Source organism: Paenarthrobacter sp. FR1, from assembly GCF_051106045.1.
Taxonomy (GTDB): Bacteria; Actinomycetota; Actinomycetes; order Actinomycetales; family Micrococcaceae; genus Arthrobacter; species Arthrobacter nitroguajacolicus_A.
The window spans coordinates 57,672-114,945 of sequence record NZ_JBPFSF010000011.1; the positions used below are offsets into that span (position 1 = coordinate 57,672).

General features: G+C 60.9%; 52 protein-coding genes and 1 pseudogene (2 of these 53 only partly in view). 40 read left to right on the forward strand and 13 right to left on the reverse strand.

The genetic code is table 11. The features are described from left to right. The 10 genes from ACR30Z_RS18985 to ACR30Z_RS19030 all read left to right on the forward strand — a co-directional run. Positions 1-57, forward strand: the 3' end of a protein-coding gene (locus tag ACR30Z_RS18985; protein ID WP_434374321.1) for a MarR family transcriptional regulator. The gene continues 1,809 nt to the left of window position 1, outside the view; 57 of the gene's 1,866 nt are visible here — the last part of the coding sequence; the start codon falls outside the window, past its left edge; it ends in the stop codon at positions 55-57. Between the two features lie 1,181 nt (positions 58-1,238). Next, complete coding sequence (locus tag ACR30Z_RS18990) at positions 1,239-2,009, forward strand: ParA family protein (protein WP_434374309.1); 771 nt, start codon at positions 1,239-1,241, stop codon at positions 2,007-2,009. Between the two features lie 1,255 nt (positions 2,010-3,264). Beyond that, positions 3,265-6,111 (forward strand): LamG-like jellyroll fold domain-containing protein, encoded by a 2,847-nt coding sequence (locus tag ACR30Z_RS18995; RefSeq protein WP_434374310.1) that lies wholly within the window; start codon positions 3,265-3,267, stop codon positions 6,109-6,111. A gap of 14 nt (positions 6,112-6,125) precedes the next feature. Beyond that, positions 6,126-12,392 carry an RHS repeat-associated core domain-containing protein gene (locus ACR30Z_RS19000; RefSeq protein ID WP_434374311.1) on the forward strand — a complete coding sequence of 2,089 codons (6,267 nt, stop codon included), beginning with the start codon at positions 6,126-6,128 and terminating at the stop codon, positions 12,390-12,392. Between the two features lies 1 nt (position 12,393). Then, complete coding sequence (locus ACR30Z_RS19005) at positions 12,394-12,954, forward strand: suppressor of fused domain protein (RefSeq protein ID WP_434374312.1); 561 nt, start codon at positions 12,394-12,396, stop codon at positions 12,952-12,954. Between the two features lie 370 nt (positions 12,955-13,324). Further along, the gene (locus tag ACR30Z_RS19010) at positions 13,325-14,602 is read left to right on the forward strand and encodes an AAA family ATPase (protein WP_434374313.1); all 1,278 of its coding nucleotides are present in this window, start codon (positions 13,325-13,327) and stop codon (positions 14,600-14,602) included. Between the two features lies 1 nt (position 14,603). After that, positions 14,604-16,004, forward strand: coding sequence for a tetratricopeptide repeat protein (locus tag ACR30Z_RS19015; RefSeq protein ID WP_434374314.1), 1,401 nt, complete (start codon positions 14,604-14,606; stop codon positions 16,002-16,004). Between the two features lie 457 nt (positions 16,005-16,461). Next, positions 16,462-16,920 (forward strand): hypothetical protein, encoded by a 459-nt coding sequence (locus ACR30Z_RS19020; protein ID WP_434374315.1) that lies wholly within the window; start codon positions 16,462-16,464, stop codon positions 16,918-16,920. Between the two features lie 498 nt (positions 16,921-17,418). Next, positions 17,419-17,736 carry an AsnC family protein gene (locus ACR30Z_RS19025; RefSeq protein ID WP_434374322.1) on the forward strand — a complete coding sequence of 106 codons (318 nt, stop codon included), beginning with the start codon at positions 17,419-17,421 and terminating at the stop codon, positions 17,734-17,736. Positions 17,737-17,903: 167 nt separating this feature from the next. Then, a complete protein-coding gene (locus ACR30Z_RS19030) occupies positions 17,904-18,554 on the forward strand; it encodes a nuclease-related domain-containing protein (RefSeq protein WP_434374165.1) in 651 nt (216 codons plus the stop codon). A 60-nt stretch (positions 18,555-18,614) separates the two neighbouring features. Here the strand turns inward: ACR30Z_RS19030 and ACR30Z_RS19035 are convergent, their stop codons facing one another. Then, positions 18,615-19,277 carry a hypothetical protein gene (locus tag ACR30Z_RS19035; protein WP_434374166.1) on the reverse strand — a complete coding sequence of 221 codons (663 nt, stop codon included), beginning with the start codon at positions 19,275-19,277 and terminating at the stop codon, positions 18,615-18,617. 150 nt (positions 19,278-19,427) lie between these two features. Beyond that, a complete protein-coding gene (locus ACR30Z_RS19040; RefSeq protein WP_434374168.1) occupies positions 19,428-20,006 on the reverse strand; it encodes a recombinase family protein in 579 nt (192 codons plus the stop codon). A gap of 223 nt (positions 20,007-20,229) precedes the next feature. Between ACR30Z_RS19040 and ACR30Z_RS19045 the strand changes: the two genes are divergently transcribed. The 5 genes from ACR30Z_RS19045 to ACR30Z_RS19065 all read left to right on the forward strand — a co-directional run bounded on the left by ACR30Z_RS19045 (position 20,230) and on the right by ACR30Z_RS19065 (position 24,947). Next, complete coding sequence (locus tag ACR30Z_RS19045; protein WP_434374169.1) at positions 20,230-20,550, forward strand: helix-turn-helix domain-containing protein; 321 nt, start codon at positions 20,230-20,232, stop codon at positions 20,548-20,550. 152 nt (positions 20,551-20,702) lie between these two features. Continuing rightward, entirely contained in the window at positions 20,703-21,044 is a 342-nt protein-coding gene (locus ACR30Z_RS19050) for an SOS response-associated peptidase (protein ID WP_434374170.1), read from the forward strand. 161 nt (positions 21,045-21,205) lie between these two features. Then, on the forward strand, positions 21,206-22,393 hold the full coding sequence (locus tag ACR30Z_RS19055) for a site-specific integrase (RefSeq protein ID WP_434374171.1): 1,188 nt from the start codon (positions 21,206-21,208) through the stop codon (positions 22,391-22,393). After that, a complete protein-coding gene (locus ACR30Z_RS19060; protein ID WP_434374172.1) occupies positions 22,380-24,515 on the forward strand; it encodes a tyrosine-type recombinase/integrase in 2,136 nt (711 codons plus the stop codon). Before ACR30Z_RS19055 ends, ACR30Z_RS19060 begins: the two co-directional genes overlap by 14 nt. Further along, entirely contained in the window at positions 24,516-24,947 is a 432-nt protein-coding gene (locus ACR30Z_RS19065; RefSeq protein WP_434374173.1) for a DUF6262 family protein, read from the forward strand. It begins immediately after the preceding gene. Between the two features lie 234 nt (positions 24,948-25,181). Here the strand turns inward: ACR30Z_RS19065 and ACR30Z_RS19070 are convergent, their stop codons facing one another. The 5 genes from ACR30Z_RS19070 to ACR30Z_RS19090 all read right to left on the reverse strand — a co-directional run bounded on the left by ACR30Z_RS19070 (position 25,182) and on the right by ACR30Z_RS19090 (position 29,980). Then, on the reverse strand, positions 25,182-26,060 hold the full coding sequence (locus ACR30Z_RS19070) for a F510_1955 family glycosylhydrolase (RefSeq protein ID WP_434374175.1): 879 nt from the start codon (positions 26,058-26,060) through the stop codon (positions 25,182-25,184). 83 nt (positions 26,061-26,143) lie between these two features. Next, complete coding sequence (locus ACR30Z_RS19075; protein ID WP_434374176.1) at positions 26,144-26,752, reverse strand: DUF305 domain-containing protein; 609 nt, start codon at positions 26,750-26,752, stop codon at positions 26,144-26,146. 145 nt (positions 26,753-26,897) lie between these two features. Beyond that, positions 26,898-27,362: a DUF6153 family protein gene (locus ACR30Z_RS19080; RefSeq protein WP_434374178.1), complete on the reverse strand. Its 465-nt coding sequence runs from the start codon at positions 27,360-27,362 to the stop codon at positions 26,898-26,900. Between the two features lie 93 nt (positions 27,363-27,455). Next, a complete protein-coding gene (locus ACR30Z_RS19085; RefSeq protein WP_434374180.1) occupies positions 27,456-29,609 on the reverse strand; it encodes a copper-translocating P-type ATPase in 2,154 nt (717 codons plus the stop codon). A gap of 65 nt (positions 29,610-29,674) precedes the next feature. Beyond that, positions 29,675-29,980: a heavy-metal-associated domain-containing protein gene (locus ACR30Z_RS19090; RefSeq protein WP_434374182.1), complete on the reverse strand. Its 306-nt coding sequence runs from the start codon at positions 29,978-29,980 to the stop codon at positions 29,675-29,677. A gap of 190 nt (positions 29,981-30,170) precedes the next feature. Between ACR30Z_RS19090 and ACR30Z_RS19095 the strand changes: the two genes are divergently transcribed. The 10 genes from ACR30Z_RS19095 (at position 30,171) to ACR30Z_RS19140 (ending at position 37,316) form a co-directional block, all read left to right on the forward strand. Next, the gene (locus ACR30Z_RS19095; RefSeq protein ID WP_434374184.1) at positions 30,171-30,548 is read left to right on the forward strand and encodes an ArsR/SmtB family transcription factor; all 378 of its coding nucleotides are present in this window, start codon (positions 30,171-30,173) and stop codon (positions 30,546-30,548) included. After that, positions 30,545-31,564 carry a cation diffusion facilitator family transporter gene (locus ACR30Z_RS19100; protein WP_434374186.1) on the forward strand — a complete coding sequence of 340 codons (1,020 nt, stop codon included), beginning with the start codon at positions 30,545-30,547 and terminating at the stop codon, positions 31,562-31,564. Before ACR30Z_RS19095 ends, ACR30Z_RS19100 begins: the two co-directional genes overlap by 4 nt. A 155-nt stretch (positions 31,565-31,719) precedes the next feature. Continuing rightward, positions 31,720-32,046 (forward strand): ArsR/SmtB family transcription factor, encoded by a 327-nt coding sequence (locus ACR30Z_RS19105; RefSeq protein ID WP_434374188.1) that lies wholly within the window; start codon positions 31,720-31,722, stop codon positions 32,044-32,046. Continuing rightward, a complete protein-coding gene (locus tag ACR30Z_RS19110) occupies positions 32,043-32,876 on the forward strand; it encodes a cation diffusion facilitator family transporter (protein ID WP_434374189.1) in 834 nt (277 codons plus the stop codon). Before ACR30Z_RS19105 ends, ACR30Z_RS19110 begins: the two co-directional genes overlap by 4 nt. Further along, entirely contained in the window at positions 32,873-33,541 is a 669-nt protein-coding gene (locus ACR30Z_RS19115) for a DsbA family protein (protein WP_434374190.1), read from the forward strand. Before ACR30Z_RS19110 ends, ACR30Z_RS19115 begins: the two co-directional genes overlap by 4 nt. Before the next feature lie 103 nt (positions 33,542-33,644). Continuing rightward, on the forward strand, positions 33,645-33,983 hold the full coding sequence (locus ACR30Z_RS19120; protein WP_434374191.1) for a YnfA family protein: 339 nt from the start codon (positions 33,645-33,647) through the stop codon (positions 33,981-33,983). Next, positions 33,980-34,300, forward strand: a complete 321-nt coding sequence (locus ACR30Z_RS19125; RefSeq protein WP_434374193.1) for a thioredoxin family protein — start codon at positions 33,980-33,982, stop codon at positions 34,298-34,300. The genes ACR30Z_RS19120 and ACR30Z_RS19125 overlap by 4 nt, the downstream gene beginning before the upstream one ends. A 212-nt stretch (positions 34,301-34,512) precedes the next feature. Next, positions 34,513-34,944: an SOS response-associated peptidase gene (locus ACR30Z_RS19130; RefSeq protein WP_434374195.1), complete on the forward strand. Its 432-nt coding sequence runs from the start codon at positions 34,513-34,515 to the stop codon at positions 34,942-34,944. An 823-nt stretch (positions 34,945-35,767) separates the two neighbouring features. Next, on the forward strand, positions 35,768-36,295 hold the full coding sequence (locus ACR30Z_RS19135; RefSeq protein ID WP_434374196.1) for a hypothetical protein: 528 nt from the start codon (positions 35,768-35,770) through the stop codon (positions 36,293-36,295). Positions 36,296-36,620: 325 nt separating this feature from the next. Then, entirely contained in the window at positions 36,621-37,316 is a 696-nt protein-coding gene (locus ACR30Z_RS19140; protein ID WP_434374198.1) for a hypothetical protein, read from the forward strand. A 791-nt stretch (positions 37,317-38,107) separates the two neighbouring features. On the opposite strand, the gene ACR30Z_RS19145 is transcribed toward ACR30Z_RS19140, so the two are convergent. Next, entirely contained in the window at positions 38,108-38,761 is a 654-nt protein-coding gene (locus tag ACR30Z_RS19145; protein WP_434374200.1) for a GntR family transcriptional regulator, read from the reverse strand. A gap of 162 nt (positions 38,762-38,923) precedes the next feature. Between ACR30Z_RS19145 and ACR30Z_RS19150 the strand changes: the two genes are divergently transcribed. The 7 genes from ACR30Z_RS19150 to ACR30Z_RS19180 are packed head-to-tail and all read left to right on the forward strand — an operon-like array spanning position 38,924 to position 44,721. Further along, positions 38,924-39,739: a carbon-nitrogen hydrolase family protein gene (locus ACR30Z_RS19150; protein WP_434374202.1), complete on the forward strand. Its 816-nt coding sequence runs from the start codon at positions 38,924-38,926 to the stop codon at positions 39,737-39,739. Continuing rightward, positions 39,739-40,407 (forward strand): RraA family protein, encoded by a 669-nt coding sequence (locus ACR30Z_RS19155; protein WP_434374204.1) that lies wholly within the window; start codon positions 39,739-39,741, stop codon positions 40,405-40,407. The genes ACR30Z_RS19150 and ACR30Z_RS19155 overlap by 1 nt, the downstream gene beginning before the upstream one ends. 43 nt (positions 40,408-40,450) lie before the next feature. Next, positions 40,451-41,506, forward strand: a complete 1,056-nt coding sequence (locus ACR30Z_RS19160) for an ABC transporter substrate-binding protein (RefSeq protein ID WP_434374206.1) — start codon at positions 40,451-40,453, stop codon at positions 41,504-41,506. A gap of 21 nt (positions 41,507-41,527) precedes the next feature. After that, the gene (locus tag ACR30Z_RS19165) at positions 41,528-42,316 is read left to right on the forward strand and encodes an ABC transporter permease (RefSeq protein WP_434374208.1); all 789 of its coding nucleotides are present in this window, start codon (positions 41,528-41,530) and stop codon (positions 42,314-42,316) included. Then, positions 42,313-43,086 (forward strand): ABC transporter permease, encoded by a 774-nt coding sequence (locus ACR30Z_RS19170; RefSeq protein WP_434374209.1) that lies wholly within the window; start codon positions 42,313-42,315, stop codon positions 43,084-43,086. Before ACR30Z_RS19165 ends, ACR30Z_RS19170 begins: the two co-directional genes overlap by 4 nt. A 20-nt stretch (positions 43,087-43,106) precedes the next feature. Then, positions 43,107-43,922 carry an ABC transporter ATP-binding protein gene (locus tag ACR30Z_RS19175; RefSeq protein WP_434374211.1) on the forward strand — a complete coding sequence of 272 codons (816 nt, stop codon included), beginning with the start codon at positions 43,107-43,109 and terminating at the stop codon, positions 43,920-43,922. Between the two features lie 40 nt (positions 43,923-43,962). After that, the gene (locus tag ACR30Z_RS19180; protein WP_434374213.1) at positions 43,963-44,721 is read left to right on the forward strand and encodes an HpcH/HpaI aldolase family protein; all 759 of its coding nucleotides are present in this window, start codon (positions 43,963-43,965) and stop codon (positions 44,719-44,721) included. Positions 44,722-45,130: 409 nt separating this feature from the next. Here ACR30Z_RS19180 and ACR30Z_RS19185 read toward each other — a convergent pair whose 3' ends face one another. Next, positions 45,131-45,466 carry a hypothetical protein gene (locus ACR30Z_RS19185; RefSeq protein WP_434374215.1) on the reverse strand — a complete coding sequence of 112 codons (336 nt, stop codon included), beginning with the start codon at positions 45,464-45,466 and terminating at the stop codon, positions 45,131-45,133. 1,539 nt (positions 45,467-47,005) lie between these two features. Between ACR30Z_RS19185 and ACR30Z_RS19190 the strand changes: the two genes are divergently transcribed. From ACR30Z_RS19190 to ACR30Z_RS19205, 4 genes are read left to right on the forward strand one after another with little or no spacing between them, the layout of a single operon-like run. Then, a complete protein-coding gene (locus ACR30Z_RS19190; RefSeq protein WP_434374217.1) occupies positions 47,006-47,749 on the forward strand; it encodes an IclR family transcriptional regulator in 744 nt (247 codons plus the stop codon). A gap of 8 nt (positions 47,750-47,757) precedes the next feature. Further along, entirely contained in the window at positions 47,758-48,714 is a 957-nt protein-coding gene (gene hutG, locus ACR30Z_RS19195; protein ID WP_434374219.1) for a formimidoylglutamase, read from the forward strand. Between the two features lie 30 nt (positions 48,715-48,744). Continuing rightward, on the forward strand, positions 48,745-50,262 hold the full coding sequence (locus tag ACR30Z_RS19200; RefSeq protein WP_434374221.1) for an ABC transporter substrate-binding protein/permease: 1,518 nt from the start codon (positions 48,745-48,747) through the stop codon (positions 50,260-50,262). Beyond that, positions 50,262-50,993 (forward strand): amino acid ABC transporter ATP-binding protein, encoded by a 732-nt coding sequence (locus tag ACR30Z_RS19205; protein ID WP_434374222.1) that lies wholly within the window; start codon positions 50,262-50,264, stop codon positions 50,991-50,993. The genes ACR30Z_RS19200 and ACR30Z_RS19205 overlap by 1 nt, the downstream gene beginning before the upstream one ends. A 294-nt stretch (positions 50,994-51,287) precedes the next feature. Here the strand turns inward: ACR30Z_RS19205 and ACR30Z_RS19210 are convergent. From ACR30Z_RS19210 to ACR30Z_RS19220, 3 genes and pseudogenes are all read right to left on the reverse strand, one after another. After that, positions 51,288-51,596: pseudogene (locus ACR30Z_RS19210) on the reverse strand (DNA polymerase V subunit UmuC); the annotation flags it as partial. A gap of 59 nt (positions 51,597-51,655) precedes the next feature. After that, complete coding sequence (locus ACR30Z_RS19215; protein ID WP_434374224.1) at positions 51,656-52,087, reverse strand: LexA family protein; 432 nt, start codon at positions 52,085-52,087, stop codon at positions 51,656-51,658. A gap of 194 nt (positions 52,088-52,281) precedes the next feature. Beyond that, positions 52,282-53,019 (reverse strand): GAF and ANTAR domain-containing protein, encoded by a 738-nt coding sequence (locus ACR30Z_RS19220; protein ID WP_434374226.1) that lies wholly within the window; start codon positions 53,017-53,019, stop codon positions 52,282-52,284. A 130-nt stretch (positions 53,020-53,149) separates the two neighbouring features. On the opposite strand from ACR30Z_RS19220, the gene ACR30Z_RS19225 reads away from it, so the two are divergent. Further along, positions 53,150-53,359, forward strand: coding sequence for a hypothetical protein (locus ACR30Z_RS19225; protein ID WP_434374228.1), 210 nt, complete (start codon positions 53,150-53,152; stop codon positions 53,357-53,359). 323 nt (positions 53,360-53,682) lie between these two features. On the opposite strand, the gene ACR30Z_RS19230 is transcribed toward ACR30Z_RS19225, so the two are convergent. Beyond that, positions 53,683-54,933 carry an IS30 family transposase gene (locus ACR30Z_RS19230; protein ID WP_434374230.1) on the reverse strand — a complete coding sequence of 417 codons (1,251 nt, stop codon included), beginning with the start codon at positions 54,931-54,933 and terminating at the stop codon, positions 53,683-53,685. Between the two features lie 883 nt (positions 54,934-55,816). On the opposite strand from ACR30Z_RS19230, the gene ACR30Z_RS19235 reads away from it, so the two are divergent. From ACR30Z_RS19235 to ACR30Z_RS19245, 3 genes are all read left to right on the forward strand, one after another. After that, a complete protein-coding gene (locus ACR30Z_RS19235) occupies positions 55,817-56,254 on the forward strand; it encodes a hypothetical protein (RefSeq protein ID WP_434374232.1) in 438 nt (145 codons plus the stop codon). A gap of 76 nt (positions 56,255-56,330) precedes the next feature. Then, positions 56,331-56,606, forward strand: coding sequence for a hypothetical protein (locus ACR30Z_RS19240; protein ID WP_434374233.1), 276 nt, complete (start codon positions 56,331-56,333; stop codon positions 56,604-56,606). 584 nt (positions 56,607-57,190) lie between these two features. Continuing rightward, on the forward strand, positions 57,191-57,274 hold the 5' portion of the coding sequence (locus tag ACR30Z_RS19245; protein WP_434374234.1) for a hypothetical protein. 348 nt of this gene lie beyond the right edge of the window; 84 of the gene's 432 nt are visible here — the first part of the coding sequence; its start codon is at positions 57,191-57,193; its stop codon lies beyond the right edge, outside the window.

The following is a 57,274-nucleotide window of genomic DNA, read 5'->3' on the forward strand; positions in this document are numbered from 1 at the left end:
GAGGGGCCACCAGATGAATGGTCGCTCGCTGACATGGCGTTTACCCGGACGAGGTGATCCATGCGCAGGTCTAGCATCTGCGTCCGTGATCGAATTCGTCGGCAGCAATGGGGTCCTCTGGTATAGGCATGTGAGTATGCGGTTTGTTTCAAGAAAGATCGCTCGCTCTCCAGCGTCGGGCTATTCTGGCTGGTTCCAACGCTGATGAGCCGCTTGGCGTGTCATTCCTGTCTCTGCACCTATGGCGGTCCAAGTCAGTCCAGCGCCGCGTGCTGTGCTAACTGCCTCGTTTAGACGCACAGCGGCCCGCTCGTAACTGTGTGCAGCCATCTGCAGGCCCCAAGCTTTCACGTGCCTTTGCCATTCGTTCAGGATCGTCTCTTCGACTGCTACAGGAGGTGTAGCTGGGGATCCTATTAGTGCTTTTGCTCGGTACCTGGCCATGTTGGTTTTTCCCGGGCCTTGGACGCGCTGCCACTGTTTACCAGTCCAACCGCAGTCGCAGCTACCTTGCCAGCCAGTCGCCTCACTTTCCGGCACGAGTTCATAGCCAGGCAGCCGCGGGTCTCGTTTCCTTCTGCCGGTGATTCCTTCGACGCGGATCACCTCGTTATCTTCGTGGTGCGAACCCAGCCGGCCATCGTTCAGAAGGATCCCAAGTCGTCCGCGGTGGAATCCGTCTCCAAGATCCCATTCCATGAAGTGTCCTATCTGTCAGGTCTTCTTGACGTTTGTCCACTTTACGTGATGCTGCTCGATGCTGCTCGACTGGCTCCCCCGGTCGAGCAGAGGAGCCTTGAGGCATTCCTTGACGATGACGGAAGAAGAAGTTAAATAATTATGTCATGACAGAAATATTGATTGATTACCGTTATTGGTTCCATATCTGTCTCGACCCCTTCCCCGCGGAAGTGTTGGTGGGTGGTGGCCACACCTTCTCAACGCTCAGGAGCCTTGCGCGCACTCCCGGAGCCCCGAATCTCTCGTAGCAGGCGAATCTCGCACCGACAAATAAATAATTATGTCATGACGGAAAGATTGATGGATGGTTTGAAAGATTGATGGATGGTTTGAAAGATTGATGGAAAGCTTGAAAGATAGACACCAATAATGATTGAAAGATGTCCAGATATATTGATGGATGGCCAGATTGACTGATAGATTGATGGCTAGATTGAAGGACTGATGTATTGATGGGCGTATCCCCGTCGGTACCTAGCTAAATCCGGAGGATATCGATGAGAGTCACGGCCATAGGCAATCGCAAAGGTGGTGTGGGCAAGACTTCAGTTACGCTCGGCCTGGCTTCAGGTTTGCGCCTAATCGGCAAGCGAGTGTTGATAATCGACCTCGACCCACAAGCCAATGTAACGGAAGCGCTTGAAGGGGCCGGAGAGTTCGACGTCTTCGATGTGTTGTATGGGGGAGAAGCGGGAACCCTTGGCCAAGCCATCACTCAGACGACATGGCCGGGGATCGACCTGATCCCGAGTTCTGAGTCTCTTGCGCGACTTGAGTCGGAAGCCCTACTGACACCCGAAATGCGACTCAAGACCGCAGCATGGGGAGCAGATGAGCTTGAGCAATACGACCACATCCTCATCGATCTTCCGCCGGCACTGGGACGACTGACACTGAACGGACTGATTTGGGCCGATCGGGTACTTGCGGTTACTGAACCAGCGGCCTTTTCCGTAAAGGGCGTAACAGAGTTCCTTGACACAGTGAAGAAGGTTAGATCGCTTCCGCACCTAAACCCTCAGCTGGAATTTTTGGGCATCATCATCAATAAGACGAGCTCACCTCTCACATCCGAACACTCCTTCCAAATCGGAGAGCTGGAGAGCACGTACGGGCCCGAAGTAAGAGAGCCTCATCTTCCGCTGAGGACAGCAATGCAGGACTCTGTCAGCACACGCTCGCCGCTTACCAAACTCTCCGGCAGGGGAGCCGCAATCATGACTGAAAAATTCGTTGCACATGCGCGATACCTGGATGAGGTGAACTAGCAATGGCTTTGGAACGCAAGTCGTCAATACGCAAAGCACCAGCTGCCGATGTAGTGGATGCTTTGACTTCGGCGGAGAAGCGAATGGAGGCCCCGAAACAAGAGGACGCTCCTCAGTTCGCCACCGTTCACACGGAGTCTGCGCGACCCGCCGACCTCGAACCCCAGCGTCCTGGGCCGGGAAGGCCGAGAGGAAAGCGCCGGATGGAACCCTTCTCATCCAAGATTGAGATAAGCCTTCGCGACGAGTTGGATGCGTACGCGATGAAGTACGGAATCACTATTACGGATCTTCTGGACGAGGCCTTACGGGAGAGACTCAGGCGCTAATAAATCTATCTGGACATAATTATTCTTTTTGAGAATCTGAAGTGAAGCTCGCGCCTTCAAACCTGGAGACTGATTTCTGCGGCAGATTGTGCCGTGAATCACCGCTTGCGTGAGCTTCGATGCAGAAGACGCGCCATGGGGAGAGATTCACGGTAGGCCGAAAGAGGCGGATTGATGGCCAGACGACTCCAGGGGCACAGGACTTGCTTCTGATCCACGATGCGGCGGACGAGGCCGTGCGACACAGATGACTCTAGATGCCCCATCCGGCGGTCAGACCTTCGACAACCGTCATGATGCTACGGAAGCCCTTCGCGCTAAGGCTGCACGGCAGGGGATACCCGTTGCCTTATGTGCTGGGCAGCGTGTCTCTGAATCCTAATGCTTATTGAGACAGTGATGGGAGCGACGGTCGGTAATCCAAATATCGAGGGATTCCGCGCGGATTGGGGTCTCGTTAAGACGTCTCGCCGTTAACCGTCTCAGTAACGGCGGGGAGGGGTTTCGAGCGGCAAGGGGGAACTTTCACCGGGCAGTGTCGCAGATTGCATCGGGCGACCTTCTTCGGAGCCGCTCCGAAGTATTGCCGGTCAAGAATCGGTGGTGGCTTGGGAGTCGGCTGGTCCATTCCGGTGGTGCTAGCTGTATAGTCCTTGTCCTGTTTTGCGGGCTGCCCAGTGGGTGTGCGTGCGTGGGGCCTTGTCAGGGGCGGTCTGGACTAGGGGCTGTGTTCTTCGAAACACGCGGAGTGTGTCACGGTTTCGCAAATGATATTGGTTGTTTCTGTGTGTTGACTGGCAATTTTTTGGCAAAACCCCTAGTGAGGGATATTCTTCACTTCGCTAGTCGTTATTGGGGGTCTCGAGACTGCGTCTACTTCCCTCTGTCGAGTGTCTGTTACTCCAGAAGGAGTCCCCTTAGTGCGTATGTCTTCTGCCCTGCTTCGCCGTGCCTGCGTGCCGGTGATTAGCATTGGCCTATTGACCTTGGGATTGTCTGTGCCGGTCGCCTACGCGGACAACGAACCCCCTGCAGTCCCTGTTGAGGGCGCCAAATCTGAGTCTTCTGCTGTGGCCGAGGCGGCCGAGACATCCCAGGACGTTGTCGTGGATGCCGCCACGACCCCAACTGCGTTGACGGTCGCGCATCCGGACGGCACGTTGACTACCACGATGAGCACGGATCCGGTGCGTATGCAGACCGAGTCTGGTTGGACGGACATTTCCACGGATCTGATCCGGACCACGGTGAACGGTGTGAGCGTTTTGAAGCCGGAGAACGTGCCGGTCGATATCACCGTAGGCACGGGAGGCACAGACAAGATCGCGAGCCTGGATGACAAGAATGGCCATTCTCTGACGCAGTCGTGGCCTTTCGGGACGTTGCCGGAGCCGGTCGTGGAAGGTAATTCTGCGACGTTCCGGCAGGTCTTGCCGGGTGTGGATTTGATCCAGCTCGTGCACAAGACCGGTATTTCGCAGGTGTTGAAAATCGAAACAGCGGAGGCCGCGAAGGACCCGCGGGTGGTTGAGATGCGGATCTTCCTGGACTCGCAGAACACCGTGGTGGAGCAGAACGCGGATGGGGATCTCACCGCCAAGGGCACCGACTCCGGCGAAGTGGAGCTTCGCAACACCGGCGGTCTGTGGTGGGATTCTTCCGCGCAGGGCGCAACGGCCACTGACCCCGGCGGACAGGGCGTCGCAAGGCCTTTCAGCCTGACCCTGGGTACCGAGTCTGGTAAGCAGTCCCAGATCTTCGGTATGGACCAGATCCTTGACACCTCGAATCTAAAGTACCCGGTCTACGTTGACCCGGACTGGACCGCTTCGAGGGCGAACTACGTTTTCGTCGACAGCGCGTACCCGGAAACGTCGTACTGGAACGGAAACCTCACCGATGGCCAGGGACACGTCGGTTACCTGCCCAGCTACTGGGCACCGGATGGTGTGAACCACCTGGCACGTACTTACTTTCAGTTCAACACCTCCTACCTGGTGGGTCGTGACATCCTCGAAGCGAAGCTGAACACCGTGGAGACGTGGTCTTCTTCCTGCACCCCGGCCAACGTCGCGTCCTGGATCACTGGTGACATCGGCGCCGCGACACGTTGGAACGTGCAGCCGGGCCTGATCATGCGCACCGATATGGGAGCCGTGGCCAAGGGTTACAGCGCATCGTGCCCAGCCGGTACTGTCGGATTTGACCTGATGGCGGCAAAGTCCATCCTGCTGAACAAAACCGTGTGGAACGTCATGCTGGCCGCCGGGAACGAGTCCGATCCGCTGGGTTGGAAGAAATTCCAGAACAGCGCCACCATCACCGTCACGCACAACTCTGCGCCGAACACCCCGGTCATCACCACCATCACCGGTGGCAAGTGGGCGGGAATTCCGTGGAACTACGCAGGCGGCGCGTACTACGTCACCCGGAACCCGAAACCTATCTTCCGGGTTTCGGCCAGTGACCAGGACGGTGCCGTTGGCGGCCCGATCACGGTGTACATGTCGGTGCGCCGGGTTTCTGATAGTGCCCTCATGACAGCCAGCGGTGGAACCTCCGGTGCGGCCGCGGGCGATCAGTTTGATTGGCAGAGCGGCATCAACCTGCCCAACGGCAAGTATTATCTCCAAGCTCAGGCAGTGGACTTGTGGGGCGCCCATTCGGGCGTAATGCGGTTCGATTTCGAGGTCGACACCACGCCGCCCGCGGCTCCTGAGATCAGCGAAATCAACGCCCCGCCATCGAATCCGGCGAAGTTGACCACGGGCGCCACGCACGAGGACACCGATGGGATTATCGGTGAGACCATTTATAACTTCCGTTTGAAGCTCCCTGAAGGATCGGACCCGGCAGAAGGCTTCGTTTTCTCCATAACTTCAGGGGCAGCTCCCGCGTCGTCCTATCCGCAGAGCATCCGTTGCGGAGATCCGCGCATCCAGGAATACGTGGCGGTCTGTCCTGCCGGAGGGATGAGCGCCGATATCAGCATTGCCGGGTTGGACCAGACCACCGTCTTGACGGCGTGGGCCTTTGACAGCGCAGGGAACGTCAGCGTCCCGCTGCACAACGCCACCGCCAGCACCTACCAGTTCACGGTAGGGATGGGCTCTGTCCGTCCATCCACGTTCGTGCCTTTGACGTTGAACGGGCAAACCGGGTGGGTGACGCCCCAGGCCGGGGCTGACAACACCTGTGATCAGGTCCCGTTCGGGGACCTCTCGCCCGGAGGGGTGCCGAAGATGCTGAACTTCCCCAACGGCACCTCGACCGCGCAAACAGCCGGACAGGTGATCGACCCTTCGAAGAGTTTCAGCGTCTCGGGATGGTTCTGCCCCACCTCAGCGACGGGCACCACGGTTAAGGACCTGATTGTCCAGTGGACCAGCACAGGACCAGCAGCTGCTTTGCGGGCACGTACCGACGGTAAGCCTGAGCTGGTTGCCTGGATGGGCAACGGCGCGACCGAGACCGTCATCGGGCAGGACCTTGTCAGCGGGAAATGGGCATATGTCTCGGCGGTCTACGACAAGATCAACGCCCAGCTGCGCATCACCAAGTCTGACAGCAACAGCACAGGAACCTGGATTAAAGCGGCGTCCCCGGCAGCACACAAGACAGCCGGACCAAGTGACCCGGTCAAGCTCGGTGGCAGCAACTTCATCGGAAACATTTACAAACCCATCCTGACCCAGGGCGTCCTGAAACCAGGCACCTTCGATGACGCGATGAAAAATTCGTTCACCAGCACTTCGAAAGGCCTGCTGAAGTGAAAATCTTCTCTTCTTTGACCCGTTCAAAAACACGGGCAACCATTACCGGCGTTGTCTCGGCCGCTGTGATCGCCTCCGGTGCCGGTTTCGTGTACGTCACCGCTCCCTGGGAGTCCCCGGATCATGTCGACACGGTCAAGTCCGTCCCTGTGAAGGAATGGACTCCGGGCACGGACTCTTCCTCAGAGCACCAGGTCGTGGAGGACCCCGAAGCCAACGGCACGGGAAAAACGATCCAAGGTACCGGATCCGGTGTGGCGCCCACTGTTGACCCGGGCCTGTTCCCGGCTGATGTTTCCGGAGATGGCGGGCCCGCCGGAACGCGCTCGGTGCCCGGGAAGCCAATTTCCCTGGCCCCGGCCGCGGCACCGATGGCCCCTGTTCCGGGCAACGATAAAGGCTCCGGCGACTTCACTGCTCTTCCCGGAACATCCTCAGGTTCCTGGGGCGTATCGGGCCAAACGGGTTCCTTCACGTGGAGCTACCCGTTTGCCCTGCGTGATGCACCGGCCGGTCCGACACCTGCTCTGGGGATTTCCTATGACTCTTCCCGGGTCGATGGTCTGACCAGCTCGACGAACAACCAGGCCTCCCCGGTAGGGGACGGGTGGGCACTGACCGGTGGGGGACAGGTCCAGCAGAAGTTCGGCTCCTGCATGGACCAAGGCGTCGCCAACTCCTACGACTTGTGCGGAAACCCGGGAGGGCAGCAATTCACCATCTCCTTCGGTGGCCGGTCGGGTCTGGTGATCCGGGACGCTGCAACGGGTGTGTACAAGCTGCAGAACGATGACAACACCAAGCTTGAATACCTCACCGGAGCCGCCAATGGCACCTTCGATGGCGGCTACTGGAGGATCACCGATACCAACGGCACCCAGTACTGGTTCGGTGTGAACCGCATCCCGGGCTGGTCACCGGGCAAGGAAAACAACTCCGCTGACATCGTCCCCGTCTATGGGCTCCCGGGCCAGCCGTGCTACAACAGCGCAGGGTTCGGCAGTTCGTCCTGCATGCAGGCCTATGCCTGGAACCTGGACTACGTCGTGGACACGAACGGCAACTCCCAGGGCTTCTTCTATACCCAGGACACGAACTTCTACAAGTCCCAGGCAGGAAGCGGGTCTCTGAAGGCCTACCACCGTGCCAGCCGCCTGACCCGGGTGGACTACGGCATGCGTGCCGGAACTGAACTGTCCACCGAGGCGCCCATCCACGTGAACTTCGGGTACACCGGCCGCTGCCAAGGCGTCACGGGCTGCCCCACGCCCAACGGTGATGTCCCGGCGGAATTCGCGTGCGCCTCTACAGGTACCTGCACCACGTACTCACCGACGTTCTTCACCTACTACCGCCTGCAGACCGTCATCAGCCAGTCCCTTTCGGCGAACCCTGCCGGGTACGGCAACACCGACTTCTGGACCCTCTTCCACGCCATGCCGGACCCGGGCGACGGCACCAAACCCGCGCTCTGGCTCGGTTCGCTGATCCACCAGGGCTCCAACCAGACCTCCGGGACCGGTGGCTGGGTCACCGATCCCGCCGTGGTTTTCTCGGGCCAAACCCTGCACAACCGTGTTTGGGCCACCGACGGCCTGGCGCCTTTTGACCGGTACCGTCTCTCGACCATCAAGACCGCGACCGGGGCGAGTATCCAGGTCACGTACAAGGCGGCCGAGTGCTCCAAAACGAACCTGCCGGCATCCGCGGAGACCAACACCATGCGGTGCTTCCCGCAGCGGTGGACCCCCACCACGCCCACGCCGCAGGACCCCCGGGTCGACTACTTCAACATCTACCCGGTGGAAACCGTCGTCAGTAAAGCCGGTCCCGGCAGCACCGGCGGCCTGGACACGGTCACTTCCTACGGTTACATCGGCACCCCGGCGTGGAAGTACGCGGCCCCGAAATACGTTTCGGGCACTGCCGGTCAAAACATCACCTGGTCTTCCCTCGCGGGCTGGTCCCAGGTCAAAACCAAAGTCGGAACCGCGGCGTCGAACCCGACCACCGTCGCCACGTACCTGCGCGGACTGAACGGAACACCATCGAATAAGACCGGTGGTCTGCGCACGGACACTGTCACCCTTTCGGACAACACCGTGATCACAGACTCCGTCTGGTTCGCCGGGCAGGAAGTCGAGAAGCAAAATTACGTCGGTGACGGCGGGGCCCTGTTGGGGACGACGATCACCGTGCCGTGGGCGTCAGCGACCACGGCTACGGGAACTGTTTCCAGTGGGGCCGCAGAAGCACGCCACATCGGCACTGCGTCCGTGACCAAGAAGGCCACGACGAGCAAATCGGCATCCATGCGCGTCTCTCAGACAAGCATGGCTTATGACGCCTACGGCCGCACGATCAGAACCTCTACCACCGGTGAGATCGGCGTTGCTAATGATGAAAGTTGCATCATTACCGCGTATGCGGACAACACCGCTGCGAACATTCTGTCCCTACCTGCAACCGTGAACACCTACGCCGGTGAGTGCACGGGCACAGGACCGAACGGGAATCTTCTGAAGGCATCCCGGAACTTGTACGACGCGTCGACTTCAGCGATCCCGGGGTCCGCCGGCTACACGGCACCGACCAAGGGAAACACGAAGCGTTCCGATACGGCCACCGCGGTTTCTGGCACTACGGTCAGCGTCTGGGCTCAGGGTCCGGCACTGACAGTTGACGCGCTCGGCCGCGTCATTAAGTCAAGCGATACCAGCACGGGCACGGCCCGGGATACCACCACCACGTACGCTCCCGCGACCGGTCTTGCCACGACCGTCACCCAGACGAACCCGATGGGTTGGGTCTCCACGACCACCCTTGATTCGATGCGTGGTAAGCCGGTGACCAAAACCGATCCGAACGGGAAGGTCACATCCTACCGGTACGACAACTCAGGTCGGGTCATCGGCGAGTGGGACCCCATGCGTCCGGTTGCGTCCAATCCGACCCCGACAGTAGAGACCAGCTACTCCGTCTCCCAGACCAGCCCCTCCTGGGTGAAAACTGTCACGATCGCCGGCAATGGGGTTCCTGTTCCGTCCTACACCATCTACGACGGGCTCGGCCGGGAACGGCAAACCCAGAACCTGTCACCAGGTGGCGGCAAAATCCTCACCGACACCTGGTACGACTCCCGCGGGGCGAAGAGCACGGTCAATAACAACTACTTCACCTCCGGTGCACCCGACGGAGTGCTCGTGATTCCGCAACTGGCGGTCCCGTCTTCGACGCAGTACGAATACGACGCAGCGGGCAGGCCCACCAAGGTCCGGTCCATGACCAACGACAACCAGGAGCTCTGGGCCACCCAGACCAGCTACACAGGCATGGACACCACCACCGTGACCGGCCCAGGCACCGAAGCCGCAGTCAAGACGATAGTGAACCTCGACGGAAAAACTGAACAACGTTCGCTGTTCCACGGAACCGCGCCCACAGGCGCTGCTGATACCTCCACCTACATTTATGACCGCTTCGGCCAACTGACCAAGATGGGAGACGGTGCCAACCTGTGGACATGGACCTATGACGCCGCAGGCCGCGAAACAGGTGCGGTCGACCCCGACTCGGGCACCCGCAGCACCGTCTACGACACGTCCGGACGGACCGCATCGACCACGGATGCCATGGGCACTGTCACCGGGTACGTCTACGACACCCTGGACCGGACCACGGCCAAGACGGTCACCGTCTCCGGCGGCACCGCCAAGACCCTGGAAACACACACCTATGACCAGGAACTCAAAGGCCAGCCGAGCAGCAGCATCAGGAACAACGGTGTGGCGTTCGACCAGCCGGTGACAACCGCGTTCAGTGGATACAACAACGCGTACCAGCCCTCAACAACGACCGTCACCCTCCCGGCGGGTCTGACAGGGTTCAGTGGTTCCTATACCGGAACCCGGTCCTACTCCACCTCGGGCCAGCTCATCATGGCGGTCACCCCGGCCATCGGTGGGTTGCCCGCGGAAACGGTCAAGTACGGTTACGACGAGTTCGAGCACCCTTCTTCGACATGGAACACCAACGGTGATCAGTTCGGCGGCAGCGCCCAGTACGACAACCTCGGATTCCTGACGTCATACGCCTCGTACGACACCAACTCATCCGGTGGTGGCAGTACAGCGAACATGACCGGTACGAACAACACGTACTTCGGCTGGGACGCTGCAACAGGCCGTCTCAACAGTCAATGGACCACGAACAACACCCGCGGCACCATCTCGGACCTCGGGAAAACCACCTACACCTACAGTGCCGCGGGCAAGCTCACCGCACGGGAACTGGCCTTCAGCAGCCGCCCCGGTGTGGCCGCCGACTACCAGTGCTACGACTACGACTACGCCTCACGCCTTGAAGCCGTGTGGACGCCCGCGTCGAAGGCCTGCACCACGGTTCCGACACCGGCCTCCACCAGTGTCGCCGGTCTCGGCGGCCCGGCGGCGTACGCGCAAACCTACGCGTACACCGCAGCTGGTGACCGTTCACAGGTCAAACGCTTCGGCGCCACCGGTGCCTTGGCAGTCACCGAACAATACAGCTACGCCGCGCCCGGCACCGCTGGCCCGCACCAGGTTGACTCGATCGTGTCAACCCCGGGCGCCGGTGGCACGGCAACGACCCAGAACTTCACTTGGGACGCCGCCGGAAGGATGACCGGCCGGGCAGGCCAAACCCTGACCTACACTCCCGATGGCGTCCTGGCCACCACCACGGGGACGAGCACCGTCCCGGCGAACCCGAACCCGGGCGCAGGGAACGGAAACCCTGCCGGCCCCACTACAGGGGCAGGCAGCCTGGGGACCCGGTTCTACGATGCATCGGGAAGCCTTGTTGGTATCGTCGACGGGTCCGGGACCACAGTCACGCTCGGATCTGTCACGGCACACTCCACTCCGGGTGGCGTGAAAACGGCGACCTGCACATATAGCTTTGCGGGGAAGACTGTCGCTCAGCGCACCGCAGCTGCCGGTGTGGTCAAGCTGTCCTTGATCGTTGGGGACAGTGTCAACACAGCACAGACGATGACCCAGCCGACCGTCGGTGCTGGTCCCATGACCGCCGTTCAGCGGTACACGGACCCATTCGGACTGGCACGAGGCGCAAACCTCACCGGGACGGGCAACAACGCGTACACCGCAGCCGGAGCCGGAACAGCCGGAGTCGGATCGAACGCCGCGAACGGTTCAGGCTTCGGCGCAGCAAACGGCTTCATTGATGGCCTGGATGACACAGTCAGTTCACTGACCCACCTTGGGGCACGTGACCTCGACCCTGTCACCGGTGCATTCACAACCCCTGACCCTGTTCTGGATACGTCAAACCGCACACAGTTCAGTGCCTACCAATATGCAGGCAATGACCCCATCAACCGCTCCGACCCAACCGGAATGTGGGACTTTTGGAGTTCACTTGCCGTCGTTGGCGGCGTAGCGCTAATAGCTGCGGGTGTTGTTGTGGGCGTGGGCGGGACTGTAGGCACTGGCGGCACCGGAGCTATTGCTGCCGTCCCTGGTGGGCAGTGGTTGGTCGGAGCCGGGGCGGCCCTTATAGGAGGCGCCCTTATTAAGGAGGGTTCGAAGAACCTCTCCTTCCCGTCTCCCTCCCTTCAGGGATCCAATTCCGGCGCGGCTTCGTCTTCAGGCGGCGGATCAATGAGCTACCAGCCGGCCATACATGCGTCCGGTGACGTCTTCATCTCCTACCCCACAAGTGCAATCCGAACGGTCGCCGGTGGAATTGGTGGCGGGTACCTCGCTACCTCCCTTGGCGGCACCCGCTTCACGTCACCAGCTGTGCGCCAGGGCGGTCAGTCCACGGGAGACACCCGCGGAGCCGACACAGGCGCCGCCCTAGCCGCACAAAACGCCGTCATGCACGCCGCGAGCGTGGCAGCCACGGAAGTACTGGGTCACCAGGCGCAAGCAAGCAACTCAACGGCAAGCATTCCTGCATTTTCTCGTTCCAACTACGGTCGTATGTCCCCGTCTGACCGTTCAGGAGCCATAGACAAATCAGCAGATTGCCCCTATTGCGCTTCCAGCCCATCGACCCAGGCCGATCACATCGAATCTCTTAAGTCGGATTGGCTGGCTGGCGGGTGGACGGATGACCGCGCCACGCGAACAGCAAGAGTGAACTCGCCAGGAAACCTTATAGGTGCCTGCCAACCCTGTAACGGAAGCAAGGGGGCGAAGGATCTAGGGGAAGGCGAGGGGCAATGGTGGCCTTCCGCCTGGCCAAGTGGCGTATGGTGGCCATTTGGAGGTCCATAAAATGATGCGCGAATCAACCCAGACATATCTTCTGTCCCGATGGGGTAAGCCCACCCGGACAGCGGAATTTGAAGGCCAAGGACTTTCCATTGAGATTTTGAAATGGGATGCCGAGGCCACCGGCGAGGGTGTGGATATCTACGTTACTTTGGGCTCAGGTGGCGGACCTCTTGAGGATGCAACCACGGCGAAGCATCGCAGCGAGTTCTTGCTAGGCCTGCACCCAGGTCAAGATGACGTAGTTAGTTCATTCGCCGCTCTGGGACTCTACGAACGGAAAAATGGTGCCATCCTAAAGAATGGCGACACGGTACCTTCAGACGGTCCACTTTGGCCAGGGACGGAAATGATGGCGTTCCTCATTTTGGAGCAGGAGGCGATCATTCCGAAACTCCAGCTGCCAGATGGATCCCATGTCCATTTTCTGCAAGCCATTCCATTGCATGAGTCGGAGTTGGTATTCAAACGCAGCCACGGCGCGGAAGCTCTCATGGGCTGGTGGGAAAGCAACATGGTGCCCTTCTGGGATTCAGGCAGAGGTCCTGCGGTTCCGAACTTCTGAGTCTTCCTGACCTCTGCTGAGCATGAAAATGATGGGTCGTTGCTGCTCTCCCCAGGAGGAGCAATTCGAGTGATAACCGGTGACAAGACGTCCAGCACGACCACCCGACAAGAACCTCGCTTAGCGAACTGTCCGAAGCGTTGCACTGCACGTGGAGGAACGGCATGCCCCAAGTGTCTTGCTGTAGGTTCCTCTCACGGCGACCACCATCGTGGTGCACGGACTAATCAGCGACTAAGGTACTGCTGTGGCCGCGACTGCGGCCCGGCTGAAATTATGACGGCGGCGGGTTGCCTTGGTTCTTGGAAACAATCGTTTCCGGCGAACCTGACGGGCGGCCCGCCGTCGTCGCCATGAAAGTTGGGGAGCAATGAACGCAGCTGCCATCGATGGGCTGCTCGCTGCCCTTGCGAGGCTACCGGACAATGTGCCCTTGCGTATTAACTTGGCCAAGCTCCTGGTCCAGGCTGGGCGCCATGCCGAAGCCATCGACCACCTGAACATGGCCTTGGCAATCGATGCGGACAACGCTGAGACAATACAGCTCCTGATCGATGCTTCGACAGCCCTCTCCATGCCGCGCCAAGTTGGGGAAGGCAGTCCCGAATCCACTGGTACTCCAAGATCACAGGGAGCATGGGATTTCGATTGGCATCGCGCTGAGCGGGAGATGGGTGATTCGATTCCGGCGCCCTTTGTTGAGAACGACCCCGACGGCGACCCGCAGGCGATTTCTCTTAGCGGCGAGGGTGCGGGTACGGCTTTGTTCGACGTTGACCGGCCCGTTGTGACTTTGGCAGATGTCGGAGGTTTGGAGGACGTAAAGACGCGCTTGAACGAATCCTTCCTTGAGCCGATGCGGAATCCCGAGGTAGCCAAGGCTTTCGGGAAATCACTTCGCGGCGGTCTACTGCTTTACGGGCCTCCAGGCTGCGGCAAGACCTTCATGGCCCGGGCCGTGGCGGGCGAGCTCGGGGCATCCTTCGTGACAGCCACCATGACGGACATTTTTGACAAGTACATTGGTGAGACCGAGAAGAACCTGCACGGGATCTTCCAGGCCGCGCGGCGTGCTGCGCCGGCGGTCCTCTTCCTGGACGAGATAGATTCGGTAGCCGCCAAACGATCCGCCCTGTCCGGGGGAGTTGCATGGATGCGGCAGACCGTAAACCAGTTGCTGCTTGAGCTTGATTCCATGGACGCTCAGAACGACGGCCTTTTTGTCCTGGCTGCCACCAATCAGCCGTGGGACATTGACACCGCGCTGCTGCGTCCCGGTCGTTTGGACCGCATGTTGCTGGTGCTGCCGCCGGACCGGCCTGCCCGGGGGGCGATTCTCAAGCATCACTTCTCGTCGCGGCCGATCGCGGGTATCGACGTGCGGAAGATAGCTGCCCGGACTGAAGATTTCTCCGGAGCGGATCTTGAACACGTTGTCACGTCCGCAGCTGAGAAAGCGATGATGGAGTCCCTTCGGAAGGGCTCGGTCCAGCCAATCTCCATGTCGCATGTCAATGAGGCGCTCAAAGAAATCCAGCCTTCAACACGGACGTGGCTCCAAACGGCAAAGAACGTGGTGGAATTCGGCAACGCCAACGGATCCTATGACGAGTTGGGACAGTACTTGCGCGCCCGAAAGATGCTCTGAGATGCCTGGGGCCGAGATGGTCATCGACCGATCCGAAGCTTTCCTGCTGACAGGCAGGCATGAACGGGCCTTGGCTGTCCTGGGCGATGCACTTGCCTCTGATCCGGATAATGCCGATTTGCACGGCCAGCTTTCGCGCGTCTTGGCCTCGTCCAGCGACTGGAAGGCCGCCTTGGATTCCGCGCAGCGTGCTGTGGACCTGGAACCTGATGAACCGTGGTGGTGGCTGCGGCTGAGTAGCGCTTTCGCCGGGGTCGAGGATCTGCAGAGCGCCGAGTCCGCGATCCGTTGGGGGCTGACGATAGCCGGAGGGGAGTGGGCTCCCGGGCTCTACATGCTGGGCTGCATCTTGTTTGACCGAGCAGAGCCAGGGCAGCTTGCCGAGGCCGAACAGGTGTTCCGTAAAGTGGTGGAGTTTTCGCCAGAGAACGCCGACTTCCGCTACATGTTGGCGATCACTTTGGCAGCGCGAGAGAAGGGTCTCGAGGCAGAGCAGCAGATCGAGGCAGGACTGGCCATCGACCCGTTTCACACCAACTTGCTCCTCACGCAGGCCACCAACCCGTCAAGGCCCGCTGACGGCCGAGTCAAGTCGCTGTTGGGCGTTCTCCACCTCAATCCCCATGAGGCACGGGCGCAAGCTTCACTCGAAAGCGAATACTTCCGGATCCGGGTACGGCGCCACATGGTGTGGTGGCTGATGGCCGTTGCAGACGCTGCTCTGTTGCTGTGGATTCCGCAGGTTCTCTATGTTCTGTGCGTGCCGGCACTGTGGATCAGTCTCTTGGTCGTGGCTCATATCAACACCGACGCCAGGAAAGCCCTACCCAAGGGCTTCGCGCGCCGTATGGACCGCAAATATGCTGCAGCGACGTGGGCCGGATGGTTCTCGATTGCGGCGTCGTTGAGCGTTCCGTTCGTGGTGTTCGCGCTCTATGGCGATCACGGCACGGTCGCCGGCAACATCGCAGTTTCGATCCTGTTGGTGATCTCTTCCGGGGCCTATTCCGTCTACCGATGGCTGGTTATCCGTGCCCTGCACAAACAGTTGTCCCCGGAACGCGACCCGAACATCTTAAGGAACCTATTGGCGGAGGGGACCGGCGCTGCAACCTATGTGCTGTTCGCTGCTTTCGGGCTCATGAGGCTTGGATTCCACGGTGCGCAACCGGCGGCCACCGGCGTGCTGTTGCTGACCGCAAGCCTCGGCTCCGTTTGGTGGTGGATCGCGTGGAACTCGGTAATGCCTCCGCACAAGCTAGCGCGCGCTGTCAACGGCGGCACCCGCAAGGCATGGCAATGCGCAGTCCTCAGCCTGCTGGTTCTGGGAATGATCGTGGTCGGAACTGTCATTGTCACAACCCACGACTTTGTGCTGGTCCCCAACTTTCCGCGCCGCTAGGACCGATGGAACTGATTGAAAAACTCCTGTTGCAATGACCGTTGGAATCCGCCGATCGCCTAACGGTCGCTATTGAGAGAGGCTCCACGCGGGACACTTACTCATGGACTGCATGATTGGGTATCGATACCCACACCCGACGACAAAGGATCTCTATTTTCCGATCCCAGCCCTCCCAGAGAACCTTGAGACGATAACGATTCTCCTCTGCCTCTAGGGTGACGAGGGAGACTTCACTGAAACCCCAGTTGACCTCTTCAGGATGCTTCACGGAAACATCCATCAAGGCTCCTACCAGGGTCAGGGAGTCCACTGCTTCCAAATGAATCTCGACATCATATGGAGCATCAATTGACGACGGAATCCATTTAGAGCACCCGTAAACCGATCCCTAACCGGGGCATACTCGGACCGGTTTGGCAGCATCACCCACCACAGACCTCGATAGACTTCGGCCGTGATTGAAACCCTTGCTGCCCAGATCGCGTCTTATCTAGATGATCCAGACGTAATGCTGCTGCCGGCCGACCCCAAGAAAGAGTCAAGAGCTAACACGTGGGCGTACTCTGTAGCTCCTTCGCACCGATCTTCTGCCGCAGATATTGCTGCCGCGCTCGATGAAGTCGTCAATGGACTGCGGAACCGATTCAAAGCGGCTCCCCACCGGGGAACTTTCTACGCTTGGTATGACGAACAGGCTGGTCAGCTGCGTTGTTCCCTAACCTCGCAAAACCAGTTGCCCTTTGGAGGCAGAATCCGTATGACCAATGATTCAGCCCTAGTCATAGACCGGCTACTCTCAGACCAGAGCCCCGGATTCATCAGCTTCGATAGGCTGCGAGAGATCCACTTTTCCGCCCCCTCCACGAAGGAGGCCGAGAAGGAAGAGTTGCTCGTATGGGCTGTCCTTCTATGAAATCGCCGGAAGAAGGAATGGCGCTCAATCACTAATTCTGAGGCATCCAACCGTGCCGCTACTGGAGCACGACAGGCTGAAGCTCGAGGGGCTGGCGCATGTGGCTGCCACCGAGGCTCCGTCGGTATCTGGCTTCGGCACGGCTGCCGAGCGCGCGAACCAGTTCCCCAGGAAGAAAATGCGAACTAGGGGGCGCACCTTCGTCAGCGTCCGTGCGGGACTGCCGATCCGACGCTCGTCTTATCAATGGATCCGTTGATGAGACCTCGTCGCCGAGACATCCCACCATCTCGGTCCGGGGATTCCTGTTCGCTGTTTAGTCCCAGCAATGTGTCTCACCGCAGTGATTCTCAACATCACAGTTTTTGATCCTTTGCTAGGACCCGGAGAACTCTCTACTGCCACGGGTGGTTGCCAAGGTACCTTGACAGGACGCCATCATGAGGACACGCTGACGCTATGGCAAGGTACAGCGGCGGTCCGACTGTCCATCGGGCGATGAAAGGTCCTCGCGTGACGGGGGTGTCGAGATCGAGCCCGCAGGGCTGGAAGGCGGAGGTAGTCACCACGCTGAGGGCTATACAAGAAGTCCGCCAGGAGTGCGATAACACTGAACTCACTACTGTGAAGCACGCGCGGAAGGCCGGCCTGTCTTGGGCGGAGATCGCGACCGCCCTCGGGGTTTCCCGCCAAGCGGTATGGGAGCGGTGGCATGAGATCGACGAGACCCTGCCCAAAAATGATGCGTGGGGGCCCGCCGCGCTTTGTGACGCGGGGTCTGAAGACGGTATGGCGCCGGATAGCACGCCGGGATGAGGCAAATGAGGCTGCGGTACACGGGAGTCTGTCGGCTATGCGGAACCTCCCTCGCAGCGGGAACAGAAGCACTCTATGAGCGTGAGACCAAGACCATCCATTGCTTGGTATGTGCCACTGCGTCGGGACAAGCACTCTCTCCGGGTCCGGAAGCAACACATGATGGAGTGCTGCCACCTGCAGCCGGGACAGCAGGATCCTCGGCCCGTCGCGAGTATGAGCGCCGTAAGAGCAAGGACCAGGACACTCTGCGTGAGAAATGGGGACCTTTCGGGGGCTTGGCTGTCGCGCTCTCTGATGATCGGCCGTCCACCAAGTCTTGGTCTCAAGGCGCCATCGGTGAGGAACGCTTGGGCGCTGAGCTGAATGCGTTGACCTCGGAGGACCTGGCTGTCCTGCATGACCGGCGAATCCCGGGCTCGAAGGCCAACATCGATCACATCGTTATTACTTCCGGCGGGATGTGGGTAATTGATGCCAAACGGTATAAGGGGCGGCCTGAAGTGAAGATCGAAGGCGGCTTTCTTCGTCCACGCGTCGAGAAGCTGCTCGTGGGCAAACGCGATTGCACGAAGCTCGTTGATGGTGTGCTCAGGCAGGTTGCTGTCGTGCGGAACCATGTTGGGGATGTTCCGGTCAATGGCGCGCTGTGCTTCATCGACGCGGATTGGCCGCTGTTCGGGGGAGCGTTCACGACACGTGGCATTGAAGTGCTCTGGCCGAAGCGGCTAGGCAAAGTACTTACAGCGCAGAGGACCGGCGACGTTGACGTGCCAAAGATGAGGGAATCAATAGCTTCGCGATTCAAGTCAGCCTGACGGTGGTGTCGATGGTCGCATAGGCACGGAAGCACCGCTAAGGGATTACTGAACTGAGGACTACTTCGACGGACTCTCGTGTAGCCATATCGCGCGGTCCAAATCCCGCGGTTCGACAGAGAGCTCCGTGGCCGCGAGTTGGAGGAGCTGTCGTGTTCGTGCAGGGGTAAGTCTGTTGCCATCGCCGAGAGCTCGGGCGAGGTAGCGCTGCACCATCACGTCTGGTTTTGTTTCGGTACTGACTCCGGCGTTCATGATCAGGTATGACCAGGCAAGCGGGCCAAAGCCTTTGACGGAGAGCCATGCTGTCTTAGGGGCGGTACTTCCGTTGGCCGCGGCGGTTCGGAGATGTTCGGTGGTTGTTACGGCGGTGTCCAAGGCAGCGAGCCGGGAGAGGCCCTCGTAGATACCCTCGGGCCGCAGGCGGTCTGTTCCAGGGAGCTTGCTTTCGTTGCACAGGATGTCACGGGCAAAGTCCGCAGGGCCACCCGCACTGTCCATGGCCTCTATCAGGTCTGCGCCACTATCAGTGTCGGCCGTTGAGCGAAGCGCACGGTACCGGGCAAGTACATTTGTCGCTGCGGCCGAGCTTGCGCGCAGGGAGTATGCGGAATTCAGTGCGCAAAGCGCAAGAGAGCCGCGAAACTCCACCGGGGCGCTCCACTCAGAAGGATCGCCGAGATCCTCAGCAATGGCCTTCACGAGGAGATCTAGTTCAGTCATGCCCGGATCATAACTGGGATTCGACAGTGCCAGCGGGACCCTAAGATCAAAGGACCGTTCTGACGGCATGCCGCCACCCCGGAAATCTGGCCATTTGATCGGTCCGTGGCCGCTTTGGTCGTTTTGGCTGGGGCAAGCCATTTAATCTGACTAATCCGGATCAGATGAGCGAGGCGGTAAATGCCGGTACAGGGTAGTGCGCGCCAGCCCTGTTTTCGTGACGATCTCCCGGATAGTGACTCCCTTATCACGAAGCATCGTGGCATGTTCGAGCTTGTCGGGATCGACTACGGAGGGCCTTCCGGTACGCCGGCCGTTGGCCGTAGCCACAGCTCGGGCATGTGCAGCTCGTTCGGCCGCGTAGGTTCGCTCCATCTCGGCGAAGAGCGCGAGCATGACAACGGCCAGCTGCGCCATCGGACTGTCTGGGTCCGAGGTATCGATGGGCAGGGGATCGGCCAGCGTTCGGACACCCACGCCGCGCTCCTTGAGCTCGTGCATTAGGTTGAGGGTGTCTCGGACTGTTCGGCCTAGCCGGTCCAAGGTGTGCACGACGATTACATCGCCTGCCCTTGCATGGTCCAGGGCACCTTGAAGGCCGGGCCGGTCCCTTGTGGCTCCGGACTTCTTGTCGGCAAAGACCTTGGTGATACCGGTAGCGGCCAAGGCATTCAGCTGCCGGCCTAAGTCTTGTTTCGCCGTCGAGACTCTCGCATATCCAATATCCATGCTCAAACCGTACCGAAAGTTGTCTTTGTGACGGGTGATGATTGCGCATGTTTTGGAATAACAAACGGGACATCAAAGTGACACGGAATCCAGCTGCGCCGAACTGATGGGAAGTATCCCGCGCGAGTGTCCCGGTTCTAAGGAAGTGGGACACATGCAGTCGGACCCTTTACCCTCAAGTCGATGGTTGTCCCAGGGGGGGACAGTCTGATATTGTCCCAGCATGGGACACCAAAAGCGATACGCAGAAATATCCGAGGAAGACGCGCTTGCTGCCTGGAACCACATCAGCCAAGCAGATATGGCCCGAGGCATAATCCTGAAAGAGGTGGTGCATCTTCTGACCAGTAGGGGATGGACTGTCCGCCAGATCGCCGGGCATTTGGGCGTCAGCAAATCCCAGGTCAACCGCATCGCAAGCCACAAGCTCCAAAACGTGGTTCCTGCCGGTAAAGCGGGGGACCAAGCGCTGGAATTCGCGGACCGTGCGTGGCAGCACGTCGGAGGCCGGCCCACTGGGTTGCCTTGGGGTGAGGAGCTGTAGTGCCGTTCCGGACCTCGAGCTATGCAACGAATCCCGCGGACTTTACCTGAACCGCTCTGTTGGACGGATGTCCGACGAATTCAAGAAACACCCGCGGAACCCGCATCCTCAATCACCCTCCGTCTTGACGGTTTTGTGGGCAGAATAGGCTCATGTGCGGCAGATACGTGATGTCCAAAGCAGCGAGCGATCTTCTGAGCCACTTTGAGGCCAAGGAAGTTGAAGGCAGCCCTCCTGGGCCGAGCTGGAACGTCGCCCCGACCCAGAACGTGCCAATCGTGGCCGAACGCCTGGACGAGGGCACGATTGACCGGCGCCTGCTGATTGCGAAATGGGGTCTGGTGCCGTCCTGGTCAAAGGATGTCAAGATCGGGTCCAGGCTTATAAATGCCAGGAGTGAGAGCATTTTGGAGAAGCCCTCGTTTAGGTCGGCCGCGGTGAAGCGCAGGGCGATTGTTCCTGCTTATCCGGTACAGCTTCCGACTGTTCTTTAACGTCTTCAACAGGAACTGATGGCGCGTTGTCGCTGTCGAAGACAGCGCTATCCGGTATTGGTCTTCACCGGGCAGATCCCGGGTTTCCGTTCGTCGTTCACTTCCAGTCCCACCTCAGTTGGCTTCCGAACGGGAGGCTGATGGGGGAGGGGAGCTGACCAATGGCGAGAGTTCAGCGAGTTCAAGTCGATGGTGCCGAAACCACGTGGACAGTTCTCGGAGGCGATTTCCTTCCTATTCCAGAGATAGAGCTCTACTTCGAGCACCTGAGACAGACCGGCCATTCACCCAACACCGTTAAGTCTTACTCGCGATCGCTCTGCCTGTGGTGGGACTTCCTGGAAGCCCGCGGCCGAACCTGGGCCCAAGTGAAACTCGAGGACATGTCAGCCTTTCTGGCATGGATTCGTACTGGGATTCCCCCAGACGTGGTTCCTCTTTACATGACCGCCACGGCTTCCAAGATCGCTCCCTCAACAGCTGCCCTGAGAATCCAGGCCGTGCGCTCCTTCTATGCGTTTCATCAGTGGCGCGGGTACGACTTCGGGGCAATCGTCTACTCCGACCGCCCCTCACGGAGTCCCTATATGCCGTTTCTGGGGCATGCAAGCCGTGGACTCCGCCGGAGTGCGTCGGTCAGCGTGCCGAAGCGGCGGTCCAGCGCTCCTATCTTGACGGTTCGACAGATCGACGCGATCAAGGATAACTGCGGTCGCTTCGATCCGAAAGCAGGGGAGTGGAACGGGTCTGTCCGGGACCTCTTGCTTTTCACCTTGTTAGAGGAGACCGGGCTCCGGCTGGGTGAGGCTCTGTCTTTAGAGCATCGGGACTGGCATTCCGGCCGCGGGGAAAACCCCTATCTTGAGGTCGCCCCGCGCGATGACCACCCGTACGGGCTACGGGTCAAAGGCTCGCGATACCGCAAGATCCATATCTCCGATGGCTTGGACAGGCTCTACGCCGAATACGTCTGGCAGTTGTGTGAAGCGGGAATGGATCTGGTTGTGTCATCGATGGATGAGGCCTACGTGTTCGTCAACCTGAGACGGGGGCACGAGTTCAAACCCCTGAGGTCGGAAACCGTCTACAAACGCGTCGGTCGCATTCGAAGGGACCTAGGCTCTGCGGTGCCGCAGGACTGGACGCCTCATTGGTTCCGCCACACCCATGCCACGGCAATGCTCCTGGCCGGTGCCCCGATCCATGTGGTGAGCCGGCGGCTCGGACACGCTGACGTTCAGACAACCCTGGATCTATATGCCTGGGTCACCGATGACGAGGAACTCCAGTCCCTTGCCGACTGGCAAAGACTAACGAACCGATGGAGGGTCCAGGATGAAATCCGCTGACGCGAGAACTCTGGAGGCGCTGAGCCTCAACGGCAGAAATCCTTTCACGGCCGAGGCCAGCCGAGCATTAGGCAACCAGGTTCCACTGGATATGCGGTTACTGCACTACACCCGGACCACGATCCCGGCGCAGTATCTCCCCTTCTTCGCTTACTACCACTCCAAGATCGGCAATATTCATCTGGACGGGCTCCCACCGGTAATGCAGCGGGAAATGCAGTACGTCATCTGGCGCATCGTTCAAGGTGGCGGCCGTGTTCCCTGCTCGCCGCTGGGACTGCTCGTCAGGGAACTGGCAGAGACTTCCCGCCGGCTGAAAGCAGAGGGACAGGATGGGGAAAGCCTGATGGACCGCACGCCATCCCAATGGCGGAAAGAGCTCAGCAGTTCCTGGGCGACAAGAACCCGGGCGCTGCCCAACCCCTCAACGTTGCGAACCATTACCGGACCGCTGGACCGTGCCTCGAAGTTGTTGTGGTTTGCCTACGACGACGGCCCTTGGTGGAAACGGGAAGTCTGGTCATTGGAATTGGACGCCAGCATCCCACGGGGACGGAACGTCCCGCCCAAGACAACCGCCATCCATTGGCACGAAGTCGCACCAGCCTGGCTGAGGCAGGGCGGGATGTTCTTCGTCAAGACCGAGCTGGAACGAGGTGACATCGCGTGGGGAACGGTACTGCAGAGACACAACGGGATCAAAATTTTCGGCAGGTTCCTCACCCGTCGAGGTGTCGACACTCCGCTGCTGGCCAAGGATACCCGGGAACGGCGGGCCTTGATGCTCGACTTTCTTTCGGAGAGTGCCTTCAAGACCCGAAGCGGCAGCAGACGCGAGCTCTCTGGCGTTTCCTCCATAGTGGCCGCGGTTCGGGGGCTGTATGAGTTCATGGTCGATCAGGCCAGTGACGCGACACAGAACGGAATCGATGCCCGCTGGGCAACTCTATCCCCGGACTATCTTCGCCTCATTCGACCAGGTGACCTCCCGCGGAAGTCGAAGAAAGAGCCGCTGGACGAAACCCGGCTCTATTCCGAGCACACGATGTCCCAGATCGCCCAGCACGCTCCATTGCTGGGGACCTCAAGGTCGGACGGAGGTCTGGGAGATCCCCAAGCGATGCGGATACTCCTTTTGCTCATCGCGACAGGTCGCCGCGCGAGCGAAATCTGCATGATCGATGTCAATCCGTTGATACCGGTTCCGGGAGCGGAAGACCCGGGGTCGGAGAGGATCGCGAAGTTGCGGTACCAGCAGACCAAGATCGACGGAGCACCCGAAACGATCTTCATTGATTCGGAGGCTATGGAGATCATTGCCGAGCAGCAGCGCTGGCTCAAAGAGCATCTTGACCGGAATCAGATAACAGAGCCTCCGCAATATCTGTTCATCCGGAGCCATAACAACCTGCACGGTCAACGCCCCTACAGCAGCCATGTTTTCCGCACGCAGCTGCGCAAACTGGTCGACCTCGCCGACATCCGCGACGAAAACGACCAACCACTCAAACTGGCCAGAACGCACAACTTCAGACACACCAAGGCCACAAACCTGCTGAACGCAGGCGTCCCGCTCCACGTCGTCCAGCGATACCTCGGCCACACCACCCCCGAGATGACCATGCACTACGCCCAGACACTGGACGCAACGGCAAAAGCAGAATTCATCAAGTACCGCAAGCTCACGGCGGAGGGCAGCCAGCCGCGCATGTCCCCGGAGGACCTCTACGAGCTGATGGCCCTCGACGCCCGCACCGACCGTGTCCTTCCCAACGGATGGTGCACGCTCCCGCCGGCCCAAACCTGCGCAAAGGGCAACGCGTGCCTGACCTGCGACCTGTTCGTCACCGACGAACGATTCCTCGGTGTCCACGAGGGTGAGCTGGTTGCGCTGGACGCCCTCGTCGACAAACGCCAGGAAGCCCACCGACAGCGAACCGGCGAGCCGATGAGCGAGAACCACGTGTGGCTTACCCTTCGCCGACGGGAACAGCGCGCCCTGGAGGGCATCGTCGACGCCATCAAAGATCCCGCACGCGGCACGGCACCCGTGGCCGGAGCTGGAACATTGGCGCGGACAGACTCCGACGTTCAACGTGCTCCCCGTCAGGTCTCCGGCTAGATGTCCGGGGGCAATATCGAAAGCCTCCAGCGAGCCGCCCAAGCGAAGCAGGAAGCCGCTACAGCCCGCGCCGAGCAGGGACTGCGTAGGTTACTCAAAACCGGCCGCCCGATCACTTTCCAGACAGTGGCAACAGAAGCAGGAGTCTCTAAGGACTTCCTCTACCGTACCCTCGACCTGCGCGAACGCATCATGGACCTCCGCGACAAAACCACCGCACCCGCGGCGGCCGCCGCGCTGCCCGAGCCGCGACTCCCTGACACCAGCAGCATCGTCAGGACCCTCACCGCCAAACTCACCCATGAACGATCAACCAACCGGAAAAAGATCGCCGAACTCGAAGCCGCCCTCGCAGCAGCCCACGGAGAAATCCTCCAGTTGCGGCGCCAAAAACCTGTCTTGCCCGCAGACACGGGACCAACCCGGCAATAGGCCATTGGCATCCGGCACCCGGGCCCAACAGTTCGACCAAAGCCTTTTTGTTCATCTGGTCCGCGGCCCGGGGTGGGACTCCATCATCGCAGTGATGGTCTGGGTCATGGCCAGGTCCTGTCACGGATGGGAGTGACGACCGGCCGGCCCGGCCGTCACCCCCACCCTAGATCCGCACTGCAGACGACGCCCGGTGTGTTTCCGGCCTAGGTTTTTGTCGGGCGGCTTGGTGCGTCAGGATCCGCCTGCGGGACGGAAGCTCGTTCCCCCGTCGGTGGAGATGACAATCCCATCGGGAGTGGCAGCCCAGATCCAGGGGTTCCCGTACGCTCCATTGACGGCCGTGATGGCCAGGACTTCACTATCCATTCTGCCCTTTTGGGTCCAGGTGGAGCCGCCGTCGGATGAGTAGTAGGCGGTTCCGTCGGGGGCCACGCCTGCCGCTTCGTCGGGATCGGCGAAAGCGGCGTACTGGAGTACCGGGCCGGTCTTGTTGAGGGTCCAGGTGGCTCCGCCGTCGGTGGAGCGTTGGATCCCTTCGGTGGTGGTGCCCAGCACGGTGTCGCTGTCAGGGTGCCCGGCCAGGACCGCCGGTGCGAACATGGCGGCGACAGTGTTCCAGGTCATCCCGTCGGGGCTGCTTCGCAATTGTCCGTCGTACGCGACGATGCCTGACTTGGTGGTGGTCATGGCATGGAAATCGGATTCGCCTTGCCGGGAGAGCTTCTCCCAGGTTTGTCCTCCGTCGGTGGATTTGATCAGGCCGATGGGATTGGGCAGGTCCGAGCCTGGGCCGGGGTGGCCGGAGGCGAAGAAGATGCCGTCCTTTCCGGCGGTGAACCCCATCAGGTCGTTGGTGCCACCGATCTTGGTCGCCGGCTGTTTGGTCATGTCGAAAAGACCGTCGTGGGTGGCCAGTAGTACCTGGCCGGTGTCACCGTCCACGGTGAGTCCGTGCACGTGGCTGCTGGGCAGGGCGTTATCGGTCAATTGAATGGTCGGTGTGCCGGTCGCCGACGGGTTTGCCGGGGCGCAAGCAGCCAAGCCGAGGACGAGCAGGGCGCCGGTAACGACGGCTCCCGTCCGCGCGGCAGTGGTAGTTGAAAGTTGCATGGAAAGCTCCAAGTAGAGGAAGGGCGGACGTCCGGCGCCGGTCCCGCTCGTCAGAGAGACGGGACCGGCGCAACAGGGGCTGGCTAGAGGGTGGTCAGCAGTTGCTGCATTTCCTGGATTTCGGCTTCCTGGGCACTGACAATGTCCTTGCTGAGCTGCACCGCGTCCGGGTTCTTGCCGTCCGTGGTCTCGGTCCGGGCCATGGTCACGGCGCCTTGGTGGTGGGCAATCATCTGGGTCAGGAACAGCTTGGCTGCCTCAACTCCCTGGACGGCGTCGAGCTTCGCCATGTCCTCAGCGCCCATCATGCCGTCCATGCTGTGTCCGGTGGGTGCTTGGGTGGATTCGTCCCAACCCTTCAGCCAGCCGGTCATCTTCTCGATTTCCGGGCCCTGGGCTTCCTTGATCCGGGTAGCCAGTGCCGTGACCTCCGCAGGGATGTCCTGCTTTTCGAGGATCGTCTCGCTCATCTCGACGGCTTGGGCGTGATGGGGAATCATCATCTGAGCAAACATGACGTCCGCGGCGTTGTGCTCCGCCGCCGCGGCGGGGCTGGACGAGCTGCTGCCGTGGTCCATTCCGGGCATGGATGTCCCGGAGGATCCGGAACCGCCGGAGGCGCCGCAGCCGGCCAAGGCAATTGCGGTGGCGATCGCTGTCGCGGCTACAGGTAAAAGCTTCTTCGTGTTCATGAAAATCAAGTCCTTCACAAGTTTCCGGGGGCGCGCAGGCGCCCCGCAGGAAGAGAGGTGTGTGCAAAAGCGGAACGTGCGACAGCCCGGTCGGGCTGCCGACGGCAACTAGATAGGTTGCCCGGAACCAGGCAGAGGGGTGTACCTACGTCCTGCTGATGGACAATTCACCCGGTGAAGGACTGCCGGGACGGTACGAGCGCGGAACCCGGGACGCGGCGGCAGAATCCGGGGAGGGCACCGTGGTGGAGACAGTGTTGTCCGGAAGGGGCGCTGCCAGGCCAGCTGGCGCCACGGACGGGATGCAGGAAGCGGCCATCGCGTGCTGGCTTGAGCAGTTCCCTGAGCACGAGCACTGCGCCGGGGACACGGCGTCGCCCACCGGCACCGGGTCCTGGACTACCGCAATCTCTGCCGCCGTGGGCGCGTGGTCGGTGTGTCCGGTGCCGGCGGCAGACGTTGGTGCCCCCGGGACGGTCGCCGCCGCGTGCGCCGAATGGGAGCCTGTCATGACATGCATGCCCAGGATCCCTGCGATGAGGGCGAGAACTGCGGCCAGAAGCCCGGCGCTGAGCAGGACGGATCCGCTGGTGGTGCGCTGCGCTGCCATCCCGTCCTCCTGTCTGCGTGTTGTTTCAGGCTACCGGCAACCGGCGACCCCACCCCCAGTGGGGGCGGGTCGCCGGTGCAGGACCCTGTTGGGTCAACGAACCTGCGAAGGGTTCAGTTTCACCCGCCGGAGCAGCTGGGCGTTCAGGGCGACCACGATCGTGGAGACGGACATCAGGACCGCCCCGGCAGCGGGGGAGAGCACTATCCCCGCGAACGCCAGGACGCCGGCGGCCAGCGGCACGGCGATGACGTTGTAACCGGTCGCCCAGACAAGGTTCTGCCACATCTTGGTGTAGCTTGCCCGGGACAGGTCCACCATGGACAGCACGGCACGTGGGTCGTTGCCGGCGAGGATCACCCCGGCCGATTCCATGGCCACATCGGTGCCGGCCCCAATGGCGATACCAACCTCCGCGCGGGCCAGGGCAGGGGAGTCGTTCACGCCGTCTCCGACCATCGCAACCTTCATGCCGCGGGCCTGCAGCTCGGCGACCTTTTTGTCCTTATCCGCGGGCAGAACTTCGGCGAAGACCTCATCGATGTTCAACTCCGCGCCCACCGACTTGGCTACCTGGGCTGCGTCACCGGTGATCATGGCAACCTTCACGCCCCGGCTCTGCAGTGCCGCCACGGCCTGCCGGGACTCGGGACGGATCGCGTCCTCGAGGCTCAGTGCCCCCAGCACCTGTTCGCCGTCGATGACGTGCAACACGGCTGCGCCGCGCCCCATCCATTCGCGGGTTGAGGCCGCCAGCGGTTCGGGCTCGGCGAGTCCGAGTTCGCGCAGCAGCGCCGGCCCGCCGACCTGGATGGTTCGGCCATCGATCATGGCCCGCACACCGCGGCCTGTCATGGAGGTGAAACCCGTCGCCTGCGGAAGTTTCAGGCCTTGGTTGTGTGCTGCCCGGACGATGGCCCGGGCTACGGGGTGTTCGCTGTCGGATTCGACGGCTGCGGCCAGGGCCAGCAACTCGTCATTGCCGGCGCCGTTAGGGGTGGCGGTGTTCCTGACCTCGGGTTCGCCTTTGGTCAGGGTTCCGGTCTTGTCGAACAGGACCACATCGATGGTGCGCATCCGTTCCAGTGCGATGCGGTTCTTGATCAGCACCCCGGCCCGGGCGGCCTGTTCGGTGGAGATCGCGATCACCAGCGGGATGGCCAGCCCGAGGGCGTGCGGGCAGGCAATGACCAGAACCGTCACGGTGCGGGTGACGGCCTCGGGCAGGCTGCCCAGCAGCGCCCAGGCAACGAACGTGATGACACCGGCGATGGTTGCGAAGTAGAACAGGAACGCAGCTGCCCGGTCCGCAAGAGCCTGCGCTTTGGAGGAGGAGGCCTGCGCTTCGGCTACCAGCCGTTGGATGCCGGCCAGTGCCGTGTCATCCCCGACGGCCGTGACGGTGGCCCGGACGGTGTTGTCAGTGGCAACGGTCCCGGCCACGACCGGGTCCCCCACGGTGCGCAGGACCGTTTTGGACTCACCGGTGATCATGGACTCATCAAACTCGGCCTGACCGTCAACGACGGTGCCGTCGGCGGGCATCCGCGCGCCGGACCGGACCAGGACAATGTCACCGGTCCTCAGTTCGGAAACCATGACGGTTTCGACGCCGGTGTCGGTGACGCGTTCTGCTTCGTCGGGCAACAGGGCCGCCAGCGCGTCCAGGGCGCCCTGGGCCGAGCCGAGGGCCCGCATTTCGATCCAGTGGCCGAGCAGCATGATGGCCACCAGCAGCGCCAGCTCCCACCAGAAGTCCAGATCGAAGTTCCCGATCCGCAGGCTGGTAGCCCAGGACGCGACGAACGCGACCGTGATGGCCATGCTGATCAGCAGCATCATCCCTGGCTGCCGGTTCCTCAGCTCGTTCAGGCCGCCCTTGAGGAACGGCATCCCTCCGTAGAGGAAGATCACCGTGCCAAGCACAGGTGGGATCCAAACCGAGCCCGGGAATTCCGGGGGCATGTACCCCAGAAGGTGCCCGAACATCGGGCTGAAATATACAACCGGGACCGAGAGGATCAGCGTCAGCCAGAACCGGTCCTTGAACATGGCCGTGCTGTGTCCGGCGTGTTGGCCGTGGCTGTGCACGGCATGGTCATCCCGGTCCTCGTGGCCGGTCAGGTGGCCGTGGTGCTCAATCGCGGGTGGTGTTATCCCGTCCGCAACGGATCGGGTGGTTGGTTCCCGGTCGGCTTCGCTTACCGGTGATGGGTGGTGGTCATGGTGATGGTCGTGCTCTGCCATGGTGCGCTCCTCCAGTGACGGCCGCGACATCGCACGAAGGCGGCGCAGGCCGGTGTGGGTTCGAACTAGCTGGTCAGGCTGTATCCAGCCGACGTGACGGCGTCCCGGACAGCCGAAGGATCGGCCGGTCCGGAAACGACGAGGCGGGAGATGCCGCCGGGGACAAGTTCAACGGTCGCGGTGTCAACGCCGTCGATGGCTTGGACGGCCTTTTCGACGCTGGCGACACAGCCGCCGCAGGTCAGGCCTTCCACGGAGAACTCGACTCCGGCGGCCGTGGCACCTGTCGTGATGCCCTTGTCGGTGGAGCAGCAGCCGAGGCCCGATGATGAAGACGTCAGTGGCAGTTCGGTACGTGATGGTGTTTGCATGTCAGTTCCATTCATTGCAGAAGATGCGATGGTGCTGTGGTTGAACGGTTGTAAAGAGGCGAACCAAAACCGGCCTCCGCGACATACCACTCACTGACAACACAGCCAATATACCCCCGGGGGGTATATCTTGCAAGAGGTGTGCAAGGAGTCCTTGCACAGCATCGTTCATATATGTAAGTATCTGCGTATGAATGCAGATAAGCAGAGTTGCGCGCTGACGCCCGACAGTGAGTACGTGGAGCTGGCCGTGGAAGTCTTCGCGATGCTCGCTGATGCGACCCGGGTGCGCTTGATCCTGGCCTTGAGACACGGCGAGCTTCCAGTGAATGCGCTGGCCGAAAAGACCGGAAAGTCAGCAGCTGCGGTATCTCAGCACCTGGCAAAGATGCGGCTTGCGCGGATGGTCTCGACCCGGCAGGAAGGAACCAGGGTCTACTACCGGCTGCAGGACGGGCACGCGTGGGAGCTCGTCGCAGATGCCATCCATCAGGCCGAACACGCCCTCGGCACCGCACCACACCACCACCTCCTGCCGCATTCCGGCAGCGAAGCGGCGGGGCAGTGAGCGAGCCGACCACCCACACGCATGGCCACAGGCATGACGAACATCCAACCCGCGCCCATCATCATCACGACCACAGCGGGCACAGCCACGGAGGTTTCCTCGGATGGGTGAGGAATCTGCTGGTCCCGCACTCCCACGACGCAGCTGACTCGGTGGATTCCGCGCTGGAGAGCAGCGCCCAGGGAATCCGGGCAGTGAAGATCTCGCTGGTAGGACTGGGACTGACGGCCCTGTTCCAGCTTGTCATTGTCCTGATCAGCGGTTCGGTCGCGCTGCTGGCCGACACCGTTCATAACTTCTCGGACGCCCTGACGGCCGTGCCGCTCTGGATCGCATTCATACTTGGCCGCCGAGCGGCGACCAAAACCTACACGTATGGGTTCGGCCGCGCGGAGGACCTCGCCGGGCTCTTCATCGTCGCGATGATTGCACTCTCGGCCGTGGTCGCAGCGGTCGAATCTTTCCGACGTCTCTTCGAGCCCCAGCCAGTACAGAATCTGGGCTGGGTCCTCGCCGCAGGGCTTGTCGGCTTTGCCGGGAACGAGCTCGTAGCGATTTACCGAATCCATGTCGGGCGGAAGATCGGCTCTGCCGCGTTGGTCGCGGACGGCATCCACGCCCGCGCCGACGGGTTCACTTCCCTGGCCGTCGTCGCCGGCGTGCTCGGCATCTGGCTCGGGTTGCCCCTCGCTGACCCGATCATCGGGCTGCTCATCTCCGCCGCGATCGCCGTTCTCCTCTGGGGAACCGTAAAAGACATTGGCCGCCGGCTGATGGACGGCGTCGATCCAGCCCTCACTGACACGCTCACAGCATCGCTGCGACACCACGGCATCGACGATACCGCGTCCAGGCTGCGCTGGACCGGGCACTGCCTGCAGGCCGAAATCACTGTGCCCGCACAAGGGAGCACAACCATGATCGAGCTGGAGCAACTGACCAGCCGCATCGACCACGCGGCCCGAACGGCGCTGCCGAACATCGGCGCGGTCACTGTCGTCCCACTCCGACACTGACGGCCCCCGGGAAGGATCCGCATGCCTCAGGGGTTTTCGAGCCTTGGGCGGCTCTTCTTGCCGCTGGCGCCCATGGACGACCAGGACCTACCCTTCTGCCGGATAGCCAGAGTACATGTTTGCCTGAATACATCGCAGGATGTACCGTAAAGGCCATGGAAACGCTCACGCAGGCGCCTGTGCTGGCCCGCTTTGGTTACGCGGTCTCGGACCCCACCCGGGCCCGGGTACTTCTGGCCCTCTCGGAGGCCCCGTCCTATCCCTCTGACCTGGCTGACGCGTTGGGTGTGTCCCGCCAAAGCATGTCGAATCATCTGACGTGCCTGCGCGGCTGCGGGTTGGTAGTTGCTGTCCCTGACGGCAGACGGACCCGGTACGAATTGGCGGATGCACGGCTGGGCCATGCCATCAAAGACCTGATCGGCGTGGTTCTGGCCGTTGACCCGGCTTGCTGCGCGCCGGACGGGACGTGCCTGGCATGAGCGCAACCCTGAAAGCTCCAGCACTGGAACGCCGTGCCGTGCTGACTCGTCGCATCCGCCTATTCGCGGCCGCGACCATCACCTACAACGTCATCGAGGCAGTCGTAGCGCTCTGGGCCGGAGGGGTTGCTGACTCCTCCGCGCTGATCGGCTTCGGCCTCGACTCGGTCATCGAAGTGACATCGGCTCTGGCGTTGTCCTGGCAATTCTCCGCCAAGGACCCGGAGCGGCGTGAGCACCTGACGTTGCGGATCATTGCCATCTCCTTCTTCGCCCTGGCCGCGTTCGTGGCTGTGGATGCTTTCCGCTCACTGACCGGGGCGGGGGAGGCCCAGCATTCAACGCCGGGCATCGTCATCGCTGCGTTGAGTTTGGCGATCATGCCCGTGCTGTCGTGGGCACAGCGACGTGCCGGGCGGGAGCTTGGCTCCAGGACCGCCGTCGCCGATTCCAAACAAACCCTGCTCTGCACGTACCTCTCTGCCGTTCTGCTGATCGGCTTGGTCCTGAACAGCACGCTGGGCTGGTGGTGGGCTGATGCCGGCGCGGCACTGGTCATTGCCGGGATCGCGGTCCGGGAAGGCATCAACGCCTGGAAAGGCGAGGCTTGCTGCGCTGTCCCGCACGCCGATCACGGCCACGCTGACGACGAAGACGACGATTGCTGCGCGCCCACCACCAAGACCTCTGCAGCATCTGCTCCGGTAGTCATCGAACTGGCACGACCCGCCGATGAAGAGTCCGCGGATTCCTGCTGTGCCGGGTGCGGATCGGACGCCGTGGCCGAGCCGGTGGCTGCTGAGCTTGGAACAAAGCCGGCCGATCGATGAGCGCAGTCATGTCCGCCCGAAGGATCCGCATCATCATCTGGATCCTCCTCGGCGCAATCGTCGGCGCTGGCGTGATCTGGTACCTAGTGCTCACCGCCAACAAGCCGGCTCCGGCTGCCCCACTCGCGGCCGCCGACGCCCAGCTTGTCAGGGCGGACAGTCACCGGGTCACGAGCCCGGCCACGGAAAAAGCCCAGCTGGTCGAGTTCCTGGACTTCGAGTGTGAATCCTGCCGCTCCGCTGAACCCCTGGTGGAGGAACTGAAGAAGGAATACGGGGACAGGATCACCTTCGTCCACCGCTACTTTCCGCTTCCCGGTCACCGGAACTCCGGCACCGCTGCACTAGCCGTGGAAGCCGCCGCCCAACAGGGCAAATATCAGGAAATGGCCACCAAACTTTTCGCTACCCAACCCGAATGGGGCGAAAAACGGGACTCCCAAGCGGCACTGTTCAGGACCTTCGCCCAAGAACTCGGCGTGGACATGGCACAGTACGATGCCGCGGTCGCGGACCAGGCAACCAAAGACCGGATCAGCCAGGACGTCGCCGACGGCAAGGCTCTCGGCGTGACCGGCACGCCTACGTTCTTCCTGAACGGAAAGAAACTCACCCTGAATACCGAAGCCCAATTCCGGCAGCTCCTCGACGAAGCCGCCCGGTAGACCGCGATCCCAAGAAGCTGCGGGTCATAGGGATTGAAACCTCTTCCAAGCCGGCCACGGTGCTGAAAGTAGGACCGGGTAACCCAAATGACAGGATGGAATCATGTCAGTAGCCAAGTCTATTTTGTTGTTTGCCCTCGCCGCCGCCGCTGAAATCGGGGGCGCGTGGCTGATCTGGCAAGCAATCAGGGAAGGCAAAGCCTGGTGGCTGGCTGGACTCGGTGTCATTGCGCTGGGGATCTACGGGTTCGCCGCTACCCTCCAACCCAACGCGCACTTCGGCAGGATACTCGCAGCCTACGGTGGGGTGTTCGTCGCAGGCTCTCTTGCCTGGGGCATAATCTTCGATGGCTTCCGCCCAGATCGATGGGACATCGCAGGTTCCGTCATTTGCCTGCTCGGGGTAGCCGTAATCATGTTCGCACCACGGAGCGCGGCATGATTCGCATGCAAATTGAAGTGCTCCACATCGACAACTGCCCCAACACTGCGACAACCCTCAACCATGTCGGGGCCGCCCTGGCCGCGCTCGGCCGCCAAGATATTTCCGTCCAACTGCGACGAATCGAGTCACCGGCCGACACAAGCGGAACCTGTTTTGCCGGGTCACCGACGATCGCAGCAGACGGAACCGACATCTTCCCCGGCGCGAATCCCACCAGTGATCTCGCGTGCCGGATCTATCACACACCAGAGGGGCTCTCCGGAACCCCGACGATCAATCAAATCATCGAGGCGCTGAGACATCATGGCATCTGAAATGGAACTCCAGTGCTCCTGCTGCGGCCGATCCATGGAACGCCAGAAACTACACGCCCTCGGCGCGGAACCCGCCTACATCTGCCGAAGATGTGCGCTCTGGGTGGCATTACGCCCACGTTCCTCAACCTGATCCCAAAGACCACTCCATCGAAAACCCCGACGCATCGGACAACGAAAAAGACGCGTCTTTAACAGTCTCAGCTGCATCGATGCTGGGCTTATCACAGGAACTACCGGATAATCCGGCCGATGGCTACTACGAGTGGCAGAAAACCGAGGACGGAAAGAAGATCCCGAACTATCTGTTTTCCGAGAAGGAACCATTGCTCGGCTTCGCCGGCCTGTACGAGTTCTGGCCTGATCCCGCGTTGCCCGAGGATGATCCAGAACGGTGGCTGCTGACCTGCACGGTCCTGACCACAGTCACCCAGGACGCGCTGGGACACGTGCACGACAGATCGCCCGTTATCATCCCGCAGGACCGCTTCGCGGAATGGCTCGACCCTGACCTGACCGACAAAGCCGACGTCCAGCATTTGCTGGACTCCTTGCCGGAACCAACATTGACCCCGCGGACTGTCAGCACCCGCGTCAACAGCGTCCGGAACAACGGACCCGAGCTGATTGAACCAGCTGAGTGAGGCACTAGGAAAGTTGTCCACGACTTCATAGACCACATGCCAGGAAAGCTCGTAGGGCGGGACGCCAAAGTGGAGATCAATTTCAAGAAAGCCCACGCGAAACAAGGTTCGCGCGGGCTTCTTGATGGTTCGGTGATACTAAAACGGGCCCCTGATGAACCACATTGCAACGTCTAAAATCAGACGCGTCACCGTGAGGATGCAGTTCGTCATGGCCCAACGTTCGGGTTTCTTGTCCCCGTTCATGCTTTGCCCTTTCGCCGTTCTGAAGGAACGACAGGGCCACCCATCCCCTAACCAGGGTTAAGGAAATGAGCTTTTTGAGCTAATCTTGGGAGTGTCTAAACCCCTAGGAATTGCTCATTCGGCCCTGCCGATTGACCAAGCTCCTGAAGATCACCCGGCCTGCCAGGGCCGGGTTTTCTTTTTAGGAACCTGTGAGGCTTTTGCCCTAGGAAAAGTCTACCGGCTGGGGTCACACATCAAAGTTGTATCCACAGGCCCGCGCCTGTGGATAACTTCGGATGTGCAGTGCGTACTCTGTGTGACGACGGCGGCAAGGCCCCCTGTAGAACTTGGATTTTTGGCCGGTGCGGTCTGATGATTTTTCCGGACATGAAAATGTGGCAGACCACCTAGACATGATGCTTCTAGGCGCACTCCCGTTCCTACCCCACATCGGAAACTTCACAAAATGGCAATCCGTCTCCTGCGTCCCCGGCATTGTCGACGGACCGTCCGGCCCACGCCCGCAAACCTATTCATTGTCAGCGGTCTCTGACAGACTTCCTGTCAGGAAACCCTGACAGGAAGGTTTACGCGCATGGGATGGACATCCAACGACTACAACCACGAGGGCTATGTTGCTGCGATCGCCCCAGACGGGCGTCTCTCGTCGGGTTCGACCGGAGCAGGACTGTTTGTCCACGGGATCACCGGAAACTACCCGCCGGCAGGGGAGTTTTACCCCGATGAGGAGATCGTCCCGAATGATCTGATCATGAGCTGGCGTGGTGCCTGCACGTGCGGGTGGCAAGGAGAGCTGTGGCAAAGAGTTCTTACGGCTGCCGACGCTGACCTTGCTACCCGTAAGGAGTACGTTCCGAGCGGCGAGTTTGCGGACGTTTCGGGCGAGGTGGAGGAAGCCGTCCGAGAGGAATGGCTTGTCCACATTGCACCGTCTGAAGCGATCTTGGGCATGGAGGCAGCGGCGAAGGAACACCGACAGGCCGGACACCGCTTGGATAAGACTGTCGCGGCCGCGAAGGCGGCCGGCGCTTCCTGGGCGGATATTGGCCGGGCCGCTGGGATCAGCCGCCAAGCCGCCCATGAGCGCTGGGCCGACAAGTAACCCTGCCCGGTGTCGTTCGGGTCTAGGGTGGGCAGTTCCATTCGGGCAGACGTGCGTTGAGTTCCCTGATGCGGTGAGGGTATTGGCGCTTCCTTGCATGGACCCGTTGTCTGGCGATCCAACCGATGGTTCTACCCGCCCTCCTTAGCCGCCGGATTGGTCGGAATACTCATCCCTCGGCCACGAAACTCAACTTCCGGGGAACCTGGGAGCTGAGCAGGCTGGCGCACCCCCTGCGCAATCGGCTCGTACTTGCACCCCCCTTGAAGGTTCGTGCAGGTTCCACTTCGAGTAGGTAGATGTGCTCTATGAGTAGGGTTGAGTAGTGAATCCTAGTGATCGCCGTCGGCCTTGGACGTTCGCCGCGGTGTCCGTCATGGTCATCGCCATGACCCTCCTTATCACTGGCCTAAGCCAGATGCCCTCGATCCAGCTGCTCCCTGGCTACGTTGCTTCCTACCTCCTGATTGGTGTCTGCATCTTCGGCCCGATAGGGCGCATGCCGTCACAGCGTCAGGCCCTAGCGTTCCTACTGCCCGGTGTGCTGCTCTTGTTGCTAGCGTCCCTAACCCTCGGCTTCTGGTGCGGAGGCTGGCTCCTCGGACTCCCGGCGTGGGGACTCCTTCTCAGCAGATGGACCCCGGAGAATAAGCTCCCAGTAGTTCGAGTCTTGAAGTTTCTGGCGCTGCTCGTTCTAGGCCTGGCAATCTTCATGCTCAACGGGTTCATGGTCATCTTCTTCGTTTTCAGCCTCGGCGCGATATTCCTGCTTCCACTGGTTCCGATTCGCCTCGCCCACCCTGACCTCCGTGCGCACTTTCTGCAGACGGGCGCGGAAGTCCTCCTATCGGTAGCCGCCGTCATGCTGGCCCTATTGCTGCCCACCCCAGAAGGGTCCTGGTCTTCACCGCTCACCCACGCCGGCGGAGCCGCTGCCTTAGGACTGATGATCGCTTTCTGGGCACAAGGCATCCCCCGCCGTTCCGCACGGCTCCGAATCAATGAGGGGGCCCTCCTGTAGCTGCAGCTTCGGAACAGGGTTCCCAGCGGGACTGTTAAAGTTCACTCCTGACGGCTGCCGTGCGGACCCATCCGCGTGCTAGGAGGATGGCTGGCCTTAGATGAACGTTCGCAAAGGCTCCGCATTGGCATGAGAAAAGCATCCGGGATTCTTGTTAAACAGACACACTTGGTGCCGGCCCGCGACGAGTCGCGATCACCAGCTTCGAATCGTGATCAGCGGAGCGGCCACACGACAAGAACCCGGCCAACGAGAGCCAATCCTGCCGCTGACCGAAACTCCTTGGGAACTCGTGGGTAGCGTTTGGAACGGCCTTGGACGGGAATCTGGCCCGTCAGCAGCCTAGGCAAGAGAATTTTTACGCGACCAATTTTCGATGGAGCCAGGCAACGAGGGCCGCTAGTGGACGCTATCGCATGGTTCCCGGATTACGCAGTCCAAGCGTGCGGATTAAGTCCTTCCCCGTCCACCTAGCGTGTGTCGTGCTGGATTATCTGTAGGTGCTCAGCGACGGCCTCCGTCATGGAGGGCCAGAGCCGTCAAAGACGCGTCGTTCACAGTTCGCTTTTGGACTGGCAAACTCCAAGGCGGGTCCGCGATCGAGCATTCTCCAATCAGGGACCTGACATACTGCACAGCGTTCGTGGGGAAAGCCCCATCAAATAAAGACGCGAGAGTCTGGGCTCGGTCTCTTGGACAGGCCGGCTAACTTGAACGTGGTTGCTTCTCGAGTCAGCCGTGTGCCATGACTGGCCGATTCATGGTTTCGAACGGCGACTGGCGGCAATCGCCTAAGCCGAGGCCTCCAACAGTTCGGGCACCCCGGGAATCGGTCGAAGGTGCTCGCTAAGGGCCCTCACAGCGCCTACGGCATCGTGCGTTGCCAGGGATTTCATGATCGCCTGGTGTTGGAGGGTAGTGACATTACGGATTGGCGGACCCGAGATTCTTGCTTGGGCGAGAGCACTTCTTTCGTGAAGTGGACGCAGGGAATCGTAAACCTGCAGGAGGAGGGTATTACCGATCGCCTCAACGCCGGCCCGATGGAACGCGATGTCCAAATGGCCGTACTCGACGAAGTCTTCTCGTACTTTCAGCTCACGGAAGGACAGCATCTCATCCAGCGCGCGTTGCATATCTATTGGAACGCCGACCTTGCGTTCGCAGAGTTCCCTGAGGGAGTGGGATTCGATGGCCAACCGCGCATCGAATACCTCGTAGAGTTCCGTCGCACTGAGGCCATGGACTTGCGCCCCTCGACGGGGCACTAGGTTGACGTACCGTTCGCCAGCGAGACGGTGAAATGCTTCCCGTACCGGTGTTCGCGACAGGCCCGTGGCCTCGCAGACGGTCGTCTCTTCAATGAACGTCCCCGCTGGCAGGGACCCGCTCATTATTTCCGTCCGCAGCCACTCGTAGGCCCTGTCGACTGCAGTCTTCGCCATGCGCACTCCCTCTAACGTTGGGCCTCTGGTGTCGGCCCGCTATAAATACACAGGCAACCATTGACTTGTGATCTAGCTATCAGTGAATATCGTACAGATACATGTTGAATACGTCACGTTACACACCATGTATACATGGAGTATCTAAATTGAGAGGTTGTCATGAAAGTCAGCATCGCCCAGTTGCATTCAACCGATGACATCGAGTCGAACCTTGCAACGATCGAAGAAATGACCGCCGCCGCAGCGGCCGACGGAGCGGACCTGGTGGTGTTCCCCGAATTTGCCATGTACGACCTTCCCCAGCCTGACCACCGTTTCGTCGAGGTAGCCCAGCCGCTGGATGGACCCTTTACAGGGGCCCTGCGGAAGCTGGCCGCCCGGCACGGTGTGGTCATTGTGGCAGGGATGCTCGAAACGGCCGAGGGCGAGGACCGGGCATACAACACCCTGTACGCAGCAGGTTCGGACGGTGCCTATCTGGCGCACTACCGCAAGGTTCATCTTTATGATGCGTTCTCGGCCAGGGAGTCTGACCTGATCCGCGCATCCGACGCTATTGGGCCGGTCCTGTTCGAGGTAGCCGGAACAGTCGTAGGCTTGAGCACCTGCTACGACATCCGCTTTCCGGAGAGCAGCCGTGAGCTCGCGGCTGCCGGCGCGGACTTGATCGTGCTCGCCGCATCCTGGGTTCCCGGCCCACGGAAGGAGGATCACTTGCGTGTCCTGAGTCGAGCCCGAGCCATCGAGAACACCGTCTATTTCCTCACCGCTTGTCAGGCGCCCCCGGTTTCCACAGGAGGCAGCGTCCTGGTCGATCCCATGGGCATTATCGTCGGTGAACTGGGTGAACGTCCGGAGGTCCGCACGTTTGAAGTAGATAAGGAACGCATTGCGGGAGTCCGCCGGGTAAATCCCTCACTGACGGATCGTCGCTTCGAAGTGCGTCGTCTTCAGCCAGCTGAGGAGGTGCGCTGATGTTCACGCTAGGCGCCGTTCCTGAAGTCCTGCCAGCAACGCTCATCGAACGCGCGAGCCTTATCGCATCATCAACCATCGGTCATATGCGTGACCATGGTTTTGCCCATGGATTGAGTGCCCTGACGAATGCGAACACTGCAGTCGGAACGGCCTTCACAGTCCGACTGCCGGATCTGGATTCGACCATTCTCCACTACGCTGTGGACCGGGTGAAGCCCGGTCATGTCCTGGTCATTGATGCCGGTGGCCGCCAAGACCGCGCAAGTGTCGGGGCGATGGTTGCCTTCGCCGCACGGTACCGGGGAGCGGCAGCCATTGTGATCGATGGCATGGCGACGGATCTTCCGGATCTCATCGAGTTTGGGATCCCCGTCTTTGCCCGCGGCGTTAGCCCTCGGACGACCCGCGTGCTTGGCATCGAAGGTGCCATGAACGTCCCCGTAACCATTGCAGGAGCCGCGGTCCAGCCGGGCATGCTGGTCATCGCGGACCAAGACGGCGTCACATTCCTGGACCACGCCGATTTCCTGGCGATTGCCGACCGTGCAGAAAAGGCCCAAGAGATAGAACCGGGCATCAAGCAAGCGGTCGCCGCCGGCAAGGCCCTATCAGAGCTCTCCGGGGCAGCCGACCTCGTTGAAGCGAAAGCCTTGGCTCTGGCCTGAACCTCCGCCCCTCTCACCGTTCACCCCATTTTTAGGAGACACCATGAACCACCCACGCAATCTAGGTGTAGGGCTCGTAGTCGGCCTTTCGGGCATCGTTGCCCTCACCGGCTGCGGCCCACAGGAAACCAGCCAGCCGGCCGCGTCCGTTAGCTATGACTGCGCGAAGCCCACGGCTCCGGCCCAGCCCATCCATGTGACTTTCGCCGCCAACGCTATCGTCAGCAACGGGGCCGTCTACGCAGGGCTGAAAGAAGGACTCTTTCAGAAACAAGGGCTGGACATCGAAATCCAGCCGGTCGCTAACGTTGCGGCAGCCATCTCCTCTGTCCAAGGCGGGACAACCAATTTTGGCTTCGCAACTTCCGTGTCATTGTTCCAGGCTATTGACAGCGGAGTTCCCATTTCCGTCGTGGCCCCATTCGCAGGCATAGCCCCGAACTACTACGACAACATGAAGAAGGGCGTCGATGGTTACACCACAGAGGTCACCGCGCTGGTCGCCGCTCCCGGAAAGAACATCAACGCAGTAGCCGACCTGGCGGGTAAGACCGTGGCCGTAGCCGACGCGCGCGGCCAGTCAGAACTCACCACTCGTTATGTCGTCAAAGAAGCCGGCGTTGACCCGGACTCGGTCAAGTACACCGTCATGTCCTTCCCTGATTCGCTCAACGCCTTCAAGGCCGGCCAGGTTGACGCCATCTTCAGCGTCGATCCTTTCCTGAAGCAGGCAACTGACGCGGGAGGAAAGATCATTTCGTGGCCGGGGGTCGAGACGTTCCATGACGGACCGACGTCGGCCATCATCGCTTCGAACGATTACATCAAGTCCGAACCTGAGATCGTCGCGCGGTTCACCTGTGCCGTTCAGGCGTCAAACGAGTTTGCCAACGCCAATCCGGACGCTGTCCGTAGCGCTACCGCCGAGGCCCAAAAGGTGGATCCCGCTACCCTGGCCAAAGCCAAGGTCCCGTACTTCTACGCAACCGCCGATCTGGAAGGGATGAAGAGGTTCGTGGGCATCATGCGCGATGCTGATTTCATCACCACTGACGTCGACCTGGAAACGGTTGTACTTCCTCGGGCTCTTGCCAAATAGACCCGGACAGGAGACTCACTAATGCCGTCCTCCCGCACCGCTCTCCGACAATTGCTGCTTGGAGCGCTAGGAATCGGGCTATGGCTGGCCGTCTGGGAGTGGTCCACCACCACTGGACCGCTCTCAGGAACCGCCGGCCTCCCAACAGCCTCAGAAACGCTGCAATCCACCGCAGCCCTCGCCGTGGATCCCGCTTTCTGGGGAACCATCGGACAAACGTTCGCCATGATGCTCACCGGACTTCTCGTCGCGGCCATCGCTGGTATCAGCCTCGGAATACTGATGGGGCTTTCGAACGCAGCTTTTGCGGCTCTGGATCCCAGTATTCAGTTTCTCCGACCGGTGCCTCCGGTAGTGCTGCTGCCACTGGTTCTGCTCGTCGTTGGCCCCACAACCACCCTGGGCGTCATACTCGCTGCCTTCACCGCGGTCTGGCCCATTCTGGTTCAAACGCTGGTAGGGGTCCGTGGAGTAGATCCCGTTGCGCTGGAAACAGTTCGCGCCATGCGGCTCCCGTGGCACATGCGCCAGACATCGGTGATCCTGCCCAGCGCATTGCCCAACATAGCGACGGGCATCCGAATCGCCGCCAGCTCAGCGCTCATGCTCGCGATAGGCGTGGGATTGCTGGCCGGGGCACCGGGATTGGGCCGTTCCATCCTGACCGCCCAACAATCCGGTGACGGCACCATGGTGTTCGCGATCATCATTTGGAGCGGCTTGCTTGGCTTGGCAACCAACGCCCTTCTCACCACCGGCGAACGCCGCCTGACCCGCAACCACGGACCCCGCGAGGAAGTAACACCATGAAAACCTGGACCAAGGTCAGCCTGGGCCTCGCCGTTCCGATCCTGGCGATCGTCGGCTATGCCGCCGCCACTGCTGCCAGGCCCAATCCCTTCTTCCCCCCGATCCCGGTCATGCTCAGGAGATTCTCGGACCTGTGGCTCTTCAAACGCGTTCCCACCGATGTTCTCCCGAGTCTCGGCAACTTCCTGCTCGGCTATACCATCGCCCTCGCCGTAGGGCTTATCGTTGGCATCATCGTTGGGCAGGTCCGCTGGCTCAACGACATGGCGCAGCCACTCATCCATTTCGGCCGTTCCGTACCGCCCATCATGCTCATCCCACCGCTGGTCCTCGTCCTAGGCATCGGTGACACTTCCAAAGTTTTCGTCATCGCTCTGGGAGCGGCCTTCCCCGTCATCCTCACGACCATCGATGGAATGCGCCAAGTCGACCCGGCCCTGATCGACATGAGCAAATCAATCAAACTCAACCGCGTGAAAACCCTACGCAGCATCATCCTTCCTGCCGCCTCACCGGCAATCTTCGGCGGAGCCCAAACCGCTCTGCAGGTGGCCCTCATCCTCATGGTTTCCAGTGAGATGGTGGCAGCCACCCACGGCGTCGGCTACCTCACCATGCAAGCCCAATCCACATTCAACGCCCCTAGCGTCTGGGCCGGAATCCTCCTACTGGCGCTGCTTGGATTCCTCATCAACCTTGCCTTCAGCCTGGTACGCAACCGAGCCCTCGCCTGGCACACAGGTCGAGCAGCCGCGTACGCGGCCTCATAAGAACGAAAGAAACCGGAAAGATGAACCTCACCCAAAAACCCGACCGTCCCGTCCGACTTGCCGTGCGCGGCCTGTCCAAAACCTACGGAACCGGCGCCCAAGCGAACCGGGTCCTTGTAGACATCAATCTCGATGTACACGAAGGAGAATTCGTCTGCCTCGTGGGTCCCTCCGGAGCAGGCAAGACAACTCTGCTCAGGTGCCTGACCAGCCTCATGCCCCCTACCTCGGGCACCGTCGCCCTTGATGACAAAGTGCTCAACGGACCCAGCGAACAAATCTCCATCGTCTTCCAGGAATACACCCGATCCCTCCTCCCCTGGATGACAGTGGAGGCCAACATCATCCTGCCCCTTCAAGCACGAGGAATCCCTAAAAAGGAAGCCACTACCCGAGTTGAGCCACTGCTACACAGCGTCGGACTGCCCGGCACAGCCCGAAAATACCCGTGGCAACTCTCCGGAGGCATGCAGCAGCGCGTCGCCATAGCCCGCGCCCTCATCACCGAACCCGAGGTGCTGGTCATGGACGAACCCTTCGCTTCCATAGACGCCCAAACCCGGCTCGAACTCGAAGACCTCACCAGAAACCTTCAGCAAGAACGCAGCATGACAGTCGTGCTCGTCACCCACGACATCGACGAAGCCGTCTACCTCTCCGACCGGATCGTAGTGCTCTCCAAAAATCCCGCCACCGTCCAGGAAATAGTGGAAGTCGGCCTCGGAGACACACGCGACCAGATCACCACGCGGGAAGAACACCGCTTCGCCGAACTGCGTTCCCACATCCTCGGCCAAATCCGGGCAGCCCAAAGTCGCGGACCCGTCCCCGCCTGACCTGGCAAAGTTCCTCCCCCTTCTAACGAAAGGCAACACCATGCCCTCCCCTTCCACAGGTTTCTGGTTCACAGACGCCAGCATCCCCACCGCCGAAATCGTGGCAAAGCTCGGATTTGACTTCGTAGTCCTCGACGTCGAACACGGCATGTTCGACCTAGCCGTACTTGAAAGGTTCATCCCCGTCCTCAAGGGCATGGGCATGGACGTCTACGCCAAAGTCCTCGGACCTGCACGCGAACCAATCCAGCAAACCCTCGACTTCGGATGCGACGGCGTCATCATCCCCCACATCGAAAACGCCGAACACGCCGCAGCCATAACGTCCTTCGCAAAGTTTCCTCCGCTGGGAAGACGAAGCCTGGCCGGCGGCAGGACGACGGGCTGGAACCCGCTCACTGATGAGTGGATTGCCGCACAAGATGCCACCACCCGCTGTTTCCCTCTTATCGAGGAAGGTGCAGCTGTCGATGAAATCGAGCAAATCGCAGCGCTTTCCACCGTGGACGGGATCCAGATAGGACCCACCGATCTCTCGACAAGCCGCGGACGCGGCGCATACCGACGAACGCCTGCTGACCTCGACGACTTCGAAAAGTGCATAGAGGCCTTCGAGGAAGCCGGCAAACCTTGGATTTTCCCCGCCTGGACGCCCTTCGAACAGGAATGGGCACTCTCAAAGCAGTCACCAATGATCCTCCTTGGCATGCAGTACTACACCATGCTCGGAGCCCTCACCCAAGCCAAGGAAAGCTTCGACCTCATCGAAGCCGGGCAACGACTGGAAGCCACCACTTAGACAACAAGAGGTAGCCACAAGCACAAACCCGGGGCGGCCACGGGTAGCGTCGCCGCCCTGGACAGCCGGTGAAGGCGCCCGGGCCACCTTCACATGTGGCAATGCGGAAAACTGACTGAAGGGGATAAACTCTCTGATGCTCCCAGAGGGATCGTGCTACCGCTGGTACGACAAGGAACGATCACAGAATCCCGCCACGTACCAATCACATCTACAAATCTCTTCAACGAGGTGGCAACTTCAGAACAGACCATAGACTCCGCCGATCCCTTTTGATGCATACGAAGGACCGAGGTCGCCGGTTGGCGGCGGCGACCTGCCGTGAACTGCTCGTTGGGATAGGCAGCGTGACAAGGGTCCTTCGACCGCCACGAACGACCTGCTGTCCGGCAGCCCGCACAGGTTGACGCTAACGTGTGCTTCGTGGATTACGCAGTCCAACCGTGCGGACAACGTCCCCGCCCGTCCACCCCGCGCGTCGTGCGGCCAAGATCGTACCGGCAGTGGTTACCACGGGGACGACCAGGAACGCCAGGAAGGCTTGGACTCCGGCTCCACTGACGAACAGTGCGACGATCCCTATCCACCAAGACAGCAGGGCCGTGAATCCACAAAGGACGACGACCACGGCGTATGTTCCAGCCGGGGCACTGCGGTGCTTTCTCGCCGGAAGGCTCTTCACGTGTCTGGCCCGCGGGCGGCCACCGCGACGCATGGCCAGCAGCGTTACAGTTGTGGCGAGCACGGGGATAGCCAGGTACAGAGCGCCACCGGCGCTGTCGATACTCCCGGCTATCCCAATCCACCAGCACAAGGCAGCCGTGAAGCCAAGGAGGATCCTAGGCGTTGTCCTCGTCGCCAGACCCGATGGAAACAGTGGTTCAAGATTGCCGCTCACGGTCGCTCCCTACAAGAGCCTGCCTTTCACTCCCATCAGAGCACGGAAAGACAGCGTTTGGCGAGAGTCCGCCATACCTTGGAGCGACGATTCGGTACGGTCCGGACACATCCCGCCATGGGCTATCGCCTAAGAACTGGCGGAGGTCATGAATTTGGCAACTAGCCGGGACTCCCTAACTTTGGTTGCTTTCCCGACCATGCCTGCTGCGCTCGGGTGCGTGTCCTCGCTGCGGGATGCACTCAGTTACACAGCAGGCCCGCCTCGGGGTGAGCGCGAAGTAAATTAACGCGGCGTGGTCATGCACGTTGCGACCCTTGGGTTCCTCAGCCAGCTGGCTGGGCGGCTCCCCACGCATTTCGCTATTGAGAGCGTATGGGACAAACTCGCATCGCGGCTGATGGCACGAATCAGATGGACGTGAGCGCCGGAACCCTAGCGGCGTCGAGCGCTCGAACGATGAAAGGATTTCGCCATGCTATAGCGCAGGCTCTGGAATGGCTATCCAATCATGCAAAATCTTTGGCACTAACCCGGTGCCATGAATACGCCCACTTGTGTGGTGCCATCGCTGAGGTAAACCGGGATTTCCCGTTGGGGTTTAGGCAGGTTCTTGGCTGCTTCCTCTGGGTTTGGCGGATCAGTTCCCTTCATCTGGTCCGAGTAGGCGTAGCCCGTTGCTCCGTTTGTAGCTAACAGTCTGGGGTGTGGCGACCTACGTGAGGAGATCGGAATGCCAGCAGAAGGGGCAGTCCAAGGAGAACTCTCCGCCGGTACACCCTGTCCAGGTTCGCCAATCGCCTGTCTCCCTTTTCAGGGTGGGATGCGTCTGGCAGGACGGGTGCACTTGAGTGGTCAGCGGGGCTGTTAGCTTTTTCATCGCTGTGTTCCTGGTCGTTGGTGATTTGGACGTATCCGTCGTCCTTCGGAGTCCGGCTTTGGGCCGGGGTGTTGGCGCTGTGGCCGCTGGCCGACACTTCCTATCAGTGCCTGTGCCGTGAACTTCTCGTCGTTGACCACTGTCTCGTGTGGTCAGTGCTCATGACACAGAATTTAGTGGTTGGCATCGGGGTCCCTGACCAGAATCTCTCGCCCTATGGGAATTATGTTTCCAAACGGCGGGAAATGAACTTCGGCTACCGGCCCGGTGGGCGCGGAAGACCCTCCAGCTTTAGGCGAAGACCCCCGGCTCTTGGACGGGGATTCCACCGGCGGCGGTGGCAGTGCTTTTGACACTTCGCCCTCGGATTTTGGTGGCGTCGTTGAGGCCGATCAGCAGACTGCCGCACGCGTGGTGGCGAGTGTTCCCACTCGGTGAAAATCAGATTCCCAAAAATCGGGAACATCATGGTGGAGTCTGTGATTCCAGCCACTAAATTTTGTGTCATGAGTGCAGAACCACACGACTCCGTGATACAGGAAGGGGGATCAAGGCGCCTGCTGGAGATCCTGCTCGAGTTCGCCCAGCACCGTACCCTGACCGCCGCCCAAATCAGTAAAGTCACAGGCTTTCCAACGAGCGCCGTTTACCGGCATCTGACCTTGCTGGTGCAGTCAGGTCTGGTGACGCAGACCAAGCGCCGCGGGCAATACAGTGCCGGCCTTGAAACATTGCGGCTCGCGGCGAACTACCGTCAGGAAACCATGGTCAAGGGCCTTATCTCTCAAAAACTCCAGGAACTCTCCGAGGAAACCCAGGAGTTGGCGGCGTATCTGGTGGTCCGAGGCTCGGAGGCACTTTGTGTGGACGCCGTCGAAGGCCCGCACATGCTCCGCTGCAGTTATTCGCCTGGCCGCTCACTTCCGCTGCTCAAGGGTGCCAGCGCCCTGGCGCTGCTGGCCCATCTGGACAGCGAGGAGCAGAGCAGGATCATCGATGGCTTCCAGCTCAGCGAAAAGGAAATAGTGGATCTGCACCACGATCTGATGATCGTCCAAGGCAGGGGTTTTGGGCTCAGCCACGGAGCTGTTGACGCTGGTGTGTGGGGTGTCAGCTTTCCTGTCTTTGGTGACCTCGGGCGACTGCAGGGAGTCGTCAGCACGATGGCCCCCGCGGACCGGGCAATCCGCCGCGAAAAACAACTCATAGCAAGCACCCGGGCCGCCGCGCACGCGCTCGGCCGTAGATAAGGTTCACGATGTCCAACACAACCCATAGGCCTTTGTGGTTCGGCCGTCACGACGGTCCCGGTGATCAGCACCGCCGCTGGCACCACGTAGTTAACACCGTCCATGACGGGAACACAGGAATCGCCATCCTGGGCTTTCGTAGCGATGAAGGAGTCCGCCGCAACCAAGGCCGCATCGGGGCCGTCGATGGCCCCGCCAGCATACGTTCGGCTCTGGCCTCCATGGCAGCCCCCGCGGGGCTCGTGGTCCACGACTTCGGCGACACCGACGTCGAAAACGCAAACCTTGAGGCAGGGCAACAGCAATTGGGATCCGCTGTCCGAGAAGCACTGGACGAAGGCCACCTGCCTGTCGTCCTGGGAGGTGGACACGAAACCGCTTTTGGCACCTACACCGGGCTCCGAGCCAGCACGGTAACCGATGGTCAGCGGATCGGCATCATCAATCTGGACGCCCACTTCGACCTCCGCACGGATCCCGTGCCCTCTTCAGGGACTCCGTTCCGACAGGTCGCCCGGGCCGAGACCGAATTGGGCCACGATTTCAACTACGCCGTGATCGGCATCAGTCAGCCCGGCAACACCGAGGCGCTGTTCCTGACCGCCCGTGAACTGGGCGTCAGCTACCTCTTTGACGAGGAGTGTTCCGAGTCCAGGCTCCAGCAGGTCCAAAAGTTCGTACAAGACTTCACTGACTCCGTGGACATCGTGTATCTCACGATCGATCTCGATGTCCTCCCTGCCTACGTCGCACCCGGCGTCAGCGCACCGGCTTCCTGCGGGGTGCCCCTTTCCTGCGTGTTGGAGGTATGTCGCCAGCTGGCGCGCACCGCCAAACTCGCTGCCGTCGATGTAGTCGAACTCAACCCCCTGTTCGACATCGACGCCCGTACCGCCCGTGTGGCAGCACGTCTGATCCACACCATCGCAACCGAACGGACCAGGCTGCGGCATGCCCAGTCATAAGCCGTCCCTCCCCAGAAAACGAGTACACACATGAAAAGCCTCCTCCCCCGTTTCCGGTGGGCTGCCACGACAGCTGCCCTCGTGGCCGGCCTGCTCGGCTTGTCCGCGACGGCCGCGCACGCCCAGTCCGCTCCCCCTCCGTCCCCGCCGGTCCCGTCCGCAGGCAAGATGGCCGACCTCCGCTCCGGGACAGCCACACTCAAGGTGGGCACCGACGCCTCCTTCCCGCCCTTTGAATTCACGGACGCCAACGGCACCCAGATCGGCTTCGACATCGACGTCGTGCGGCAGCTTGCCGCCAAGGCCGGGATCAAGAACGTCGAGTTCATTCAAATGCCGTTCGGCAACATCGTTCCGGCCCTGCAAGCCAACCAGATCGACGTCGGTGCTTCGGCGATCTACATCAGCGCCGAACGCGCCAAGGTCGTGGACTTCTCTGACATCTACTACCCCGGTGGTCTGGCCGTGTTCGTCGGAGAGTCCAACGACTCCGTGAAATCCCTGGCCGACCTCGCAGGCAAGAAGATCGCCGTGCAGGTGGGCACTAAATCAGTCGAGTGGCTCCGCCAGAACCAGCCCCAGGCCGAACTGGTGCAAGTCCAGACCAACGACCAGATGTTCTCCTCCGTCACGCTCGGACAAGCCGACGCAGTCGTGACCGGACAGCCCGGCGGACGCTACTTCATCCACGAACACGGCGGCCTGAAACAGGTCGGTGATCGCCTCACGAACGAAAATTACGGATTCGCATTCCAAAAGAACGATTCCGACATCCGGGAGGCCTTCAACACCGCGTTGAAGGACATGCAGGCCTCGGGCGAGTTCGAAAAGACATCCACGCAATGGTTCGGGGACGAATCCACCACGGCAAGCGGACCGACCACAGAACGCAGCCTCCTCAATATTGCCTCCATCACCAACTCCATGGGACCACTGATGCAGGGCCTACTGATCACCCTGCAGATCATCGCCCTGTCTCTGTGTCTCAGCCTGGCCTTCGGCATGCTGGGCGGCTTCGCCCGTCTCTCCAACCTCCGGCCCATCCGGTGGATCGGGAACGTGTACGTATCCGTCGTCCGCGGCACCCCGTTCATCGTCCAGCTGTTCTTCATCTACTTCGCCATGCCGCAATTAGGAGTACAACTCACACCCATGGTCGCCGGCATCCTGGCCCTGGGCCTCTACAGCGGATCCTACGTCACCGAAATTGTCCGCGGCGCCATCCAATCCGTAGACAAAGGCCAAATGGAAGCAGCACGTTCCTGCGGCATGAGCCCTGCCTCGGCCCTCCGCTACGTCATCATCCCGCAAGCATTTCTTCGGATGCTCCCACCCCTCGGCAACGAGTTCGTGTCCCTGACCAAGAACTCCGCGCTCGTCTCCTTCGTCACCATCGGCGAGCTGTTCCTCGTAGGCCAAACCATCATTTCCCGCACCTTCGACGCCCTGACCGTCTACCTGTTCATCGGCCTCGTTTACTACATCCTCACCAACATCATCGGCCTGGCCGCAAACACCATCGAAAAGAAAATGGCGGTTTACATCTAATGGCACTCCTGGAAACCACCGCAATCACCAAGTCCTACGGCGACCACGAAGTCCTCAAAGGCATCGACTTCGCGATCGAACCCGGAGAAGTCGTCGCAGTCATCGGCCCCAGCGGCGGAGGCAAGTCCACCTTCCTGCGCTGCCTCAACCTGCTGGAAACACCCAGCTCCGGGCACGTGGTCTTCGACGGCGAAGACCTCCTCGCACCAAAAGTCGATCTGGACCGGCTCCGCTCCCGTATGGGCATGGTATTCCAGCAATTCAATCTCTTTCCCAACATGACGGCCCTCAAGAACGTCATGCTCCCGCAAATGGACGTGCTGAAACTCAGCAAGCAGGAAGCCGAAACACGCGCCTTGAAGCTGCTTGAAAAAGTGGGCATGACCAGCCGCGCACAGATCTACCCGAACCGACTCTCCGGCGGACAAAAACAACGCGTTGCCATTGCCCGCGCAGTTGCCATGAATCCGAAAGTCATGCTGTTCGACGAACCCACCAGCGCACTGGACCCGGAAGTCGTCAGCGACGTCCTGGACGTCATGGCCGGCCTCGCCTCCGATGGGATGACGATGGTTGTCGTCACCCACGAAATGGGCTTCGCACGCAAAGTCGCAGATCGGGTGGTGTTCATCGACGGCGGCAAAATCGTAGCCGACCTGCCACCGGACGTATTCTTCTCCGACGCCAATACCAGCCCCCGTATCCAGGCCTTTCTGGACAAAGTTCTCTAACCCAATCAACAGCACACCGTCCACAACGAAGAGGTGCGACAGGCCAAGAATGGGCGACAACAGTCGTCTATGCGACGAGGGCCTGGGCTTGTCCATGATGCTGACACGTATCGAGCCCTGGCCCTCAAGCTTCCCATCCGATCGAGGTCAGTGAATCATGATGGTCGTCGTCGGCTGTGGGCCCACCGTCGCATCCGTCCGCTTGGTGAATCCGACGTTGAACGAGGGGGCCCGTATAGCCGTCCCAAGCAGAGGTCCCCGAACCCTCCAACAACAGCTTTGTGGGTACAGAAAATACACCTCCACCCAGGCCGAGTAGCGGCCCAGCAGCTCCATCACTCGGGCCGAAATGTCCCCGTACAACTCGTAGTTGCTCGACAACGCCACCAGACCCCATTCCTTGGCCCGGGGCCGGAGCTTGAACCACGGGTCCCCCATGGCGATGCCCAGGCGCTTCGCTTCGGGAGAACGGGTGACCGCGCAACCGTCGTTGTTGGAGAGCACAATGACCGGCTTCCCTTCTAGGGAAGGGTTGAACGCGCGCTCGGCCGAGGCGTAAAAACAATTCACGTCCACGTGCGCGATTTCCTGCATCCGGCGCATTACCGCGGTCTTAGACACCGGAGCCACCGAGAATCGTGCATCTGATGCAATAGCGTCGCTTACACATGGTGCAGGCACCTCGTGGCCACACCCCAGATCGTCAGGTCCGCCAAGGCCGGAACCTCGATATCGGGGAAACGCGGATTGTCGGCTTGAAGGATCACGCCCGTGGCCGTGATCCGCAGCCGCTTGATCGTCAGCTCCCCGTCAAGGACCGCGACGACCACGGAACCGTCCTTTGGTTCCCGGGCCCGGTTCACCACCAGTTCGTCGCCGTCGCTGATGCCAGCCTGCTCCATGGACTGCCCGGTGACCCGGACGATGAAGGTGCTGGTGACGTCTTTGACCAGGTGTTCGTTGAGGTCGATCCGACCGTCGAAGTAGTCCTGGGCGGGCGAGGGATAGCCGGCAGCCACCGCAACGGGGGCCAGCAACGCCGTCACCAGAGAGAGTCCCGCATCTATCACACGGGGGCCAACTATCACGCCCACAACACACCTTTTATTCGAATATATGTTCGGATTAACTGTACTCTAGGGGGTTCGACGAAATAGCCGCCGGGGGCGGCGTGGACGGCTTGCACGGCCAATGGGGACAGGGCGGTTTCTAACCAACGTCGCAACAGGTGTTATTTGAACCTAACAGTCCAGACGGTGGTTCGAAGGCCAGTTCGAATTCAGGGAAGCTAATCTTCGAAATGCAGGGGCGTCCTGGGCCGGCCGCCGAAGCTGCCCAGGATGCCCTCGGCGATGGTGCGGACCTTTTCATTCCTGTGGCTGGACGCTTCTGTCAGAAGCTTGAAGGCTTCTTCAGGGGTGCAGCGGTTCTGCGCCATGATCACCCCGCAGGCAAGGTCGATAGTGGTCCTGGATGCCATGGCGGCTTTGAGGTCCGCGTTCAGTAGTTCCACAGCCTCGATTCGGATGGCCAGCCGCAGCGTGCTGCCAGCAACGTCCGCGAAGCCAGCGGCGACCTCAACAACGTCCTGGCTGAATAGTCCGGGGACCGGGGCGAAAAAGTTCAGCACGGCCTCTGATGTCTCTCCCAAATCCATGGGCACGCCGAGTGCGCTGCGGCACCCCTGAGCGAGGAGCGCGGAGCTGTACCTTGGCCATGATGTATCCGTTGCAACGTCATCCAGAAGCACCGGATGCCCCACCTCCAGTGCCTCCAGGCATGGCCCCTGCCCCAGGGCCTGTTCTACCTTGTCCAGCAGCACGGCTTTGTCACTGCTTCCGGCGATGGTCTCGGTTCGCTTGCGCCGGCGCAACGTCAGCGCACAATTAATGTCTGTTCCGGCCGCTTGCCCCACGGCGTTCGAAGCGAAAACCGTCACACCCTGCAGTATCCCGCTGATGTCCGCTGTGCTCGTCACCAGCTCGTGCAGGCCAAGGATGTGCTCGGCTTGTACTAGAGGTTCCATACATTGATTTTAGGAACCCGCGGGGCCTTTCGCATTAGCTTTTTACGCGACGTTGTCGAGGAAAAAAGGTGTAGTAAGTAAACTGATCAGTGAGCCGCTTACGTCCGTCAACAATACTGGGGATACGGCCATGGAAGACCCACGGCAGACAGCCCGTCAGCTCATAGCCCACCATGAAATCACGCTTGAGCGCCTATGGCTTAGGTACTGGGCGGAAGGCGGAGACGCGTCGGTGTCCGAATTCGAGGCTTACCTCTATGGGGCACTGCGCCTGCCCCCATTCGATCTCCGGGTCCTCACGTGGGCAATGGAAGATCCCGGCACAAGCCGAGCCCGCTGACGACTGCTCCCGCCTGGTCTTAGCCCTGTTGATGCGTGCTGCCACGCAGGAGATCCTCCAGTTGGGCATCGCAGGCGTCATAGAAGGGGGCGATATGAATCTGAGATCGAGCCGGTATGAGCTGCAGGAACGGCAGAACAACTTCCTGCTGATCGAAGAGAGAAGGAGTTGCTCCCCACGGCCCCTCAACCGACGGTCTGCTCTGAAGCATGCCCTATTTTCTCATCACCCCACACGCCATGGAAGGGATCCGGACGACATTCCCTCTCTCGATTCGCTGCTTCCGGGCGTCATGAGGACACCCACCGCGCGGCAAAGCCGTCTTAGCACCGTTGGTTCCGTGGCTGTTCAGTCGCAGCACTAACATGACGACCGAAACATGCCGTCGCCGTTCCCCAATCGAGGACAGCCCGTGGCCTGCTGTTGATCTCATCGGCGACGAGGAAAACCTCTCCCGCTTCTAACAGGCCCAGGTCGGCTCCTTTCAGGAAGTACTGGCGCAGCAGTCCGTTCGCGTTCTCGTTCGAGGCCCGCTGCCATGGACTCGCGGGATCACAGAAATATACAAGTATGCCCAACGCTGCAGTGACTTCTGCATGCTTTGCCATCTCCGAGCCCCGGTCCCAAGTCAACGTCCTACGCATGTTGGCCGGTAACACCCCGAGAGCTTCGATGAGCTGGTCCCGCATATTCTCTGAACGATTTCCCGACCGGAGCGGAAACGCAATCAGGAAGCGCGACGTCCGCTCTACCAGCGTGACAATGGCAGATCGATTCGCCCTGCCCATGATGAGATCACCCTCCCAATGGCCGGGCTCCTCTCTATTGGCAACATGGTTTGGGCGATCACCTATCTTCAACGCATCTGCGATGTACTGACGTGGCTTAACTTTGGTCCGCGCCCTTGGCCGTCGGCTGAGCTTCCCAGAACGCAACAGACGAGCAGGACCGGCCGGAACAGGACGGATACTTAACTGGTAGAGGGCCCGATAAATCGTTTCGTGGACCAAGTGCCTGCGCCCTTCGCCCGGGAACCGGGACCTCAGCGCGTTGCAGACCTGCTGGGGGCTCCATCGCTTCGATAAGCACTCCACAATGTAACCCCGCAGCTCATCGTCGGCAGCCAGTTTGGTAAGACGCGGTCTCGGACGTCTCCTTTCAGCCAACTTCTGCGCGCGAAACGGATGATATCTGCGGGAATCCGGTCGATTTCGAGCCAGCTCCCTACTGATAGTTGATGCTGACCGACCGAGTTCACGGGCTATAGAACGCAGGCTTGCCCGAACGAGCAACCGGTCCGCGATAAAGATGCGTTCATCTTCTGACAAGTAGCGGCTTGATACAGCTGTCGTAGGGACGGACTTACGGGGTCGCGGATCCAAGCCTTGCTGAACCAACTCCTCCACCCCGTTGCGCCCGTTCAGCCAGCGTTGGCCCGTGTTGATGTGGATCCCCAGAATCTTGCATGCTGCCCGGTTGGAGTGCCCTTCTTTCATGAGCTGAACATACAAGGGCCGCTTCTCAACCAAGCCAGGAGGCCCCATTCTCCGCGATCGGCGCGTCGAACTCCGCATGAAACAACACCACTTTCAGTAGGTGTTGCGACGTTGGTTAGAAACCGCCCAGCTCTGAGCTGTGCGGAGGGCTCCACCTGCCCCCAGTGGCACAACCCGTCCACCGCGACGGGAAGGGTTATAGGGTTTCTGAGGTGCGGTGGCAGTTCGACGTCGGCGGGGTCGAGCTCGGGTCTGGTGCGGAGCAGTTTGATTGGGTGGCGGTAGGACTTGCCTGTCCATGCGACGTCGGACGCGATCTCCACCACTAACGGTTCGACCAGCGTCAGCCGTACTGTCCCTTTGTCCTTGCTGAACCTGTTCAGCGAGGTTTCGGTGATCTCTTCGGGCCACGGGTGCCCGGGCTGCGCCGGTCGTAGCTGGCGGCCCAGCTCACGCCCTATCCGGGTTGAGAGCACCGTCGAGCGGCCGACGATCCGCAGCTGCCCATCGACATGCCTACCGTACCAACCCAGCCTGACAAGCCTCAGGGAACAAGCATGCTCGCAGAGCTCGCACCCCTTGGGGCGCCCATTCCGCTTCGCTCCATGGCCGGCTGTTGGGTCCAGGGCGCGCCGTCGCAGAGCTCCGGAGACCCTGGCCCTTTTGTGTCTACGACGTTTTTTGGCTGCTGTCCTTCGGATTGTACGTGTCCGCTCCACCCCGTCTAGCCCCTCCTACGTCGGGGCCTGCGGTGCAGGAAATGTCCCTCCGGCGCTCCTGCGTCGCTTATTTCCTCCGGGAATTCCCTGCCCCTTGCCCTGCGGGTAGACAGGCCTCCGTCGGCCACAGCTCCGCAAGCTTCGCCAGCAGCCAAAAAACAACGGGGGGAGAGGGGGCGCTGGCCGGTCACCATTGGTCGCCCCACCCACCCAACTTCTCGGACAAGAAGGACAAACACCACATGGATGCAATCACCACCACGACGGTGACCACCGAGGACACCGGCGAAACCATCGACGGCGTCACCGTGCTGGGCGACTACCACATGAATGACGGCTACGACTGGGTGGGGCTCATCTCAGAGCACGGCTGGGCCGTGATCCCCGCGTGGGGTTCCGAGGGCTGGGACTTGGGCCAGTGGCCCTACGTCATGGTCGCCGGGATCCGCACAGCGGATGAAATCGGCAACCTGTTCGGCATGGCCACCTACTGCGAGGGCGACGTGAAAACGACGTTCTACCGGACCAAGGCCCGGTACTGGGACGCGATCAGTGAACAGGCGTTCTTCCACTGGAAGAACGGACAAGCCCACGGCCCGGAAGACCTGCCCGAAGCCGCCGCAGAGCTTCCCAGCCGCTACCGGATCCCGCCCACGTTCCAACCGGCAGCGGCCGCCTAACACCCCTCAACTCCTTGCCGGGCGGAACCCCCACCGCCCGGCAAGGCCCCAATCCCAAAGCAAAGGACCTAGAACAATGGCCGAAAACCGCACCATCGCCAACAGCCCCGCCCAAGCCGTGGTCTTCCTCGAAACCCTCGCCGCGATCGTGGAGAAGTCCCCCGTGGCCTACAGCACCGACTCCGCCGCAGACCTCGCCGCGCACATCCGCGGCATGGCCGAAGCCGTCAACACCGAGGCCCGCGTGAACCCCGCCGAACTGGACACCACCCGGCAATACGCGGCACTGGACTGGCACAACGAAGCCGTAGCCGTCCTATTCGCCTCAGAACACCGCCCCACCTTCCTCTAACAGGCGCTGGTGGGCCGTTCGCCTCATGTGGGCGGGCGGTCCGCCGCAGGTAGTCGCCTGGGTGGGTGGTTGCCGGCGACGGACCGCCGTTCCCGCGACGGTCCGGGACCACGCACCTGGTGCGTGCGGCGAACCGGTTCCGGTTCTTCCCTGGAGAGGTTCGGCGGGTGCAGGGAAAGCATGCTCGCAGGGCTCGCACCCTTTTAGGCGTCCACTCCGCAAGCTCCGTGGCCGGCTGTTGGGTGCTGCCGGTCCGTCGCAGAGCTCCTGCCCGTCATCACCTGCTTGTCTACGACGTTTTCTGGTTGCTGTCCTCCGGATTGTAGGCGTCCACTCCACCCCGTCTAGCCCCTCCAAAAGCAGTCGGGGCCTGCGGTGCAGGAATTTCCCTGCGGCGCTCCTTCGTCGCTTATTTCCTTCCGGGAATTTCCTGCCCCTTGCCCTGCGGGTAGACAGGGCTCCGCTGGCCGCCAAGCAAGCAAGCTTGCCAGCAACCAAAAAACAACGGGGGGAGAGGGGGGAGCTGGCCGGTCACCATTGGTCGCCCCACCCACCCAACTTCTCGGACAAGAAGGACAAACACCATGCTGAACCACCTGATAGCGCTGTACGTCCCGGCACGGCTGAGCGAAAGCGTCACCGTCCACAGCCTCGACGCGCGGCACGCG

Excerpts from the sequence above, each read along its gene's own strand:
- ACR30Z_RS18990 (WP_434374309.1), top strand. The coding sequence starts at position 1,239 with ATGAGAGTCACGGCCATAGGCAATCGCAAAGGTGGTGTGGGCAAGACT.
- ACR30Z_RS18995 (WP_434374310.1), top strand. The coding sequence starts at position 3,265 with ATGTCTTCTGCCCTGCTTCGCCGTGCCTGCGTGCCGGTGATTAGCATT.
- ACR30Z_RS19005 (WP_434374312.1), top strand. The coding sequence starts at position 12,394 with ATGATGCGCGAATCAACCCAGACATATCTTCTGTCCCGATGGGGTAAG.
- ACR30Z_RS19010 (WP_434374313.1), top strand. The coding sequence starts at position 13,325 with ATGAACGCAGCTGCCATCGATGGGCTGCTCGCTGCCCTTGCGAGGCTA.
- ACR30Z_RS19015 (WP_434374314.1), top strand. The coding sequence starts at position 14,604 with ATGCCTGGGGCCGAGATGGTCATCGACCGATCCGAAGCTTTCCTGCTG.
- ACR30Z_RS19025 (WP_434374322.1), top strand. The coding sequence starts at position 17,419 with ATGAAAGGTCCTCGCGTGACGGGGGTGTCGAGATCGAGCCCGCAGGGC.
- ACR30Z_RS19035 (WP_434374166.1), bottom strand. The coding sequence starts at position 19,277 with ATGACTGAACTAGATCTCCTCGTGAAGGCCATTGCTGAGGATCTCGGC.
- ACR30Z_RS19040 (WP_434374168.1), bottom strand. The coding sequence starts at position 20,006 with ATGGATATTGGATATGCGAGAGTCTCGACGGCGAAACAAGACTTAGGC.
- ACR30Z_RS19045 (WP_434374169.1), top strand. The coding sequence starts at position 20,230 with ATGGGACACCAAAAGCGATACGCAGAAATATCCGAGGAAGACGCGCTT.
- ACR30Z_RS19050 (WP_434374170.1), top strand. The coding sequence starts at position 20,703 with ATGTGCGGCAGATACGTGATGTCCAAAGCAGCGAGCGATCTTCTGAGC.
- ACR30Z_RS19055 (WP_434374171.1), top strand. The coding sequence starts at position 21,206 with ATGGCGAGAGTTCAGCGAGTTCAAGTCGATGGTGCCGAAACCACGTGG.
- ACR30Z_RS19060 (WP_434374172.1), top strand. The coding sequence starts at position 22,380 with ATGAAATCCGCTGACGCGAGAACTCTGGAGGCGCTGAGCCTCAACGGC.
- ACR30Z_RS19065 (WP_434374173.1), top strand. The coding sequence starts at position 24,516 with ATGTCCGGGGGCAATATCGAAAGCCTCCAGCGAGCCGCCCAAGCGAAG.
- ACR30Z_RS19070 (WP_434374175.1), bottom strand. The coding sequence starts at position 26,060 with ATGCAACTTTCAACTACCACTGCCGCGCGGACGGGAGCCGTCGTTACC.
- ACR30Z_RS19075 (WP_434374176.1), bottom strand. The coding sequence starts at position 26,752 with ATGAACACGAAGAAGCTTTTACCTGTAGCCGCGACAGCGATCGCCACC.
- ACR30Z_RS19080 (WP_434374178.1), bottom strand. The coding sequence starts at position 27,362 with ATGGCAGCGCAGCGCACCACCAGCGGATCCGTCCTGCTCAGCGCCGGG.
- ACR30Z_RS19085 (WP_434374180.1), bottom strand. The coding sequence starts at position 29,609 with ATGGCAGAGCACGACCATCACCATGACCACCACCCATCACCGGTAAGC.
- ACR30Z_RS19090 (WP_434374182.1), bottom strand. The coding sequence starts at position 29,980 with ATGCAAACACCATCACGTACCGAACTGCCACTGACGTCTTCATCATCG.
- ACR30Z_RS19095 (WP_434374184.1), top strand. The coding sequence starts at position 30,171 with ATGAATGCAGATAAGCAGAGTTGCGCGCTGACGCCCGACAGTGAGTAC.
- ACR30Z_RS19105 (WP_434374188.1), top strand. The coding sequence starts at position 31,720 with ATGGAAACGCTCACGCAGGCGCCTGTGCTGGCCCGCTTTGGTTACGCG.
- ACR30Z_RS19110 (WP_434374189.1), top strand. The coding sequence starts at position 32,043 with ATGAGCGCAACCCTGAAAGCTCCAGCACTGGAACGCCGTGCCGTGCTG.
- ACR30Z_RS19115 (WP_434374190.1), top strand. The coding sequence starts at position 32,873 with ATGAGCGCAGTCATGTCCGCCCGAAGGATCCGCATCATCATCTGGATC.
- ACR30Z_RS19120 (WP_434374191.1), top strand. The coding sequence starts at position 33,645 with ATGTCAGTAGCCAAGTCTATTTTGTTGTTTGCCCTCGCCGCCGCCGCT.
- ACR30Z_RS19125 (WP_434374193.1), top strand. The coding sequence starts at position 33,980 with ATGATTCGCATGCAAATTGAAGTGCTCCACATCGACAACTGCCCCAAC.
- ACR30Z_RS19130 (WP_434374195.1), top strand. The coding sequence starts at position 34,513 with ATGCTGGGCTTATCACAGGAACTACCGGATAATCCGGCCGATGGCTAC.
- ACR30Z_RS19135 (WP_434374196.1), top strand. The coding sequence starts at position 35,768 with ATGGGATGGACATCCAACGACTACAACCACGAGGGCTATGTTGCTGCG.
- ACR30Z_RS19145 (WP_434374200.1), bottom strand. The coding sequence starts at position 38,761 with ATGGCGAAGACTGCAGTCGACAGGGCCTACGAGTGGCTGCGGACGGAA.
- ACR30Z_RS19150 (WP_434374202.1), top strand. The coding sequence starts at position 38,924 with ATGAAAGTCAGCATCGCCCAGTTGCATTCAACCGATGACATCGAGTCG.
- ACR30Z_RS19155 (WP_434374204.1), top strand. The coding sequence starts at position 39,739 with ATGTTCACGCTAGGCGCCGTTCCTGAAGTCCTGCCAGCAACGCTCATC.
- ACR30Z_RS19160 (WP_434374206.1), top strand. The coding sequence starts at position 40,451 with ATGAACCACCCACGCAATCTAGGTGTAGGGCTCGTAGTCGGCCTTTCG.
- ACR30Z_RS19165 (WP_434374208.1), top strand. The coding sequence starts at position 41,528 with ATGCCGTCCTCCCGCACCGCTCTCCGACAATTGCTGCTTGGAGCGCTA.
- ACR30Z_RS19170 (WP_434374209.1), top strand. The coding sequence starts at position 42,313 with ATGAAAACCTGGACCAAGGTCAGCCTGGGCCTCGCCGTTCCGATCCTG.
- ACR30Z_RS19175 (WP_434374211.1), top strand. The coding sequence starts at position 43,107 with ATGAACCTCACCCAAAAACCCGACCGTCCCGTCCGACTTGCCGTGCGC.
- ACR30Z_RS19180 (WP_434374213.1), top strand. The coding sequence starts at position 43,963 with ATGCCCTCCCCTTCCACAGGTTTCTGGTTCACAGACGCCAGCATCCCC.
- ACR30Z_RS19190 (WP_434374217.1), top strand. The coding sequence starts at position 47,006 with ATGAGTGCAGAACCACACGACTCCGTGATACAGGAAGGGGGATCAAGG.
- hutG (WP_434374219.1), top strand. The coding sequence starts at position 47,758 with ATGTCCAACACAACCCATAGGCCTTTGTGGTTCGGCCGTCACGACGGT.
- ACR30Z_RS19200 (WP_434374221.1), top strand. The coding sequence starts at position 48,745 with ATGAAAAGCCTCCTCCCCCGTTTCCGGTGGGCTGCCACGACAGCTGCC.
- ACR30Z_RS19205 (WP_434374222.1), top strand. The coding sequence starts at position 50,262 with ATGGCACTCCTGGAAACCACCGCAATCACCAAGTCCTACGGCGACCAC.
- ACR30Z_RS19220 (WP_434374226.1), bottom strand. The coding sequence starts at position 53,019 with ATGGAACCTCTAGTACAAGCCGAGCACATCCTTGGCCTGCACGAGCTG.
- ACR30Z_RS19225 (WP_434374228.1), top strand. The coding sequence starts at position 53,150 with ATGGAAGACCCACGGCAGACAGCCCGTCAGCTCATAGCCCACCATGAA.
- ACR30Z_RS19230 (WP_434374230.1), bottom strand. The coding sequence starts at position 54,933 with ATGCGGAGTTCGACGCGCCGATCGCGGAGAATGGGGCCTCCTGGCTTG.
- ACR30Z_RS19235 (WP_434374232.1), top strand. The coding sequence starts at position 55,817 with ATGGATGCAATCACCACCACGACGGTGACCACCGAGGACACCGGCGAA.
- ACR30Z_RS19240 (WP_434374233.1), top strand. The coding sequence starts at position 56,331 with ATGGCCGAAAACCGCACCATCGCCAACAGCCCCGCCCAAGCCGTGGTC.